The sequence below is a fragment of the Saccharibacillus endophyticus genome (assembly GCF_013185185.1).
Classification (GTDB): domain Bacteria; phylum Bacillota; class Bacilli; order Paenibacillales; family Paenibacillaceae; genus Saccharibacillus; species Saccharibacillus endophyticus.
The window spans coordinates 1-57,671 of record NZ_JAAZWE010000001.1; the positions used below are offsets into that span (position 1 = coordinate 1).

Sequence of the window (57,671 nt, forward strand, 5' to 3'; positions counted from 1 at the left end):
TGGACCGCAGGGTCCCGGGAGAGTAGGAAGCTGCCAAGCCAATGAAGAAGTCTTCTCTTAACAGGGAAGGCTTTTTTCTTGTTTCCGGAGACTCTACCTCTTTCGGCGGTTAGAGCATGTACGAAAACTCAGCGATGTGCATCTGGAGCTGTTTTTTTACCCGTTGCGGATATCGACTTAAAGCGTGTCGCTATCCACCTATACCTCCGTTACTTTCCCTCGACGTACCCCGGCATGCTTTCTGAAAAGTTACTTGCTGCGAATAAAAATCCATCCAATCTGCTTCCTTCGAATTTTACATACACGCCCTAGTACCTTGACCGTATAGCATCTGAGGTTTGAGCGCGAAACCTCGCTTTCATGAATCGTTTTGCCCGTGATCGGTGGCTAGCGGATCGCATATCCTTTAAACCGATTATTTTCGTAATCTGAAATCCGTAATGGATCGTAGGGGCGTTTAAACCGGAAAAACGGATGAAATCGGCACGAAAATCGGCCTTTTTCACCGTTAAGCGTCGCCTCGTTCCGTTAAAATTCTCAATTCCCGAATTCGTAGCGCTAAGCGTCATGTCGATCTGTTACATGTCCTCTTCTCCGGATTGCGCTCTCACACCCTCCTACTAAAAATTATGTCGAAATTGTAACTTTTCAAGGGGTTTTATAGTAGAATGGACTTTGGGTCTAAACATTGCCTCGCAGGTGGCCGATAATACATAAAGTGGGGCTTTTTCAGAAAAAATTATGAATCTTCCACGGATACTGCCCGGATAGCGATCACAGATGAAATGACACCTCGGGTCCCCCAGGATTTATTGCGCATAACATGGCCTGGAAACGAGAAAAGGTCCGGCATTCTCCGTTTATTTCTTCGTAATAGAGGCAAGACAAAAATAGCATGACGGCACAGTTTGAATTTATAGGATATAAACAGATAGTTATAAAGAATTTTCAATCAACCATTTTGGGAGGTACATCTTGAGTAAACGTAAATTTTTATCCGGTTTGGTGGTTTTATCGTTAAGTATCGGAGGAACTTTGGCAGGAGGCGTAACGTCGGAAGCTGCTGGAGTTACCAAGACGTACTCGTCTTCAGCAGCATTCAGCATGTCTCAGCAGGGAGCCGGTCAGTGGTATTACGAGAAGCTATCTGGCACCGCATATCTTGATCTGGTTTATGACAAGAAAAATAATCGCTGGGCTGCGCCTAGCGGCTACCCTTGGGTATCGGCAACGGCTCTTCATCCGGATCAGAATTTCGATGCGGTTCGTAAATGGGTTTCTCCAGGGAAGGGAACTATTTCAATCTCCGGAAGCGTGAAAAAAGGCAGCAGCGAAGGGGACGGAGTCGTTGCAACGATCAAAAAAGATAATGTGAAGCTGTGGAGCTCAAGTATTACGAATACAACAGCTGTTACTCCGAAAGGCGTTTCGGCAATTCCTGTGGAAGAAGGTACCGAAATTTCGTTTATCGTGAATAAGCTCGGAAATGCGAATCACGATCATACGATGTGGGAACCGGATATTGTTTATAGCGGTTCGGCTCCGGCAGCTTCGTCGAGTACGGGAAAGAGCACCAAAGCATCGGCAGCTGCTCAAATCAAATCATCGCCGGTTGTATCGGTTCTGGATTACGGGGCAAAAGCTAATGACAATGTAGACGATTATGCCGCTTTTGTTGCTGCGATCGATGCGGCAAAAACGTCAGGCAAGCCCGTGTATGTTCCTGCGGGAAATTATATTTTGAGTGATATTTTGACCATTGACGGCGTAAAAGTACAGGGTGCCGGCAAATTTTTGACTACGATCACTTCAACCAATCCGAAACGCGGCTCGATCGATCTCAAAGGCAACGGCGTAGAACTGAGCAATTTAAAGCATGTCTACCAGACGACCGTGCCGCGTGGGGACGGATCTAACGAAAAAAATAGCATTACTGTACGCGGAGCAAAAAACTTTAAAATTCAGGACGTTTATGTAAGCAAATCCAGTACGGCAGGTATCATGGTTACGTACGGCTCGACAAACGGAACGGTCAGTGGTAACACACTCGATTCGACAGGTGCCGACGGCATTCATATGACCGGCGGAAGCAGCCATATTACGGTTGAGAACAATATCGTGCGTAAAGCCGGCGACGATACGATTGCGGTTGTCAGCTATATCGATAGCGATGTGAACCCGGTCAATAACATTACCATTCGCAAAAACAATGTCGGTTACGGTTCAAAAGCGCGGGGAATCGCAGTCGTAGGGGGTACGGATGTGACCATCTCGAATAACTCGGTTCAAGATACGAATATGGCAGGGGTTTATGTAGCCGTCGAAGCCTCCTATAATACGCGAAACGTAGATCGGATTACCGTATCGAACAACGTCATTAACCATACGGGAATCGCACAACCCCAGAATCATCCGAACGTGTTGGTCTATGCTTCTCAAGGCGTTGTGGATAATGTCGTATTCACAGGGAATATCATTAAAAATGGTGCGCATCGCGGTATTGGCGTGTGGGGTGAAGGGAAAATCAAAAACATCACATTCAATAAAAACACATTGATTAATCGTGTAGGCGCGCCTACTACATTTACAAACGGAACGATCAAACTGAATCAAAACGTAGGATTTTAAAGGATAGATTTGTTGGGTAGATCCGAGAGGAATTTAACCTGAGAGAAGCGGATGTCGGCGAGAACCGGCATTCGCTTTTTTATTGATTTATTGAGGTTAGTGCTTAGAGAAGAACAATGCGGTTTAAATAACACTAATCCTGCTTAACCGCTTTTCACCGTTCTGAAACATAAAAGGGAACCTTTTCCGGAATAAAAACTTTGTTTGAACGGATTATTGAAAACGTTATTAGGTTTGGATGTGGAGTGAGAGTCGAAAAGCGTGAAGGAGGAAACCATGAGAAAAAAAACAAACAGGAAAATTTGGTGGGCCATTTCGATCGTCGTCGTGCTTGCGGCTGCTCTCGCGATTTGGAGAGGGGCTATTTTTATGAGAGAAGAAGCGAAGACGCCGGAAGCTGCAAACATTGGTTCTACAGTTGAGGTACCGGAGGGTGCATTGTCGATTGTCGATGAAGGGGCAACGCCGGATGATGATACGGATGATTTGGCAGCTATTCAAGCAGCGCTTGATCGAGCGGCCGCAGAACAAGTTGCCGTATACATCCCCCCGGGCAACTATCGACTGAGCGGTATTTTGGTTATCGACGGAGTAGAACTGTTGGGAGACGGAGCCGATCAAGCCATTCTGACTTCAACCAATCCTGAAAACGGTTCGATCGACGTCGAAGGAGACGGTGCAGTGCTTAGCGGCTTTGCCCATGTCTATGAAACAACGGTCGAACGCGGGAACGGAGCTAATGATAAGAATAGTATTACGCTGCGAGGTGCCACTAACTTTACGCTTCAAGGACTAAAAATCGATAAGTCGAGCACCGCAGGGATTTTTGTGGGCGATGAATCTGCGAACGGTACCATACGCGGCAATTCGCTTCAGGATACAGGAGCCGACGGGATACATATCACCAACGGAAGCAGCAATGTAACTGTAGAAGAAAATAGCGTTCGAAAGGCAGGAGACGACACGATTGCCGTAGTCAGTTACGAAGAGAACTCAAAGACAACTCAAGATATCACCATCCGAAGAAACGATGTGGGATATGGCTCGAAGGCCCGGGGCATTTCTGTTGTTGGCGGAGAAAATGTGACAATCGAGAACAATCAGATTCGGGATACGGAAATGGCTGGCATCTATATCTCGGTTGAAAAGGAATGGGATACTCGTAACGTGAAAAATATCGTGATTAACGAAAATACGATCGAGCATACGGGTACACGACTTGGATCGGAACATCCGAATATTCTGGTTTATGCCTCACAAGGGATCATCGACGAAGTGAAGTTCAACGGAAATACCATCAGCAACTCGGTACATGGCGGAATAGGCGTATGGGGAGACGGAGACATCGGCAACATCTATTTCGACGCAAATAAACTCGAAAATACGAAAGGATTGGCAACAAATTTCAAAAGCGGAACGATTCATTCTGAAGGCAATACAGGGTTTTGAATTTCGAAAAGGAGTCAGAGGTATATCCCTGGCTCCTTTTTGTTACTTTAGGTTGCTTTCTCTCTTAAAATAGGAAAATGAGTCTGCTTGCTTGCGAAAAGTGAATAGGCATAAAGAACTAAAATCGCTTCAAAGAAATTGAATTTGATTCAAGCGAAAAGGGCGGGTTTATAAACTAGCATCGCAAAAGCAAATAAAAAGATGTGAGGAGGAAGTTAAGAATTTGAAAAAGTTTTGTGAAGGCTTTGTAAACAATTTTTGAAGAAAAAGCAAAGCCAGCTAAAGGTTAAATTAGCAGCCGAGTAAATGAGCTGCCGTTAAGAGAAGCAAGAGGCGAGTGCAGGGACTACAAGGATTTGATAGCAAAAAATCCGCATAGGGACTTTTGGCATCCAAAGATGAACAACTTCTTTTCGCTACGTCGGTGCGCTATCCACGGAAGGGAGTTGATCGCGAAGCTTGAGCGGACTACATAATCGGAGTGTTCACGAGAAATTCCTGAATAGGTTGGTCTCTTGCAGCGAACCAAGAAATAGCCGGATAAACGGCAAAGGTTCGAATTTTCTATTTTTAATTTTGAAAATGTAAGTCGTTTCCACAACCTTTTCGAAATTAATCAATTTTATTTTCAATATGTAAAGATTGTTCTCATTGCGTAAAAGGGTTCACCGACTGTTAACCATCTCATTGAACACGGAGGGATCGTGCATGGAGTTAAAAGAATATTTGAGCGTCATTAAGAAAAGATGGTGGGTGCTTGCCCTGACCGTGTTGGTGTGCTTCGCTGCTGCGATTGCATTCAACTCCAGATATGAGCCCCTCTATAAAGCTTCCGTCGACTTGATCGTCAATGAACCTTCGATCAGCAGTACGGGGCAGGCGCAGGTCGACTCCAACTCGATTGAAGCCAATCTTAAACTGATCAATACGTACAAAAAGATCATTACATCCGATTCCATCACCAAACTCGTGGTAGAACGCCATCCCGAGTTGAACCTGACTTCGACGCAGATCGGCGACAAACTTATGATCGATTCGACGCAAAACACGCAAGTCATTAACGTTTCCGTGCAAGATCCTTCATACGAGAAGGCTGCAACGATCGCCAATTCGACCGGCAACGTATTCATCAGCCAAATTCCGGAGATTATGCAGGTCAACAATGTCAGCGTCTTGAACGCAGCCGACCCGAATCTTTCGGCGGCTCCGGTAAACGATCACAGACAGATGGTAATCGTTTTGAGTCTGATCGTGGGACTTATGCTGGGCTTCGGTATCCTTTTCCTGATCGAATACTTGGACGATTCCGTCAAAACGGAGTTCGACGTGGAAACCGCGCTCGGGTTGCCCGTATTGGCGAAAGTGGAACGGATCGCGAAAAGCGATTTGAAAAACCAGCAAACCAACGATTCAGGACAGCCTGAAGAAAAAGCACTTCTTCGTACTGCCAACGAGCAGCGATAAGAGAGGCGAGCCATGAAACTCATTCAACCCGAACTTCCCGTACTGATCTATCGGGATCAAATCTTGCCGCCGTCCGAGACTTTCATCAAAAGTCAGGCTGAACGTTTTGAATCTTTCCATTCTTATTTCATGGGTTCGCGTCTCGTGCCCGGACTGCAGATCGAAGCCGATAAGCAGATTATTATCAACACCGGGGGAGTATCGGGGCGAAGAAAAGAGCTTGAATTCAAGCTGATGGGGCCCGGTCGCAGATTGACGCAGCGTCTTAAAGCGATTCAGCCCAAACTCATTCATGCTCATTTCGGTCCGGAAGGCTGTCTGGCTATGCCGATTGCGGAGAAATTGAAAATTCCGTTGATCGTAACTTTCCATGGATATGACGCGACAACCAAGGACGAGTACGCCAGAAAATCTTATTATACCCATCGAAATTATCTGAAACAGCGCTCGAAACTTCAGAAAAAAGGAGATCTGTTTATTGCGGTATCGGATTTCATCCGCAGTAAATTGATCAGCCAGGGTTATCCGCCGGAAAAGATCGTTCGTCACTATATCGGGATTAACGTGGAGTCCTTTACGCCGGACCCTGCGATTCAGCGTCAGGAGACGGTTTTGTTCGTTGGACGGCTTGTTGAGGTCAAAGGTTGTGCTTATTTGATCAAAGCTATGGCTGAAGTCCAACGCAAAAATCCTGAAGCCGAGCTTGTCGTGATCGGAGACGGTCCGCTTCGCGGGGAACTGGAACGTATGGCGGCACAGCACCTGAAACGTTATCGGTTTCTTGGGACGCAGCCGCATCATGTCGTTCGCGAGTGGATGAACAAAGCAAGAGTGTTCAGCGTTCCAAGTGTCAGAGCCGAGAACGGTGCCGAAGAAGGGCTGGGCATGGTGTTCTTGGAAGCAGCTGCAATGGGGGTTCCGGTGGCAAGCTTTGCTACAGGAGGGATTCCGGAAGCTGTCGAACACGGCAAGAGCGGTTATCTCGCGCCTGAGCGGGATTCGCATAGACTGGGTGCTTACATCGAACGTCTTTTGACGGAGCGCGATCTATGGAAATCGTTCAGCGAGTATGGTCAGGCCCGAGTCAGCCGTCAGTTTGACCTGCAGGAGCAGACTCGAAAAATGGAAGACCTCTACAAGATGGTTATTTCCAAGCAATGGACCGAGGATCGGCTGCGATCGGATTCGATCATTCCTTCCGTCGGTGAAGCCCAACATGTTTTATAAAAGCAGATCTACCCTTCAGCATGAACCAATCCTATTAAAGGCAGGCGATGTAATCGATGACTAGAGCCATGAGCAGCGGAACTTACCTGGTGGCCAATAAAAACTCAACTGCGGACGCCTCCGAAGCCTATCGGACGCTGCGCACGAACATCCGCTTTTCGGCGATGGGGCGTTCCTCGAAAATTTTATTGGTCACCTCGGCAGGCAGTGATGAAGGCAAAACGACAACCGCAACGAATCTGGCCGTCTCTTATTCGCAAGAAAACAAGAAAGTGCTGCTGATTGACGGGGATTTGCGAAACCCTTCGCTCCAACGAGTCTTTCCACGTTCCAACAAGCGAGGGTTGACCGATGTGTTGAGCGGACAATGCGGCTTGGAAGCAGCGGTATCCACGACGGCCATTTCCAATTTGTCGGTGCTTACCGCAGGTACGATACCGCCTAATCCGTCCGAAATTCTCGGTTCCGATCGTATGCAAGAATTGTTGAAAGAAGTTTCCGCGTACTATGACGTTGTATTGATCGATTCGCCGGCCGCATTGGATGTGTCGGATGCGCAGATCCTCGGCACGATGTCGGACGGCGTGGTATTGGTGGCTCATCAAGGCAAGGTAACGAAGGAAGAATTGAAGAGAGTGAAGCGCGGCATGGATCACGTGAACGCTCACATTTTAGGCGTCGTATTGAACAAAGCGTAAAGACTGCAAGCTCGACATCCACAGACACCCAAGACAAATGGAGGGGAAACCATGAGTGTAGTCAGAAATGATGCCGAAGCGGCAGAGTACAATGAAGCGGCGTTCAGGGACCTAACCTGGAATCGGGGAATCGTGTTCAATACAACCAAACGGAGTATGGATCTGGTAGCTTCTCTGATTGGTCTGATTCTTTTATCGCCCGTATTTTTGGTATTGGCTATTCTGATCAAGATCGAAGATCCGAAAGGACCTGTGTTCTTCAAGCAAAAAAGATTCGGAAAGAACTCGAACATGTTCAGCATTTACAAGTTCCGTTCGATGGCGACCAATGCGGAGCAGCGATTGAAAGAAGATCCGGCCCTGTATGAAAAATACGTCGCCAACAACTATAAGCTGGAGCAAGACGAAGATCCCCGCATCACGTCCATCGGTCGTTTCCTGCGCAAGACGAGCCTCGACGAGCTGCCGCAGCTGTTAAACGTACTCAAAGGCGAAATGAGCCTGGTCGGCCCGAGACCCATCGTGGCGCAGGAATTGAAAGAGTATAAAGACCGCAAAGACGATCTGCTCTCCGTCAAACCGGGCGTAACCGGGTATTGGCAGGTTAGCGGACGCAGCGACGTCGGTTATCCCGAGCGCGTAGACCTGGAACTCCATTATGTCTATCACCGGACGATCTGGCTGGATATTCGGATTCTGTTTGCGACTGTCGTCAGCGTATTGCTCAAAAGAGGCGCTTATTGAGCTCAGGCTGACTCCTATATCAGAAGAGAAAGGATGATCCGAATGAAAGTCGCAATCATTCATGACTGGTTGACCAGCTATGCCGGATCGGAGAAGGTGCTTGAACAAATGATTCAAATCTTCCCGGAAGCCGAAATCTACAGCCTTGTGGACTTTATGCCGGAAAAGGACCGGGGGTTCCTGCAAGGAAAAAAAGTACATACCTCCTTTATTCAGAAACTGCCGCTGGCTAAAAAGCAATATCGCCAATACCTGCCGTTCATGCCGCTTGCGATCGAGCAGTTCGATCTTTCGTCGTACGATCTGATCTTGTCCAGCTCCCATGCGGTAGCAAAAGGAGTTATTACCGGACCGGATCAATTGCATATCTCTTACGTGCATTCCCCGATCCGATATGCCTGGGACATGCAGCCTCAATACCTGAAAGAGTCCGGACTTCAAAAAGGGCTCAAAGGCGCGATGGCCAAAATCATTCTCAGCCGTATCCGTTTATGGGATTATCGGACTTCGAACGGCGTCGATCATTTTGTCGCCAATTCGCAGTTTATCGCCAATCGGATCTGGAAAGTCTATCGCCGCGAGGCCTCCGTCATCTATCCTCCGGTTAATGTATCGGCGTTCACGGCGCGCGAAGACAAAGAAGACTTTTATCTGACGGCGTCGCGTATGGTTCCTTACAAAAAAATGGACATGATCGCCGCAGCTTTCGCGCAAATGCCTGACAAGAAGTTGGTCATTATCGGAGACGGACCGGATATGGAAAAGGTTCGCAAGCATGAATCGAAAAATATTCAAATCCTCGGCTATCAGCCGGATCATGTGTTGGTCGATCATATGCAGAGAGCTCAAGCGTTCGTTTTCGCCGCCGAAGAAGATTTCGGGATTACGCCGGTCGAAGCCCAAGCTTGCGGGACGCCGGTTATCGCATACGGAAAAGGCGGCGCTTTGGAGACGGTTAAAGGGCTGGATGAACTTATGCCGACCGGAGTGTTTTACGATCAACAGAATCCGAGCGCGATCATTGAAGCCGTGCAGCGCTTCGAATCGGAAAAAGCCAAAATCCTGCCGACGAATTGCCGCAAAAACGCGATGCGCTTCTCGCCGGAAATATTCCGGCAAAATTTGCAAACGCATATCCATAACAAGCAAAGCGAAGAGGGGCGTCGGTTCGGCGCGGAACGGATGATTTCACGGGTGCTTTAAGCCGATTCTCAAATCAAAGGAGACTTCATTATGAAATTGACATTCATAGGGACCGGCTATGTCGGTCTGGTATCGGGCGTTTGCTTTTCGGCAATCGGCAATCAAGTCACCTGCGTAGATAAAGACCTGGACAAAGTGGAACGTCTGAGTCAAGGTGAAGTTCCGATCTATGAGCCAGGGTTGCAAGAATTGATGGAGAAAAACACCGCACTCGGCAACTTGAAATTCACTTCCGATCTGACGAATTCGGTGAACGATGCGGATGTGGTATTCATCTGCGTAGGCACGCCGTCGCTGCCGAGCGGCGAGGCGAATCTCGAATACGTCGAACAAGTCGCGCAAGATATCGCGCTGGCAATGAACGGTTACAAGATCGTCGTGACCAAGAGTACCGTTCCGGTCGGCACTAACGATAAAATCAAAAAAATCATTAGCCAGCTCAGCCCGCATGCTTTTGACGTCGTATCCATTCCGGAGTTCCTGCGCGAAGGTTCGGCGGTGAAAGACACGCTGAATCCGGATCGCATCATCATCGGAACGGGCAGCGAACGCGCTGCGGCTACGCTGACCGAGCTGCACCGTCCGCTGACGAACGAGATCATGGTCACGGAAGTGCGCAGCGCGGAAATGATCAAGTACGCGTCGAATGCTTTCCTGGCTACCAAGATTTCGTTCATTAACGAGATTGCGAACATTTGCGAAAAAGTCGGAGCCGACGTAACGCATGTCGCTCAGGGCATGGGCTATGACAAGCGGATCGGCTCCTCGTTCCTGCAAGCCGGTATCGGATACGGCGGCTCGTGTTTCCCGAAAGACACGCATGCTTTGATCCAGATTGCAGGTAACGTGGACTACGAATTCAAACTTCTGAAATCCGTCGTCGAAGTGAACAACGATCAACGCTTCAACATCATCGCCAAGCTGAACCATTCGCTCGGCGATCTTCAAGGCAAGACCGTCGGCATCTGGGGATTGGCATTCAAGCCGAACACCGATGACGTGCGCGAAGCGCCGGCACTCGATATCATCAAGACTCTGCTGCAAGAAGGCGCGATCGTTAAAGCCTATGATCCGATTGCCACAGAAAACTTCCGCCGCTTCTTCCGCAACGAATCGGATGTGGAATGGTGCGATTCCGCCATGGATGCCGCGGCAAGCAGCGATGCGCTCTGCTTGTTGACGGATTGGTCGGAATTCAAAGAAATCGATCTGCAGCAATTGAACGGCGCGATGAAGCAGCCGGTATTGATCGACGGACGCAACGTTTACTCCAGAGAACAATTGGCGGATACGACGTTCCAATACTACTCGATCGGACGGCCTGAGCTGGAAAGCTTGTCTCCGTTCCGTAATTCTGTAGCCTCGGATTAATCCGAGGTTACCCTGATTTATCAAAACCAAGAGCGCAGCGATGACGATTTGAAAGACTTTCGGCTTTCCGTCAGGAAAACGAGGGTAGAGAAAAGCGGCATCGCCTAGCGGCTTGTTGGCAGAAAGGAGGATCGGACGATGGCAAACAACAATCAAGCAAAATCTACGCAAGTCACAACGATCGAAAACGTTCAGCGAATCTGGTGGCTGAATCCGACCGTCATTTTCGCAATCTTGATGACCGTGATCCTGATCGGCGCGTACTACATACCGGCAGACAGTTACGTTTCCTTCTACCGTGTCAACAAATTTATCGACCCGTCGAATATCATCTACTCCATTCTTCCGGTCTGCTGCTTTGTGATCGGCGGCGCTCTTGCCTTTCTGGCCGGAAGGGGAACGAAGCCGTCGCAAGCATTCAGCGAAGTGATGGAGAAAAAAGATTCCTTCATTAAAATGTGGATCGGCTTGCTGTTCGGCTTTACGATGTTCGGTTACGCGATGTGGTTCCTGGTCATGCTGCGCGGCGGCTTCAGCATCGGATTGTTCATGAGCGTGCTGAGCGGAGAACCGGGCGCGATCTACGGAATCAAAGAAAGCTTCGATAACGTAGCGGGCATCACTTCGTTTACCAACTTCAGCATTCCGTTCGTCATCCTGACCAGCTACTACCTTTTTTATAATAAGAAAAAGATGTACATATGGATGCTTGCTCTAGTGTTCGTCCTGACGATGCTGCGGGCGGTGTTTTTCCTGGAACGTCTGGCCATCATGGAGTTTATCGTTCCGGCCGCCGTCGTATTCTTCTCGATGCGGGCCAAGCTCGGACGCAAAACGCCTTTCGTCGGATTATATCCGTTCATCGGCCTGATCGCGCTCGTCGGATTCTTCGGAGTCAGCGAGTATTTCCGGTCCTGGCTTAGCTATTACGTGAACTACTATCCGTCGTTCTGGGAATTTATCGTGACCCGATTTTTCGGGTATTACGTGACTGCCATCAATACGGGAACTTTGTACTTCCAGCATCTCGGTTTCCATTGGCTGCCTTTCCCGAGTTCCACGGCAGAATTCATCTGGAAATTCCCGGGCGTGCCGGATACGGCTTACGAATCGATTTACGGTTTCGAACCGCAGTCGGTCATTAACAACACGCTGGCGACGATGGGTAACCCGGAATTCAATAACCCGTCGGGACTGCTGCAGCCTTACAGCGACTACGGCTTTAGCGGCGCGCTGATCTTCTGGGTCATCGTCGGCTTTTTCACCGGAGTTCTGTATACCCATTTCAAAAAAGGCCACACGTTCGGCATGATGATCTATCCGATCTGGCTGGTAGGCGTATTGGAGATTCCTCGCTACTTCTACTTCGGCAGCGGACGCTTCTTCCCGTGCTGGATCATCATTCTCGCCTTTACCTTCATTTTGCATTACAACCGCAAGAAACTGACAAGCTGGCGTTTGAAAGGAGTGGGAGCAGGTGACTAAGACGCGTATTTACATCAACGGACGATTCCTCAAGGCTTCCGTAACCGGTGTACAGCGTTATGCTTATGAACTGCTGCGCACCATAGACCAATTGATCGGTCGGGATGACCCGGCCGTTCGCGGTTATGAATTTATCGTTTTGGCTCCAAAAGGAGACATTCATGAGTTAGGTACCCGGCATATCGAAGTTCGTCAAACGGGGCGCTTCAGCGGGCAATTGTGGGAACAAATCTCGCTCCCGCTATTATCGAAAGACGGCTTCCTCATCAACTTATGCAATGCGGCTCCGTTGTTCAAGCGCAGGCAAGCCGTCACGCTGCATGATGCTGCCGTGTACTCGGTGCCGGATACGTATTCGTCCGCATTCAAGATGTGGTACAAGTTGATGTTTCGAACGCTGGGGCGCACGTCGCCGCTTATCCTGACTTGTTCGGAAAACTCGAAAGACGAATTGATTCGCCACTGCGGAATTCGCGAAGACAAGATCCGGGTCATCTACCACGGAAAAGAACATGTGCTTCAAAGCGGAAGTGCTCCCGATTATCCGGCGCAGCAGGGGTTGGATCGTCCTTTCGTGCTTGCCGTAAGCAGTCGCAGTCCCAACAAAAACTTTCGTTCCATCGTTCGTGCAGCCGAGCTGATCGGAGATCAAGGGTTCGACTTCGTGATCGCTGGAGGGACAAACCCGAAGATTTTCAAATCCGAAGACGCGGAGCTGGGCAATAACGTTCGGCATGTCGGGTACGTCGAAGACGAAGAATTGCGGACATTGTACGATCGGGCATCCTGCTTTGTTTTCCCTTCTTTCTACGAAGGATTCGGTTTTCCGCCGCTCGAGGCCATGGCATGCGGCTGCCCCGTTGTCGTATCGGATACCGCTTCGCTGCCGGAAGTATGCGGAGACGCCGTCTTGTACTGCGACCCGAGCAGACCCGAGGATATCGCCGGGAAGATCGCCAAGGTGATGCAAAGTCCCGAACTGCAGCATGAAATGAGACAAAAAGGACTGGCTCAAGCCGGTAAGTTCTCTTGGGAAAAATGTGCTTACGAGACGCTGGGCGAAGTGAAGCGGCATGCGATCGGACGTTATACGGAGAAAGTTGCCCGCAACGAAAATCGTAAGGCGCAAGCTTGATCCAAGAACTTAACGCGAGAAAAGGAGGAGAGTCGGTATGAATATTATGTTTGCGAGCCATACGTATATGGGAAGCCCGTTCGTGGTCGGCTCCCATCACTTATCCAGGGAAATGGAGAAGTTGGGGCACTCGGTCATTCATGTCAGCACCCCGCTAAGCCTGTTTCATCTGCTGAAGTGGAAAGATCGGGATATTCAGGCTCGCTTCCGCATTTTGCAAGGGAAGAAAGTCGATACGTCGGCAGTCGTCAACTCGGTTCCGATGTCGCTGCTGCCGTGGGAAATTGCCGGACCGATCTTCAAAAAGACGCAGAAGAACTGGATGCTGCCCGCGATCAAAAAAGTGATGCGCGAGCACGAAATGGCTTCCGTAGACTTATTGTTGATCGACCAACCGCGCTTTGTCGGACTGGAGAAGCTGGTATCGCCCAAAGTGACCATTTACCGTCCGACCGATATTTACAGCAAAATGACGGGAGACGCTTCGATCGCTACGGCCGAACGAACGTTGATGTCGGTAGTCGACGGACTCGTATCCACTTCTGGCCCGGTATTGTCGGAGCTTCAGGAATACAATCCTGCCGTACCGACATTGCTGCTGGAAAACGGTGTCGAATACGAACACTTTTCCGCTCCGGCCGAAGAACCCGAAGACTTGAAGAGTATTCCGTCGCCGCGCGCCGTTTATGTGGGAGCGCTGGACGAACGGCTCGATCTCAAAGGACTTAAGCTGTTGGCGAAAGAAAAGCCTAATGTCAGCCTCGTCATTATCGGCCCTGTAAACGAAGAGACAAAACGCGATTTCTCGGAGTTCGCCAATGTTTATTTTCTCGGAGCAAAAAAGTACGCGACCGTGCCTGCCTACCTTCAGCATTCGGACGTGGCGCTGCTCCCGCTCAGCAATCATGCCGCCAATGCGGGGCGAAGCCCGATGAAGCTGTATGAATATGCCGCCGCCGGACTGCCGGTCGTGGTAACGGAGACGCCGGAGCTGCTTAGACGTCAGGAACGCTTCCTGCACTTTTACCGCGATAGCGCGGAATTGCCGGACCAAGTCGAAGCGGCGTTATCCGCGAAGCAGGATCGGCTGGCGATCCGCGAGATGGCGCGAAGCCATGCTTGGGAATCCAAAGTGAACACGCTGTTGGATTTTATCGATAAGCTCCAGGTCAAGATCGGATAGACAATCTTAGATAGAGAATTGCAAACCTAAGGAGTGGCGATATGTCTTCATTAAAGAAGAAAGGGATCAAAGCGGCGAAGTGGTCAAGCATAGCCACGATCGTGACGATCGTGATCCAGCTGCTTCAGCTGGTCGCGCTGTCCCGGATTTTGAGTCCGATCGACTACGGTCTGATGAGCATGACGATGGTCGTCGTCGCTGCGGCGGTCAATTTGACCGATGCGGGGATCTCGAACGCCATCATTCACCGTCAGGACGTGACCAAAGACCATCTTTCCAGTCTCTACATACTCAACCTCGTTACAGGAGCTTTTATCGGCGTCATTATTTTCTTCTCGGCGCCGCTCGTGGTCTGGTTCTACCAAGAGCCCGAGCTGCTTAATCCGGTTCGCTGGATGGCGCTGCTGTGTCTGCTTCCGGCTTTCGGACAGCAGTTCGAAGTTTTGTTCCGCAAAGAGCTGAAGTTCGACAATATCGCCAAAATCCAGATCGTGTCTTACTTCGTCGGCTTCCTGCTGGCGGTCGGCGGCGCGATCGCAGGCTTCGGCGTCTACGCGCTGGTTCTGTCGAACTTGGGCAACGCCTTCGTGAAATCGTTCATGCTGTTGGTTCAAGGTTGGAAAAAATGGACCCCCCAGCTGCATTTCGCCAAAAAAGATTTGAAAGGCTATCTCAGCTTCGGCGTTTATCAAATGTCGTCCAACGTGATCCAGTCGCTGATGTCCAACATCGACTATATCCTGATCGGTCGTCTCTACAGCGCGCAGGTTCTGGGTTACTACTCGTTCGCGTTCCAGCTCTGCACCATGCCGGTACTGAAACTGACCCCGCTCATCAACACGGTCAGCCTGCCGTTGTACGCGAAGATGCAGGACAACATGGAACGTCTGCGCAGCGGCTATATCAAAACGATCAGTTTGGTCAGCTACCTGAACGCGCCGATCTATCTGGGCCTGCTGGTCACCGCTCCGGTACTCGTGCCGTTCATTTTCGGAGCCAAATGGGAACCGAGCGTCATTTTGATCCAAGTGCTGTCGCTCGCCATGCTGATGCGTTCGTTGATCGTCCCGATCCAACCGCTGCTTCAAGCCAAAGGGCGGACCGACATGTACTTCCGCTATACGCTGATGGGCATGTGCATTCAGGTTCCGGGACTTGCGGTCGGCACGTATTTCTGGGGCATCATGGGAACGTGCGTCGCTTACGTCGTCATTCAATTTTTGCTGATGATTATCCAATACCATTACGCCATGCGCCGAATGATCGGGCCTTGCTTGCGCGACTACCTGCGCAGCATGGCGCCGGGATTGTCTTACGGACTGATCATGGTCGCAGGCGTGCTATTGATCAATTATTTGTCCGTTGCCGTGTTCTCTCAAGAAGCGAACTTCGTGATCCAGGTCGCTGTCGGAGCGTTAATCTACTTTGCCGTTATTTTTCTTTTTAACAAAGAATTGTTTCAAAACATCAAGAATAGGCTTATAAGTAAAACTAAGTTAGCTAAATGACGGTGATTGCGTTAACTAAGTTCACACATTCAGAGGAGGGCATCAACGATGACTAAAGTTAAAAAAGCAATTATCCCGGCGGCCGGCCTAGGAACAAGGTTCCTGCCCGCAACGAAAGCAATGCCGAAAGAAATGCTTCCGATCGTAGATAAGCCGACCATTCAATATATTGTCGAAGAGGCCGTTTCCTCCGGCATCGAAGATATCATTATCGTAACGGGACGCAGCAAGCGGGCCATCGAAGACCACTTCGATAAAAACATCGAGCTGGAAGCGGACCTGGAAGAGAAGAACAAGGAAGAGCTGCTGAGCATCGTTCGCGAAGTGACCAACCTGGTCGAGATCCACTGCGTCCGGCAAAAAGAACCGCTCGGTCTCGGACATGCCATCTGGTGCGCACGCAAATTCATCAACAACGAGCCGTTCGCGGTACTGCTCGGCGACATGATCATCGACAGCGAAGTGCCTTGCCTGAAGCAAATGATGGACGAGCAGGCACGTACCGGCGGCAACATGATCGCGGTCGAAGCCGTGCCTTGGAAAGACGTAAGCAGCTACGGCGTCATCAAGGGCGACAAACTGACCGACAACCTGAACCTGATCACGGATCTCGTGGAAAAGCCGAAAACGGACGCGCCGTCCAACCTGGCAATGATCGGCCGTTACATCCTCGAACCGGGTATCATGGACATTTTGGAGCATCAGACAGCGGGAGTGGGCGGCGAGATTCAATTGACGGACGCGTTGAAAAAGCTGGCGGAACTGTCCAGAATGTACAGCTTCCGTTATGACGGAACGTTGTACGACGTCGGCAGCAAAATCGGTTACCTGAAAGCCAATGTCGATTTCGCGCTCAAACGCAGCGGCCTCGGCGACGAGCTTCGCGAATATCTGATCGAAAGCCTGGTCGATCCGGCCGCGGCAGCAGAAAAAAAGGATAATCTCAAAATCGTTTAACCCTAACGCGCATACCTTAAAAGAAAAGACACCGATACGAATCGACAGAATGGAGGGGCAAGCATGAAATTGGTATTACTGTCCGGAGGCTCGGGCAAGCGGCTGTGGCCGTTGTCGAACGACGCCAGATCGAAGCAGTTTTTGAAAGTGTTGGAGAACGAGCACGGCGAGATGGAGTCGATGGTCCAACGGGTTTGGGGACAAATCAAAGGTGCAGGGCTGGCCGATTCGGCGGTTATCGCGACAAGCAAAGTTCAAGTCGAAATTTTGCAGAACCAGCTTGGCGGCGTACCGATTATCGTGGAGCCGGAGCGTCGGGACACGTTCCCGGCGATCGCGCTCGCGGCATCATACCTATACTCGCAAGGCGTCGGCTTGGACGAGACGGTCTGCATCCTGCCTGTCGATCCGTACGTGGACGACCAATTCTTCGACCGGATTCGCGATTTGGAGGGAGCGCTGCACAATTCGGGGGCCAAAATGGCTTTGATGGGCGTCAACCCTACATACCCGTCTTCGAAATACGGATATATCGTGCCGGAAGCGGACGAAAACAACAGCGATTACAAGAAGGTAGGACGCTTTACCGAAAAACCGAGCGAAGATCGGGCGGAGCGTCTGATCGAGCAGGGGGCTTTATGGAACTGCGGCGTGTTCGCTTTTAAGCTGAGCTATATGATGGATCATCTGCTCCGTGCGGGAATGCCGATGCAATACGAGGATCTGCTTGCCCGTTACGCGACGCTGGAGAAGATCAGCTTCGATTACGCGGTAGTGGAAAAAGAATCGCATATCGCCGTGATTCCGTATGACGGGTATTGGAAAGATCTCGGTACCTGGAATACGCTCACCGAAAATATGGGCTTGCAGCATATCGGCAAAGGTGCGATTAGCGAAGATTCGCCCAATACGCATCTGATCAACGAATTGGATATTCCGGTTACGATTATCGGCATTCCCAACGCGATCGTCGCCGTCAGCCCGGACGGCATTCTCGTTTCGGACAAAGAAGCGAGTCCTCGCGTCAAAGACATGGTCGATGCCGGGCAACGTCCGATGTACGAAGAACGCCGCTGGGGCTGGTATCGGGTACTCGACTATTCCAAGTTCGGGGACGGAACCGAAGTGCTGACCAAACGCATCGGACTCAAAGCGGGCAACAATCTGGGATACCGCAAGCATCTCTATCGCGCCGATACGTGGACGATCATTAGCGGAAAAGGCATTTTGGTCAAAGAAGGCACCATCACGCCGGTTGAAGCAGGCGACGTGGTCACGATCGAGCCCGGAACGTACCACTGCCTCAAAGCCTTCCACGATATGGAATACATCGAGGTGCAAAAAGGCGAAGTCGTGCAGGAAGAAGATTTCGAAGAATTGTTCAGCAGTTGGAACGATATCGAACGCCACTGCGTCGTTAGCGGCGCGAAGGCGGCCGGAGCCGGCCGAAACGCGTTATGAAGCGCTGGGCGAAGATCGCGATCTCCGGCGTTGCCGTCCTGGCGATCGGTATCGGAGGTTACGCCTACTCCATTTATCGCCCCGTTGTCGATACGATGGAATCCATCTATGAACCGCTGGAATCGGACGTGGCCGCAGGGTCTGCCGATCCGGCCGCTCAGGGCGGAAGTTTGACCGCTTCGGTCGGCAATGCCGGCGCGCGGCAGGCCGCGCAGGAGCTTCCCGCCGATCTGAGCGAGACCAAGCCCTTCAACTTGCTGGTCCTCGGCGTCGACGAACGGGAGAACGACGTAGGTCGTTCCGACGCGATCATGATGCTGGCCGTCAATCCTCAGAAGCGTTCGGTCCTGATGTTCAATATTCCCCGCGATACGCGCACGGAGATTGTGGGCCGAGGCACGGTTGATAAGATCAATCACGCTTACGCCTTCGGCGGCGTGAACATGTCGGTCAATACGGTCGAGCAATTTCTGGACGTCCCGGTCGATTATTACGTGAAAGTCAACATGGAAGGCCTGGAGCGGATCATCGACATTTTGGGCGGCGTTACCGTGAACAATCCGTTCGAGTTCGATTTTGAAGGAACCGATTACAAAAAGGGCCTGATCGACATGAACGGCCACGAAGCGCTGATGTACTCCCGCATGCGTTACGACGATCCCAAAGGCGATATCGGCCGCAATGACCGTCAGCAGCTCGTGCTGTCCGCGCTGATCGAAAAAGGCAAAAACATCTCGAATTTGACCAAAGTCAATTCGCTGCTGGAAGCGGTCAAAGACAACGTCAAAACCAATCTGACCAAGGACGATATGATGGACATCGTGACCAAGTATCGGACGGAAATCGATTCGGTCGATAAAGACGAAGTGCAAGGCAGCGGCAAAAAGATCGACGGAATCTACTATTATATGGTGGACGATGCGGAGAAAACGCGTATTCGTACCGAGCTGACGAACCAGCTTCAAAACGGTAACTCTTAAGGAAACGGAGGAGCAGGCGGAAATGGCGGTTAATCTTTTTTTCATCCCGCATCAAGACGACGAAGCGCTGACATTCGGGGCAGGCATTCGCAATCATCTGAACGTCGGCGACGAATGTCACGTGATTTTGTACACGGACGGATCGTCCTCCAACGTAGTGAAGCAATTGAACGGCCAAACCAAAAGCAATATGCACCGTAAACTGTTGGACCCGCAGCGCGAAGGCTATGCCCCGCTGGATCGAACCGATCTGGTCCGTTATCGCAACGACGAATTTTTGCGTTCTTGCATGGCGTTGGGATTACCCGTAGCGAATGTTCATTTCGTGCAAGAGCTGCAGGACGGCACGACGACGGTTGAAGATTGCGAAGAATTGATTCGTGAATTTACGGACCGTTATCACGGCGCCCGAGTGAAGACGTTCACGGATTTGGGGGATAACCATCGCGATCACGCGAATATGGGTGCGGCGGCACGAAATCTGTATCGGCAGGAAAAAATCGCCGATCTGCGGCTTTACGTGGAACCTTATAACCTTCGTCAAGCCAAAAAAGCGAATCGGGGAGTTCAAGTTTTGAAAGAAAAGCCGGAAACCCATCGTGAATATGTCGTGGCTTCTTTAAGCGAGTACAAGAAATGGAATCCGGCACTTGAGCAGTTCGCCATCGGTTATCATTCGGTTCGAAAAGAGATCGATGCGGCGATCGCCAACCCGGTATCCTATTACCATAAGCCTTATTGATGCTTTGCCCGTTGGACAAAAATCGGATAAAGGAGCTGCAAACGGATGAGCAAAATTTTGATTGTAGGCGGACAGATGGAGAACAAGGGTGCACAGGCCATGACTTTCACGGTGATCAATGAAATCAAGAAGCGTTATCCCGACAAAGAAATATTGGTGAACTGCATAGACCCTGACCGGGGATACGCATTCGACATCATCAAAATCGGCAAAAAGCTCAAAATCGAAATGCTGGGCGGGGTATTCGGCACGCTGGGAAAACTGATTCCGAATGCCGAGCACGTTAACGTTACCCGCAGCGATATGGAACGAATCATGAAAGACACGGATATGATGATCGATATCAGCGGGTTTGCTTTATCCTCGCAATTCACGATCCGCCATTCCGTGAACTATCTGGTCAACATTATGCTGGCCAAGCGTTATAAAGTACCGATGGTACTGATGCCACAATCTTTCGGACCTTTTGAATACGAAAGCAAGTACAAGTCGGTTATCATGGCGCTGATTAAAAAGTACATCACGTATCCGACCTACATATATGCGCGCGAGGACGAAGGGATGCAGTTTTTAAGCCGCTTCACGACCCGCAATCTGAAACGTTCGATGGATTTGGTTCTTCAAGGTAGCAGCGCGTACGATTTGAACGTGCTGTTCAAGCCGGGCGCTTATAAGCCGAATGCGCGCGTGGACGTGCAGCCGAATTCCGTGGGGATCGTGCCTAACGTCAAAACGATGAAGTACGGCTCGCGCGAAGACCTGCTTCAAGCGTACCGCAAAATGACCGATCACCTGCTGAAATCCGGCAAAAACGTGGTTCTGCTGCGTCATTCGACGGAAGACTTGGAGATTTGCAAAGGCATCAAACAGCATTATCCGAACGATGATCGCGTCGTGCTGCTGGAAGACGAATATGACTGTATTGAAATCCATCATATTCTGGAACAGTTCGAATTCATTATCGCTTCCCGCTACCATTCCATCATTCATGCGTACAAAGACGGTATTCCGGTCTTGGCACTGGGATGGGCAACCAAATATCAGGAACTGCTCGGACGTTTCGGGCAAAAAGAGTATATGTTCGACGTCCGCGACCTTGCGCACGTAGAAAGGGAGATCGAACGCAAGATCGACCTGATGATTGCTCGCCGCGAAGAAGAATCGGAAAAGATCAAAGCGGTAACGGCAGAGATTCAGAGCCGCACGATCTTTAACGAAGTATTCGGCGAACTTCCTATGACGGAACAAGCAAAGACGGAAACATCCGCGGAGCTTGAAGACGTCGAAAACGCAACGCTGCAAATCGGTTAAGCCGAGCGGGGTAGCGCTGCGGGGCTGTGTGAAGAAACCTTTATCGAGCAGGCCGCGAGGTCTTCGGTAAAGGTTTTTTTGCGCTAGGGCGTGTCTTCAAACCTCGATGCACATTGGCAGGTTTGAAGACACGCCGTAGGCAGACATAGGCAAAGTTCCGGTTTTGTGCTACCCTTACGGAATATGCGGAGAAGACCAAGCGGAAGGGAAGAATGCACGTATGCAACAACTGTTTATCGGAGATATCTCGCTTAGCGACGGAACGATCGAATCGGTGCTCCTGCTTGAATCCGCTGCGAGAGTCGAGTTTCGGATATGGGACGGCGGCAAAGCGGTTTTTCGTTTCAAAGGCGTAATCGGCGTTCGTGATCGAAATGCAGCAGGGCAGGAAATCGAGTCGATGGAGACGGAGGAAGTACTGCCCATTCGAAGCGTTCCGAATGATTCGTTCGTAGCCGAATTGTTGGAGGAACGGCCTGAAGGTCGAGCGGAAGGCGTGACTCGTTATGCCTTTATCGGTTCGTGGACGATGCGTCCGGTCCTTGAAGTTTACGCGGAAGAAGTTGAAGCGGAACGTGCATACGCTCTTTGAAAAAGGGTTGGAAACCCATGGTTTTCACGCTTGAGATTTTGCTTCTCGGGACGGTTTAGGATGAAAAAAATGTGTTTATTTACCGCATGTGGACAAATTGCGCACTCGGCGCCGGATTGAAGCTGCTCCTGCCGCGTTCGTGCAAAAAATTCTCATTCTTTCAATCGAAGGAGCTGAAGCGTATGTCGATCGACCGTTTTATTTGGACCAAGTTAAGCCGCGTAGACAACGAAAAAACGAAAAAAAATCTGGCCAAGCTGTTGGCGATTCGGATTCGCAAAGCCGAGAAAGCCGAGCGGTCGACATCGTGACCGGAGCGTAATTGCCTGAAGACGTACAAAGGAGGTTCCTCTCGGAACCTCCTATTCGGCCTTTGTGCCGGCCGCGGCTTTTTCGCAATCTTCGTCGGAGAGGTGCAGGACTTCGTCTTCCGAATGCTGCGGTTCGTTGATCCACTCGTCCGACCAGCCTTGAATGCAGGCGATCGTCGACTGGAGAGCGTGTCCTTTTTCGGTCAATTCGTATTCGATCCGGACCGGCGTCTCGGCATACACGTGGCGTACGACGATGCCTTCTTTCTCCAAGTCTTTCAAGCGTTCCGACAACAGTCGTCCGCTGACCGGGAAAGCCGATTGAATGTTACAAAAACGCTGCGGTCCCGATAGCAAACGATAGATGATCAGACCGTTCCAGCGTTGCGACAGAATCTGCATGCCCCGTTCGAATCGAGGACAAAGCGTTGAGTTTTTCATGGGTTCACCTCCAAACTTTCCAAAGGAAAGTCACTGCCTGTAAGTTTCGTTGATCGCCTTGATTATATCACGAATTGCAGATGGAATGCGGATTTCCGTCATTATTTTCCGTCGGATCGTGAAATTAAGGAAGAACCTTTCTTTTTGCGCACTAGCTCTTTATAAAAAAAGCGATTCTGACGAAAATAAATAGGAGCAGCTACCCGGGCATGCATGCAAACTTCGCCAAGACGCACGTCGCTCAAGTTTGCGTACACGCCCTACATCAACGGCGATCCCGCCAGAGGGAAGAAGGGAACTACATGAATATTTTGGAAGCGCTCGTACTGAGTATCCCCTATTTGAAAAAAATCACGAATGAAGACTTTATGATCGGCATTACGGATAGGCAGCAGTTCCTTTATTACGCGCCGTCCTCGGATCTTGATTTCGGCCTGTCCGCCGGTTCGCCTATTCCGCCGGATGACGCCAATTTGAAAAAAGCGCTCGCCGGACAATTGTCCAGTACCCGCATTCCGGCTTCGGCTTACGGGGCTGAGCTTGAGGCAAAAGGAATCCCGGTATTCAATGAAGAAGGAAAGGTCATCGGCGCATTGGCGGTGGCTTATACGCTGAAGACCGAAGATTTCCTGCACGGATTCGGGGACCGGATGGAATCGGTCAGCCGATCGTTAACGGATTTTGTCGCTTCGATTGCGGCGCAATCGCAGCAGTTGGCTGCCGCGACGACCGAAATCCGGGAAAACTCGGGCCGGGCCGTGAGCGATGCGCGCGAGGTGAACAAGGTAACTTCGTTCATTCGCGAAATTTCCGAACAAACGAATATGTTGGGACTTAACGCCGCGATCGAGGCTGCCCGCGTCGGCGAGCTGGGTGCCGGATTCCAGGTGGTCGCGAGCGAAGTGCGCAAACTATCCGTGGATACCAAAAAAGCCACGCAGAGCATTGAGCAGGCGCTCACTAACGTACAAGAAAGCATCGTCCGGATGCAGCAGGAAATCGCGTCGATCTCCGACGCGTCCAATGAGCAGGCACATTTGCTTGGCGAATTCAGCAGTCTGACGGATCAACTCAATCATCTCAACACTGAATTTTCCGACTTTACGCGAAAGCTGTTGGACGAACGCGGTCATATGAGCTAACAAGAAACGAATTAGGATTACGTGCGGTAGAGGAGCTGCGCCGCGCGATGAGCATGCATCATATCGATCAAGCATGAAAAAAGACATTCCGCAAACCGGAATGTCTTTTTATGTACCGCCGCTAATGAGGCTTCACTCTTTAGTACAGGGACAGAGCGAGCGTGTCGCTTTCGCGGTACGAGTGCAGAATGGCTTCAGAGCCTACGATTTCAATACTAATCAGGGAACCGATACAATTTTTCAAAGCACGTTTACCGTTGCTTAACTTATTATCTAATGCGCTGGTCAGCAGTCTAAGCATTTTCTGAGCGGGTTGAGTATTCTCGGCGTCAATGTAAACGGGAACCAGTTTTTCTTGAACCGTAATCGTCGTCGTTTTCATTACAATCACCTCGTCATGTTCTTTATCCTTGTTTGTATTATAAACTCGCTTCCTTAAAAACAAATTAAAAAACGCTTAAATTTCTTCGTAAATGTTACTATTTTCTCGGTTTTTTTTAAAAACTCTCGATTCCTCCTTAATATTTAGCCTGCCGGCAGCGATCGCCGCTTGATTTTAATAGTTTTTACCCTGCCTTGCCTATTTATGAAAACCTTTTTACGAGAATAATTAAGCAATTTTCAAAAAAGAATTGAAAAAGCGGAAAATGATTGAATGCAAGAACTTTTCGGGTAATGAATACCTGGATTGGAGTAGCCGTCTAACTGCCTCCAAAAAGGTATTTACTTTCCGAAAAACGAAGGAGTGGATCGCCATGACGGCACCGCGTTTTGAAGGCAGAACCGTGATTGTGACAGGAGCTGGTTCGGGAATAGGACTGGCAGCGGCCGTGAAATTCGCGCAGGAAGGCGCGAACGTCGCCTTATTCGAGCTTGACCCGCTTCGCGCGGAATCGGCGCGCGAAGAATTGGAAAGTATCCGAGCTGGCTCGGGCTTTGTCCAAATCGTCGATGTGTCCGACCCGGACGGCATGGAAGCGGCTTACCGGAATGTGAACGAGCATTTCGGAGGGTTGGATGCCGTATTTGCGAATGCCGGAATCAACGGAGCAAAAGGTCCTATCGAGCATATGGAACTCGATGAGTTTAAAAAGACGATAGACGTGAATCTGGGCGGCATGTTTTTATCCGTGAAATACGCGATTCCTTATATGAAGCAGCGCGGCGGGGGAAGCATCGTGATTACGAGCTCCGTAAACGGCAACGGAAGGTACTCCAGCGTCGGCATGTCTCCGTACAGCACATCCAAAGCCGGACAAGTCGCTTTCGCCAAAATGGCGGCACTGGAGCTGGCTCGCTATCGGATTCGCGTCAATGCGATCTGTCCCGGTGCGATCTCGACGAATATCGACGAGACGACCGAGGAAGATGCCCGCATGGACGAGATTGCGATCCCGCTCGAATTTCCTCGCGGCGGCGATCATCCGCTCGCCGGACGTCACGGATTGCCGGAGGAGGTGGCCGACTTGGCGGTATTCCTCGCTTCTTCGGAATCGCGCCATGTGACGGGGACGTCGATCACGGTGGACGGCGGGGAGTCTTTATTGTTCTGAAGACGCTCGCCCGATTCCGCTCCTTCGCTCAGGTTGTTTCCCTTGCGGGAAGCCAAAAGTCGCTCAGGTTCGGAATCGGGCTCGCCGGGTCAGCACATGGCGGATTGAGCGAATTTCTCCCGCAGCCTACACGCTTTTCTAAACGAACAGGATTTGCGCATAGATTCAAGCCCCGCCAAAGGCTAACTGAGGCGGGGCTTTTTGTGTTGGGTAGACGTATGCTGCGCAAGCGGAAAGGAATCGGGTATAATGGAACGACAAAAGTCGATGGGATCGGGAGGAATTCGGATGGGGTGGTTATCGTGGTTGGCGGAGCAGAAGATCGACGAAGCGGCGCGTAACGGAGAATTTGACGATCTGCCGGGGAACGGGAAACCGATAGAATTAGACGATCTGTCGGGAGTGCCGGAAGAACTGAGGGTTCCTTACCGGATTTTGAAAAATGCAGGAATGCTGCCGCAGGAGATCGTGCTGCGAAAGGAATGTTTGGAGTTGGAGGATTTGCTTGCGGCTTGCCGCTCGGATGAAGAGCGCGAGGAGATTGGACGTAAATTGAATACGCAAAGGCTCAAACTTCGGATGGTTGAAGAAGAACGAGGTTGGGGCGGCGGCGCGTATTCGGAATATGCGGACAAGATCAAGGATCGGTTAGGCGGAGATTGATCCGGGAATCCAGCGTCTTGACCGAACCGAATTTGAGGCGGCACGAGTGATTTGATTTCTGTTCAAGATGAAGTTTGAAATACCTGCAGCTACCCGCTTATTTTGAAAAAGCGTCCGAATTTCGGCTTACGCTTGCTCATTTAAGTGGATAGACGCAGGTATTTCGGTGAATATGGGGCATAAAAATGTTACAAATCCGGCACGTTCACGACGACGGGTTCTCGCGGAATCAAAGACAGATCGAAAGAACCCACCAGCTCCGCGGCCGATACCGCTTCCGGACGGTCGATTAATCCGCTGACATGAGCCAGCCAGCCGACGAGCTGTTCAGGCGAAGTACCGCGTTCGCGGAAAGAAGAGATGGCGATGCCGCCGTGACGTTTGGCCAAGCGATTGCCGTCCGATCCGTTCAATAGAGGGACGTGCAGGAAATTCGGCGCTTCGAGTCCCAAAGCTTCATACAACAGGATTTGTCTCGGCGTCGAATCCAATAAGTCGTATCCTCGCAGGACATCGGTGATCTTCATGTCCGCATCGTCCATCACGACGGACAGTTGATACGAATGCAAGCCGTCGGCACGGCGAACGACGAAGTCGCCTCCGCTGCCCGGCGCGAAGGATCGGGTTCCGGCGATGCCGTCTTCAAAACGAACTTCACGACCTTCGGGCAGCGCGAAGCGGAGTGAAGGGGCTTTATGCAGCGCTTTTTCTGCGCGCTGCGCGGCGGTCAGATGTCGGCATGTTCCGGCATAGGCAGGTCCTTCGGAGGTCAATCCGTGGGGAGCGCTGGCGGCGGACAAAATGTCTGCCCGACTGCAAAAGCAGGGGTACAACGCGCCTGCCGCTTCCAATTCGAGCAAGCCTGCTTCGTATCGTTCCAAGCGCTCGCTTTGCGTATAGGGCGCATAAGGTCCGCCGACGTCAGGGCCTTCGTCCCAGTCCAGACCGAGCCAACGCAGATCAAGCAGCGCGAGTTCGGCCCATTTTTCACGGGACCGCTCGGTGTCGATATCTTCCATGCGAAGGATGAATTCGCCGTTCAACGAACGCATATGGAGCCAGGAAATCAGTGCGGTGCGGGCATTGCCCAAGTGCATTTTGCCGGATGGCGTAGGTGCGAAACGTCCGCGTCTCATTATCGTTCACTTCCTTGTCTAGGCGTGCATGCAAGCGGGTATCTTGTCTGGCTGCAAGGTTGTTTGTATGCAGGCCTTAGTATCGATTAAAACAAAAGCTTCGCATGAATTCGAATAAATCGGATCAGACCTACAGGCGAGCTTGACATGATCCATTATACGACACATTTTCTGTAGGCTGAAATTGCATATTCGAATCGGACTACGTAAAGGAAGGGGAACTGCCCAACATGAAAGAAGATCAAGGCCGAAACGCGAAAAAGGAAAGCGATCCCGGCGAAATACTCTCCGAAGCTCCTCTTTCCAAAAATAACGCAATAACGTTCCCCGTCGACTCCGCCCTGCCCGAGCTGAAACGAAGTCTTGCCGCAAACCGTCCCACGATTCTGATTGCCCAGCCGGGAGCCGGAAAAACGACTCGGGTTCCTCCGGCGCTGCTGCATGAACCTTGGCTGGAAGGGCGCAAGATTCTGATGCTGGAACCCCGGCGGCTTGCGGCGGTATCCGCAGCCGATTATATCGCGGACTCGCTCGGCGGAAAAACGGGAGAAACCGTCGGTTACCGGATTGCTTTGGATAACAAATCCGGCTCTCGAACAAAGATCGAAGTGGTGACCGAAGGCATATTAACACGGATGCTGCAAACCGATCCCTCGTTGGAAGAGGTAGGTTTGGTCATTTTCGACGAGTTCCATGAACGCAATTTGCAGGCGGACCTGGGGTTGGCGCTTGCTTTGCAGAGCCGTGCCGTACTGCGGGAAGGCCTGCGCATTCTCGTGATGTCGGCGACGATCGATCCCGAGCCTTTGTCGGACGTATTGGGCGGGGCGGATGTGATCCGCAGCGAAGGCAGAGTCTATCCGGTCGAGACGGTGCATCTCGGCGCTGCGCGGGACCTCCCGTTGGAACGCAAGGTAGCGCAGGCTGTGCGCCGGGCTTGGGAGGATACGGAGGGAGGAATCCTTGTATTCCTGCCGGGGGTGCGCGAGATTTCGCGCGCGCGGGAAGAGCTGACCCGCGGCGGGGGATTGGCGGGCGCGGAAATTTTGGCCCTGCACGGCGGGCTGGGGCGCGAGGAACAGCGCCGTGCGGTCCGATCTTCCGCGGACGGGAAGCGGAAGGTCGTGCTTTCGACCTCGCTGGCCGAGTCCAGCATCACGGTCGAGGGGGTGACGGCCGTCGTCGATAGCGGCCTGATGCGGACACAGGTGTTTTCTCCGCGCACAGGCATGTCGCGGCTGGTCACGTTGACCGAATCGCTGGAGTCGGCGGACCAAAGAAGAGGGCGCGCGGGGCGGACTGCGCCGGGCATTTGTTACCGGTTGTGGAGCCGCGAAGAAGAGTCGGGCATGCCGCCCTCGCGGATTCCCGAGATGCTGCAAAGCGACCTTGCGCCGCTCGCGCTTGAACTGGCGGCATGGGGGGCACGCGATCCGAAGGAACTGGATTGGATCGACGTGCCGCCGGAAGCCGGCTATGCGGAGGCGCAGGCGCTGCTTCGGCGGCTGCACGCATTGAACGAAGAGGGCGGCATTACGGAGGAAGGACGAGCGATGAGCGATCTTGGCGTGCATCCTCGATTGGCCCGGATGATCCGGCGTGCTGCCGATCCCGATCTTGGTGCGCACGGTCTTGCCTGCGATCTGGCGGCGCTGCTTCAGGAGCAAGCTTCTTCTTCTGCGCCTGTCGGCGGAACGGTGACGGACACCGTGTCCTTGCTGCCGCGTTTGGAGGCTCTGCTTGCCGCCTCCCGCAAAAGAAATCCAGGCATGCCGCGGACGCCGGAAGATCGGGCCGCGGAACGTGCTGCCAGGCTGCGCCGGATTGCCGGCGTGACGGAAAGTTCGGACGGCGAACCCCATCGGGCAGGGTTGCTGCTTGCTTATGCTTTCCCCGATCGGGTCGGACGTCGCAGAGGAGGCGGACGCTTCCTGCTTAGCGGCGGACGCGGCGTATGCATTCCCGAGCGGGAACTGCTGTCGCGGGAAGAATATGTGGTCGCCGCCGATATTGACGATCAGGGAAGCGAGGGACGAATATGGCTTGCGGCTCCGATCGAAGCGGACGATTTGAATCTTTTTGCGGCTGAAGAAGGGATTGAAGAAACGCGCGTCGAGTGGGATTCGGATCGAGCGGCCGTATCCGCGCTTCGGATACGACGGATCGGTGCTGTCATTTTACAGTCGGCGCAAGCTTCTTCACCCGATCCGGAAGCTGTTGGAGCCGCTTTGCTGGAAGGGATTCGGGCCGCTGACGGTCGGATTCTTCCATGGGGCAAGGAAGCACGGGAACTGCAAAACCGCATGATGTTCATGCATCTTGCAGATTCGGAATTTCCCGCAGCCGATGACGCGACGTTGTTGGCGGAGCTGGAAGAGTGGCTGCTTCCATACGCATCGGGCATTCGCAATGAAACGCAGCTCAAAAGGCTTAACCTCCCGCAACTGCTGGAGCAGCGTTTAACCTGGGAGCAGCGACGAACATTGGATGCCGAGGCGCCGACCCGCCTAAGCGTGCCCAGCGGTTCGCGTATTGCCGTTGATTACAGCGACCCTGAACGTCCTTTTATGGCGGTAAAGCTTCAGGAAATGTTCGGCCGGTCCGAGACGCCTCGCATTGGACGCGGACGCGTGCCGATCACGTTACAGTTGCTTTCCCCGGCCCGTCGTCCGGTACAAATCACGTCCGACCTGGCGAATTTTTGGAAAGAAACCTATTTCGAAGTGAAAAAGGATCTGAAGGGCCGTTACCCCAAGCATTACTGGCCGGATGACCCGAATGGAGCTGAAGCCACGAGGCATGTCCGTCCCCGTAAATAAGGCAATCTTGCAGCGCGAGAGCAGTCTGACACCTTCTTTCGCATCGACGACTCCAAGTTTCGCTTGCCCTGTACCGGGTAATAAAGAAACGAACACGAATCCCAAGTCAGTTGGGAACAACGATGAAGGAGGAGTTAACGATGACGAAAAAAATCGTAGGGGTATTCGAAAACGAACGGGAAGCTTCACTGGCGATTCAAAACCTTCAAGATCGAGGATTTACTTCAGACGAAATTTCGGTAGTGGCAAAAGACCGCAACGACTTGAGAGCGATAGATGAGGAGACGGGCACGAAAGCTCCGGAAGGCTTGGCCGCAGGCGCGGCGACAGGCGGCGTGCTCGGCGGCGTAACGGGTCTGTTGGCCGGAGTCGGAGCGCTGGCGATTCCGGGGATCGGGCCGATTCTGGCAGCCGGACCTTTGGCAGCGGCGGTTACGGGCATGGCGGTAGGAGCCGGAGCAGGCGGTTTGGTCGGCGGTCTGGTAGGACTGGGCATTCCCGAGAACGAAGCGGAAGAATATCAGGAGTATCTGAACCAAGGTAATATTTTGGTTCTGGTCGACGAAGACAACCGCAGCCGCGACGTATACACCTCGTTCCGCGATAACCGTTCGATGAACGCCAATCGCTACCATTTGACGGAAGAAGGATACGGTAACGAAATGCACACGGGCGGCACGGTGAACCCGGAAATGAACACCGAGGCCGAGCAGGTAGGGATTTCGAATCGCAACTCGGCAGACTCGATCAGCGAAGCGGAGCGCCGCCGCGCAATCGATGATCCGTCGGATACGCTGCCGCCGCGCGGGGATCGCGGAATGTAAAAAGAATAACGTGAGGATCTGCTACGGATCGGAAGCGATAAGCATCGATCCTTCAGAGAGATTCACTCGTCCAAAAGGCGCCTTCGGGCGTCTTTTTTGTTGGCGCGTTCGTTCGAATCAGAGGTCGGGTGAAGCGAGGCCTGTTTTCATCTATAATAGAGCAACAGTAAAGCATGGGAAGAAGGGAAACGAAGATGGCTTCATCGTCAGAGAAACAGCCTCGAAAACCCAATCTATCGACTCTGTTCCATGCGCCGACCGGCGGGGAAGGGTTGCGTTGGCTTGAACAAGGAGATGAACGGCAGCAGGGACTGGCAGCTTCTTTGCATCGCAGCGGCTTACTGGAGCGGCTCGCTTTTTGCCATCCTTCCATAGCAGGCACGTTTCCGATCGGGATTGATATTCCGGGTAGCGATATGGATGTATTATGCGAGGTTTATGACCATGAAGAGTTTTTGCGAATATGCACAAGCGAATATGGGCATTTGGATAGATTTGAAGCCGATCGGCGCAGCGTAGAGGGGAAGGAACGCTCGGTGGTGCGATTTTTGTGGGAGCAGATGCCGATCGAATTGTTCGGACAAGGACGACCTCCCGCTTTGCAGAACGGATGTCGACATATGATTGCAGAGCGTCGGCTGTTGGCTTTGGACGAACCTTCGGCAGCGGAGTCGATCCGTACACTCAAGCAGGAAGGATTCAAGACGGAGCCCGCGTTTGCCTTCTTTTACAACCTCCCCGGCAATCCTTATGAGGTGCTATACCGACTGGCTGAAGCCGATGAGCAGGAACTGCGTCAGATTATTTTAAAACGGCAATTATAATAAATATTTTATTACATGAAAAATTCATAATAGAAAACCTAAGCTTAGCGCTTCTTGCGAGCTTATTCATTAGTCTTCACTCTCCCTCTGAAAAAAGGAGAAAAGCGCCGCTGCGCTCTTTTTTGCTGAAAAACCGGGCCGAAAGATGTGAAAACTCGAAAATTCGTTTATAATGGAAGGGAACAAACGTTCACCCGAAAAGGAGGAGGAAAGCATGGCCTTCATGATCGCCCAACGGGCATTTATCAAACTGTACCTTATCACCATGGTCGAGCAGCAGCGCGGATACGGATATCAGATGCTCGAAGAAATGAAGGAGAACTTCAAGCCCTTCGGGTACGTGCCTCCGCAGAGCGAAATTTACCGTGCGCTGCATGAACTGGTGCACGAAGGCGTCTTTTACCGGACCAAACAGCTCAAAGGCAACGATCCCCGCGTCGATTTCCAGGAAATCGTGCTGTATCATTTCACGGAAGACGGACCCGAGAAAGCCAATTTATACAAAAAACAGGTCAAAACCGATCTGGATCGCTGTTTGGGGATGTTGAACAAAGCGGCTGAAGATAATTACGGAGTTTGATTCGTTTGAAAGATACGCGCCGAACAGGCTTGACGCGTATCTTTTTTTATCGGAGAAAGGAAGGTAATTGGCAGAATAATAAGAAAGCGTTATCATGAAGACGGATAGGTTATTTGAAGGAGGGACATATATGGTTCGAACGCTGCGATGGGGAATTATCGGAACGGCGGCGATCGCGGAAAGGGCTTTTATCCCGGCGGTGCAGGAGTCCGAGCGGGGGATTGTGCGAGCCGTAGCCAGCCGAAATGCGGACAAAGCAAGGCAGATGGCGGAGCGCACGGGCGTGGAGCGATATTACGGCAGTTACGAAGAAGTATTGGACGACCCGGAGATCGACGCCGTGTATATTCCGCTGCCGAACCATTTACATAAGGAATGGACTATCCGGGCGGCACGGGCGGGCAAGCATATTTTATGCGAAAAACCGGCGGCTTTGGATGCGGAAGAGACGATGGAGATGTTGGCGGCGTGCGAAGAGCATCATGTCGTATTTTCGGAAGCGTTCATGTATCGATACGGGGAAAAACATCGTCGTGTACGCGAAATCATCGCGTCCGGCGAGATCGGGGATATTCGCTCGATGCGAGGCGTGTTCAATTATTGTACGCCCGACGACACGGGGAATGTACGTTTTAATCGGGCGATGGGCGGAGGTTCGATTTACGATATCGGCGTGTATCCGATCTCTGCCGCGCGAATGATTATGGGAAGCGAGCCGTTATGGGCATCCGCGCATGCTTTTTTCTCGCCGGAGCATGATGGCGTGGATATGTCCGCTTCGGGTCTGCTTGCCTTTTCCGGAGGCGTGGCATTGTCGTTCGAGTGCGGGATGTGGGCGTATAATCGCTCCTACTTCGAGGTAACGGGGACAAAAGGACGCATCGAGCTTCCGCATATGTTCGGCTGGCGGGAGAATCCGCAGATTATCGTCGATACGGATCGGCATAAGCGCGAGGAGAAGCTGAGTTGCGTCAACCATTATATTTTGCAATCGAATGCGTTCGCGCGTGCCGTCTTCGGCGAAGAGCCGCTTCCGTTTCCCGCGTCGGATGCTTTGCGCGATATGCGTGCGGTGGATGCTTGTCTTCGTTCCGCGCGGGAAGGCGTGAGGGTGGAGATCGAGCAGGATTAAAAACATAAACTTAATTCCTTTTTTCGATTTCAACATGCGACCGGAATGAATTTTTCTCGGAGTCTTCCGTTTTCCCGCGCCAACGAAAATTTCGAAGGCAACCTAAAGACGGTCAACTTTGGCCGTCTTTTTCTTTTTGATTTGAAAGCGCCTCCGCCTACGCGATATAATAAACCGTGAGTGATTCCATCTTGATTTAAAGGAGACTGTATATGTCGATGAATCCAAATGCCGGAACTCCTCCGGTATATGAAGCAAAACGCGGCGACTACAATGGAGAAGAAGCCGTTTGGCTGAAATACGGAGACTATGAAGCAGCGGTACTTCCGAAAGTCGGCGGCAACCTGATCGCTTTCCGCGATACCAAGCGCGGTTTCCGTTTTCTGCGCGAGCCGGAAGACATGCAAGCTTTCGTATCCGACCCGGGCACGCACGGCATTCCGCCGCTGTTCCCTCCGAACCGCTATGACGGCGGCAAGCTGAAATGGAACGGCGAAGAGTACGTCTTCCCCGTGAACGAAGAAGCGACGGGCAACTTCCTGCACGGCTACTTGCATACGCTTCCTTGGGATGTGGAAGCTTTCGGCGCGTCGGAAGCGGAAAGCTTTGTCGTGGTGGCCCATCATGTCGGCGAAGGCCATAAAATGTACGAATATTTCCCTTATGCGTTCACGCTGCGCATTCGCTACACGCTGAGCTCGCTTGGGCTGGAACAGGACGTCACGCTCTTTAACGAATCGGGACGCAAGCTGCCGGCGCTGCTCGCTTTCCATACGGCGCTCAATGCGCCTTTCGCGGAAGAAAGCACGTCGGAAGATTGCAAAATAAAAGTCACGATCGGACAACGGCGCGAGTTGGACGGCCGGATGCTGCCCACCGGAGGCTTCCAACCGCTGGTCGAGTGGGAAGAAGAAATGCGCGAAAGCGGCGTGAATCCTTATGTCGATTCGATGGATAATCATTATACGGCGGTTCCTCAAGGCGGACGTAACCGTGCGGAAATTACCGATTCGCGCATCGGCGTCAAAGTTGTGTATGATGTAGGTACGTCTTATCGTCACTGGATGATCTGGAACAGCGGAGCCGGCGGCTCGTTCATCTGTCCGGAACCGCAGGTCAATCTGGTGAATGCGCCGAACCAATCGCTGCCTAGCGAAGATATGGGATTGTTCGCGATCGAAGCGGGCGAAGTTTGGCAGGCGACAAGCCGTATTTATGCGGTGGATTTGGCAAGCGGCGTATAAAAAGGAGGAATCGCAATGGAACTGTCAGAAGCGATCCGCACCCGGCGCAGCGTCGGGGCGGTCAAGGATGAAAGCGTGCCGCGCGAGTTGATCGAGCGTATTTTGGAAGCGGGAACGTGGGCGCCGACTCACCGCAAAACGCAGCCGTGGCGATTCTTTGTTTTGCAAGGAGAAGGCCGATCCCGTCTTGCATCCGCATTGGTCGATACGGAAGCGGCGGAGAAGGGCACAAGTCCGTCCGCGGAAGAGCGCGAGGAGCTGCTGGCTTCGGCGCAGAAAAAAGTCTCGCGCGCTCCCGTGATCATCGCGGTAGGCTGCGAGCCTGTCGACGAACCGAATATCATTCCGTTGGAGGAGACCCTTTCGGTAGCGGCGGCGATTCAAAACATGCTGCTTGAAGCTCATGCTCTGGGTCTGGGCGCAGTATGGAGAAGCGGGAGTTCATGCTATCACCCGGTGATGGCGGAGCGCTTCGGTCTCGGAGCGAACGGGCAAATGCTCGGCTTCGTGTACCTCGGTTATCCGGCACGCGAACCGGGCGAAGGCAAGCGCGAATCTTTCGAGACGAAAACGGCTTGGATTGACGGGGCAGAGGACTGATTGCTTGTTGGAACGTGTAAACGGCTTTAACTAACCTTGTCAACTCTTAATCAGGGGATTACGTTCGAATGAAAGGCACACGCTTCAGGTGCGTTTCATTCGGGCGTAACCTTACTTTTAGCGTTGACAAGGTGCCAAAGCGAATTTACACACGCGATCCTTTTCCGGAAGTTATGGGTTTGGACTTTGATCGGCTTTGCGTCTCATTGGAGACGCGAAGCCTTTTTATTAGCTTGTTAGCTTGGCAGAAACGCGCCAGGTTCAATTTTGGAGATTGCCCGATACGAAGATATAATGAAGGATGGAAGGCGAAGAACTTTTCTTTGTCCGAAAGGAGATGAAGCGCGTGCAGGACGTATGGACCGAACCTTTCGTCGCTACGGTGACGGAATCGGACTTTGCCGGACGCATTCGTCCGTCCGCGACCCTGGCGGCGATGCAAAACGCGGCCGACCGCCATCTGGAGAATGCCGGCGTTCCCGTGGCCCGCCTGCTTGAGCGCGGGTTGGCCTGGGTGCTGATGACGACTCAAGTGAAGTTGGAAAGGATGCCCCGGCTCGGAGAGACTTTGACATTGGAGACGTGGAGTAGCGGAGCGTCCGGGGTATTATGGACACGCGATTATCGACTTTTTGGGACAGACGATCTTGAAGTCATGCGGGCTTCTACAGCCTGGACGCTGGTCGATATCCATAAACGCCGCATATTGCGTCCGTCCGCGTTTCCGTTTCCATTACCGGTCAGCAGCCGCCCTTCTTTATCCGGACCGCCGGAAAAGGCATCTATGCCCGATAAAGGAATAGAGTGGTCGGAGCCTATGACCTACACGGTACCTTATAGTGCAGTAGACTGCTACGGTCATATGAATAATGCTCGTTATGCCGATCTATGCACCGATCTGATGAACCCGGAGCAATTGCGAAATTTTGATCTGGCCGCGTTTCGGATCACCTACAATCAGGAAGCTGCACTGGGAGACAACATTCAACTTCGCTGCGGGCAGCAAGGAAGCGAATGGTTTGTTTTTGGAGAAACGGAAACGGGACGCAAAAGGTTCGAGGCGGTGTGGTCGCTTAAGCCGAAGACGAAAGTTTTTAAATGAAGGAAGGGAGCACCCGATATGAAAAAAAACAAGCTTGGCCGCTCGGAGCTTCTCGTGAGCGAGATTGGTTTTGGCTGTATGTCGATAGGCACGGAGGAGAATAAGGCGATCCGTTTGCTGCATGAAGCCCTCGATCTTGGAATCAATTTGCTGGATACGGCAGACTTGTACGATGCGGGGCGCAACGAAGAATTGGTCGGAAAAGCGATCCGGAGCCGCCGGAGCGAAGTCGTCTTGGCAACCAAAGTCGGAAACCGCCGCGTGCCGGGGCAGGAAGGTTGGGCCTGGGATGCTTCGAAAGGCTATATTCTGTCTGCGGTGAAAGACAGTCTGCGTCGGTTGGGAACGGATTATATCGATCTTTACCAACTGCACGGCGGGACGCTCGACGACCCGATCGAAGAGACGATCGAAGCTTTCGAGCAGTTGAAACGCGAAGGCGTGATCCGTTATTACGGCATTTCATCGATTCGTCCGAATGTCGTCCGGGAATATGTATCGCGCTCGAATATCGCAAGCGTCATGAGCCAATACAGTATTTTGGATCGCAGGCCGGAGGAAGGGATTCTTCCGCTGCTCGAAGCAAACGGCATAGGTCTGATCGCCCGCGGCCCTGTCGCAAGCGGCATGCTGGCGGAAGAATGCGAAGGTAAACTTGCAAAAGGTTATCTGGGCTATACGGAAACGGAATTACGGGATTTTCGCAGCGGCATCAAGAAGGCGGCAGATCGCCCATTGACGGAAACCGCGCTGCGTTATCCATTGGCCAACCCGGCAGTCGCTTGCGTCCTGGCCGGTGCAAGCACGTCGGAGCAGCTCAGCGCCAATGCGGCATCAGCATCACGTTCGCCGTTGAGCAGTGCGGAGCTTGCAGATATTCGTTCGGCCGTTCCGGCTAACGTATACGCGCAGCATCGTTGAAAAACAGATCGTAAGAAGAAAAAAATTCGATTGATTAAGGACGAGGCAGGCCTGCACGGACATGCTTCCGCAGAGCCTGCTTTTTTCTTTTTGCTGCCGATTGCGCAAGTCCGGCGTTAGATCGTTCTTCATTACGGGTAAAAGGGAGGAGAAGCCGACTACAGGAGGTGCTTAAACGATGGATGCCAAACGCGACGAAAAGAAACAGCACGAACAGAATCAAGAAGACAAGAATCGTGAAGGAGCACTCGACCATCCCGAACAATACCCGACCGAAAACGAGAGCTTGTTCGATATGCACGAAGAGGAACAAAACGTCGATTCGCTGCCGATCGAGGATATTCGATTGGAGCAGCAGGAGGAGAAGGACAAGGATGCGACCAAGCAGCGTTCTTCGAGCGACGATAAATATAACAGCGGTTTTTGACGGATAGGAAAAAACCTGCCGGGGAAGCCGGAAACTTTGCTTTCTCGTTTAAGGTCATGTTTGTAAAACGGAGGCGCTGCGGAAGAAATTACAAGCATATGCTTCCGAAGTGCATTTCTTCGAAATGTTTTACAAAACGCTGTCTCACTCGGGAAACCGTAATGGAATTTTAATGGAAGTTTCCCGAGTTCAAAGGCGTTTTTCACTGAATTTCTTCCTCCGCTACTGCGCAGTTTTACGAACAGGACTCACTCGAAATAAAAGCCTTCCGGAAAACCGGAAGGCTTTTTGCGGGTTATGTGGGTAGAAGTTCGAAAAGCGGAACATCAAAAGAACAAAGATTACCGTGCCAAGACGATCAAACTTCTTCGTTCAGCGCGTTGCGCTCGAGGTTTTCGTCGGCTTCGACGGGGTGGCGGACGATTTCAAGTTTACGATAGCGACGGGGGCCGCGGCGGAGTACGGTGAATTCGAGGTTTTCGTACTGCCATTTTTGGCCGACGGTAAGATCCGGTTTTTGGCCGTATAACCAGCCGCCGATTGTATTGAGTTCTTCGTCGTCGAGGTCGGTCATCAGGATTTCGTTGATGCGGTGGATAAAGACTTTGCCGTCGACGACGAGGTCGTCATCCGATAATTGGACGAGTTCCGCTTCTTCGGCTTCGTCGAACTCGTCGCGGATGTCGCCTACGATTTCTTCCAAAATGTCTTCGATGGTGACCATGCCGGACGTGCCGCCGTATTCATCGACCAGCACGGCGAGGTGCGTGTTTTCTTTTTGCATCTTTTTGAGCAGATCTTTGACCGCCATGCTCTCGGATACGGACATAACCGGGTGTACGAGCTCTGCAACGTCCAAATCCGGGTTCTCTTCCAATGCCAGGAAATATTGCTTGGTGTTGATCATGCCGACGATATGGTCTTTGCTGGAATCGGCTACCGGGAAGCGGGTGTATTGTTCTTGCAAAATGATGCGCCGGTTTTCTTCGCGAGACTTGTCCAGATACAGGCAGGCCATATCGGTACGCGGCACCATGATTTCATTAGCCAGCATTTCGTCGAAGGCAAAGATTCGGTTAACGTAGCCCAGTTCGCTTTGATTGATTTTGCCGCCTTCGTAGCTTTCATTCAGAATCAGGCGAAGTTCTTCTTCGGAAAAGGCTTCGCCGTGTTCGCTGGCCGGTTTCATGCCGATCAGGCGACCGATTTGGTTGGCAGAGCCGTTCAGCAGCCAGATAAACGGATACATCACTTTGTAGAAGATAAGCAGCGAACCCGATACTGCCAATGTTACGGCTTCGGATTTTTGGATCGCCACCGTTTTAGGGAACAGTTCACCGACTACGACGTGCAGATAGGTGATAATCGCGAATGCCAACACATAAGACAACAGCGAGGCAACCGCTTCGGGAATCGCCGGAACGGCCTCGAACACCGGATGAAGCAACAGCTCCATAGTCGGCTCGCCGAGCGATCCGAGGCCGAGGGCCGTAATCGTGATGCCCAATTGGCAGGCGGATAACGATCCGTCGAGATTGGTAATGACCTTTTTGGCGTTAACGGCCCGTTTATTGCCTTCCATGATCAACTGGTCAATCCGGCTTCCCCGGACTCGAATGATGGCAAATTCGGTAATGACGAAATAAGCGGTTGCCGCAATCAGCAGCGCAACCAGCGTAAGATTAACGGCTATGGTAACTCCCATGTGAACGAATTTCTCCCTTCGTGTATGAAACGCTTTTCAAGCAAATAAGGAAAAGCGGTGCTCATGCACGTAATTGGAGAGAAATTTGAGCGGTCGCAGCAGCATTCTTTTCAAATGCAGCAGGACGGCCCACCCGATCAGCAGTTCTGTTGCATGCAGCGGGAAAAAGGGATTATAGGGCGGTGCAGGATCGGATTCCAGCGGAATTCCGCCTGGCGTCCACAACATCGAGGATAAGCCTGAAGGCAGCAGCCCTACTCCGGTATCCGCGCTATTGAGATTATCCAATGCTTCGTCCAGATCGATCGGGTCCGCATCTTTCAAGATGGCAGGCGATAGGCACAGAACAAGAGTCAGCAGAAAAATAAAAATAAAGCTGCCCCCGTTTGTCGCGATGCGAGAAACGTTCCGGGGCCTTCGTATTCGATTAGATATAAGGAAACGACCCCTTTCAATATGTAGGTCTTATGCGCGATTTCGGGCCGGAAATTCATATATTATGCAAATGCTGAAATATGAAAGTTCAACTACACAAATTGTATGGAGAACCGACGCACATGTCAAATGAACGTTCAAAAACGTCGTTTTGGTTTATATAATTTTGAAACTGACTTTACAAAAGCAAGCGGGAACATACGACGGGCAGCAAAACGTTCGGCGCCTGAACCTGCATAATCGGAGAGGAGCTTTCTTTATTATGGTATACGATTGCATCATTATCGGAGGAGGAATTGCCGGTACTCAAGCTGCGATTCAATTGGGACGCTACAGCGGGCATAACGTGCTGGTGATCGATTCCGGTCACGGACGCTCCTCCGTGTGCCATACCTATCATAATATTATCGGTTGGCCCGAAGGAGTGACCGGCGAACATTTGCGCAAAGTAGGCAGGGAGCAGGCGCAAGGGCTCGGCATCGAATTTTTGGAAGGAACCGTGACCGAAGCCGCGCGCGACGGCGAACGATTTGTTCTGACGACCGGCGACGGTAATCGGTTTACCGCGCATACGGTATTGATCGCGACCGGCATGCTGGACCGTTATCCCGAAATCCAAGGATTGCGCCATGCGTTGGGATATAGCATTTACATTTGTCCGGATTGCGACGGTTACGAGATCGTGGATCGGAAAACGGTATTGATCGGATCGGGCGAACACGGATCGGGCATGGCGGTGCTGCTTGCCGAACGAACGCCTCACGTCACGTATATCAATCACGAGCAGAAGCCGATCGAACAGCGCCTGATCGACCATTTGCAAAAGATCGGCGTGACTTATATCGAACAACCGGTAGCGGAAGTGCGTTCCGACGATCAGCGCGATATTCAATCGGTAGTGCTGCAAGACGGAACGGTCATCGAAGCGGAACGCGGATTTATCGCTTTCGGCGGTAACCATGTCCGGACGGAACTTGCCGAGCAGCTCGGCGTCACGTTGGAAAGCAACCGTCATATTAAAACCGATTCCCGAACCAAAATGACGGACGTCGAAGGCGTATGGGTCGCCGGGGATATCGGGCTGCATTCCGAACTCTCCACCATCGCCATGGGAGAAGGGACGCAAGCAGCTATTTGGATACACAAGAAATTGCGCAAAATTCATAAAAGCTAAAACGTTAGGGTTCATATTTGGCTGACGGGTTAATAATAGTGCAGCAGGTGCTTGTAGCTTTGAAAAAATGCCGTTAGATCCGCTTAAAGAAACCCACAACCGAGAGGAGAACTAACCATGAGCGACAACATCAAAGAACAACAGCATGCGGTAACGAAAGACGGGGAATTGCAGACGGACAAGGTCGAACAAACCATCGATCGCATCAGCGACGACAAAAAAGACAAGATCCTGCAGGATTTCGAAGAGTTCAAAAAATACCTGCATAACCGGATCAAAATCGGAGAAAGCATCGGGCTGGGCGAAGAGCAATTGGCTAAAGTGGCCGAAAAAGTAGCCGGTTATCTGGCAGCCAACGAAGAGCCGCGCAACAGCGAGGAAAAGCTGCTTCAGGAGCTTTGGAAGGTCGGCGACCAGGATCAACGCCATAAGCTGGCGCATCTGTTGGTTCGCTTGGCTCAAAATTCTTAAAATTCGAATTGCTTGATATGGGCGGGCATACGGTTCCTCGCGAAAGAGGCCGACCCGCCGATCAATCGGTTTTTACAAAAATCGGATTCTTGATCTTACACATCCTACGACGTACAACAAAGCAGCCACCGATTTTGGGAAAGCCTTCTGATCGCATAGAGGCTTTCCCTTTTAAGTTTTATGGAATTAAAAGGGCTGTGGGGTATAATGAGGAATAAATAGAGCTAGCAATACCAAACCGAAGAGCGAGGTGAACGTAGTGCCGATTATCGGGATCGATTTGGGAACGACTCACAGCTTGGCATCCTATCGGACAGAAGAGGGCAGCACGTTGATTCCGAATGCGCTCGGAAACGTGCTGACGCCTTCGGTTGTCGGGGTAGACGATAACGGTCAGATTTTAGTCGGAGAGATCGCCAACGAGCGTCTGATTACGCATCCTGAGCGAACGGCTGCGCTTTTTAAGCGATACATAGGTACAGACCGGCGTTACAAGCTGGGAGAATACGAATTTTCGCCGGAGGACCTGTCTGCGTTCGTACTTCGCTCACTGAAGCAGGATGCGGAGGCGTTCCTCGGCGAGTCCATAGAAGAAGCGGTCATCAGCGTTCCGGCTTACTTCAACGATATTCAACGCAAAGCGACCAAACGGGCGGGAGAGCTTGCCGGGCTGCGCGTGGAGCGTCTGATCAATGAACCTACGGCTGCTGCCGTGGCATACGGTCTGCATTTTGAACAGGAAGAAAGTCAATTCCTCGTCTTCGATCTTGGAGGAGGGACGTTCGACGTATCGATCCTTGATATGTTCGAAGGCATTATGGAAGTGAAGTCGGTAGCCGGGGATGCGTTTCTCGGCGGCGAAGACTTTACGGATATGCTGATCGGCCGTTTTTTGGAGCGGTTCGGCCTGGAACGGGATTCGCTCGACAATCGCACGATGGCGGCGCTGCGCAAGCAGGCCGAGCAGGGGAAGCGCATGTTGACCATGCAGCAGGATGCGAAGCTTGCCTGCACGGTTGACGGAGAGACCCATGAGTGGACCATAGACCGGGGATTGTTCGATCATATGTCCAAGCCGCTGCTTAACCGTCTGCGCAATCCGGTAGAACGGGCACTGAAGGATGCGTCGCTCAGTCCGAAAGAACTGAACGAGATCATTCTGGTCGGAGGAGCTACGCGGATGCCGCTGATTTACTCGTTTGCGGCACGATTGTTCGGTCGTCTTCCGGCAGCGCGCATCCATCCGGACGAAACGATCGCGATCGGGGCCGGAATCGTGGCTGCGATGAAAGAGCGCCGCGAGGAGCTTAAGGAAGTCGTGCTGACCGATGTCTGTCCGTATACGTTGGGCACGATGGTGACGGTGAAAAACGGGGACGGCGGCTACGATAACGGACACTTTTTCCCGATCATTGAGCGTCATACCGTCATTCCGGCCAGCCGCGTCGAACGATTCTATACCGTCAGCGATGATCAGAAGGCGATTCGCATTGAAATCTACCAAGGCGAAAACCGCCTGACGCGCAACAATATCAAATTGGGACAGTTGGAGATTCCCGTTCCTGCAAACCGTGCCGGAAACGAAGCCGTCGATCTTCGGTTCACGTACGATATCAACGGAATTCTGGAAGTGGAAGCGACGACGCTGTCCACGAACGAGACGCATCGGCTGCTGATTCGCGAAGATGTGAGCGGGATGTCGCTGGAGGAAGTCGAGAAACGGTTCCGCGAGCTGGAAGCGATTAAAATTCATCCTCGCGACAAAGCGGAAAACCGCCTGTTGTTGGCTCGGGGCGATCGGATCTATGAAGAAACGCTCGGCAGCGCGCGAACGCAAATCGCCGGAGCGCTCAGACGATTCGAGACGGCGCTCGGGCGGCAGGACGAACGGGAAATACGCAAGGAAGCAGGCATGTTAAAAGAACTGCTGGAATTGGCTGAAAAACAGCCGGAGGACTGACATGAACATTTGGGCTACGCTAGGAATTGAACCGACGTCGGAATTGAAGACGATCAAGCGGGCCTATGCTCGTCGTTTGAAGGAATGTCATCCGGAGGAAGATCCGGAAAACTTCCAACAGATCCGGAGAGCGTACGAATCGGCACTCGAAGAAGCCAAAGAGCTTGCCGAGCGGGATATCCGAGCCCGACTGAGCGCCAGCGAGCTTGAACAGTTGAGAAGCCTTGAGCCCAGTGCGGCCAGACCGGGAGACGAGTCGCCGATCACTATCTTTTTGCGTCGCTGCGAGGAGTTATATGCGGATATTTCCAGACGGATCGACCCCGATGAATGGCAGGCTTTGCTTGACGATGAGCTGTTCTGGCCAATCGAGATTCGCGAACGCATCGGAGACGAATTGTTTGGCTTTTTGCTTAAGCATTCTTTTTTGCCCAAGAAGGTGTTGAATCTGCTGGACGGGCATTTCGAGTGGACAGTGAGAGAGCGCAGGCTTTACGAAGACTATGACAAGGCGGAGACCACGCTGTTCATGGAACGCTTCTCCAGCTTCTGGGAGCTGCGCTATGACCGCTTATGGACGGATGAGCCTTACGATTACGATGCTTTTTTGCGGTTTCGCGAACAGGCGCATTATGCGCTTGTCGTGAATGATTTGGACTTGGCCGAGAAGGCGCTTAAAGGAGCGGCGCTGCTCAATAACCGGGAACCGGACTGCCTTCGTCTGATTGCTTTGTTTTATATGCGAAAAAATCAGCCGGATGCGGCGCTTCAGGTGCTGGAACAGTGGCTGAAAGACGAACCGGACGAGCCGGAAGCGCGACTGATGCGGGCCGATGCGTTGCTTCGGCGCGAGAACCCCGAGCTTGCGCTGGCAGACTATCAAGAGTTGTTGGAGCTTCTGCCCGGAAGTATTCATGCCCTGAGCGGAATAGCGGCCTGTAAAGAAGCACTGGGTCAGCCGTGGGAAGCCAAAAGGGTATACGAGGATCTCTGCGCGCGTTACCCGGAAGATCTGGATGCCCAGATCCGTCTGCTTGTTCTCAATGACAAATTGGCCAATGAACTGACTGAAGGTGAAGGCGATGCCCTGGCGGGTACAAGAACGCTGGCCGAGTTATATCTGGATACCGGACGGGAAGCCGAATGCGTGGCACTGCTTCTTGAAACGGAGCAAGGACAACCGTTAAGCGCCGAGCTGAATTTTCTGCTGGGCAAGGCGCTGGGGAAACTGGAGCGATATGCAGAGAGTGAAGAGCGGCTCGACCGTGCGGTGAGTCAGACGGAGTCCGAACCGCTGAAGCAGTCCGATGTGTTGAAACTGCGCGGCCTGATTCGAATAGCGCTGGAGCGATTCGAAGAGGCGCGCGATGATTTGAAGCGCGTGCTGCTGTTCCAGCCGTCCGACCCGGAAGCTTTATACCGCTTCGGCGAGTCGCTCCGCATGGAAGGACGTTACGAAGAAGCGCTTCAGTTGCTCAATCATGCGCTTGAGCTGTCCTCGCATTGGTACTATCATTCGGCACGCGGCGATTGCTTCTATTCCCTGCGTCGTTATCCGGAAGCGCTGCTGGATTATCTTCGCGTGATCCAATATGATCGCGGATTGACCGAAGCTTGGTTCCGCGCCGGTTACTGCTTTTTGCGAATCGGCGATTATGCGCATGCGGTGGAGTATTTCGGAGAGGCTATGGGACGCGGCTTCCCGGAGGCGATTCTGTTGCTGATGGCGGAGGCGCATTTTCGGGCAGGCGATTTCAAGTTGGCGGCGGAACTGGCAGATCGGTATAATCGCGAGCGACCGAACGACTATTACGGGCGCATCGTTGAAGGAGATTTGTATAGGGCATCCGATCAGGCGGCCGAAGCGCTGGAGCGTTACCGGAGCGCAGCTTTGTTGGCGCCGACGGAATATCTGCCGCTGCGGCTGGTTGCCGAGATGCTGCTTCGGCTCGATCGGGCAGAAGAGGCGGAAATGGAATTGGCGTTGCTTGCGGAGCGGCATCCGCATCGAGGCTGGGCGCATCTGCAGCGCATCCGCCTTCTGATCGAGGCCGGACGCTGGAAAGAGGCGGAGACGGCGATCGTGCGCTATACCGAACAGATCGATCCGAAGGAGCAAGACCCGTTGGTCTTGTTCTACGGAGGCTACATTCTATTCAGGATGGAGCAGTATGAGCAGGCTATCGAATTTTTGGAAGCGGCTTGCAAGGTGGGGCTTGAACGCGAGTCCGAGGAGTATTTGGTTCGCTGCCTGGCTGCGCTTGGCCGGTATGATCAAGCGGAAGCGCTTGCTTCTCAAGCTCTTGCCGCCGATGCTGCGCGGCCTATGTTGGTCGAGATCGGGCAAGCGCTGGAAAGGCATTCTACCCGCAAATGGAAATTGCTGCGCCGCAGCCGCGAAGCTGAACTGCCCGAAGTCGAGGCTCGCCCGGTTCTGCCCGAGCCTGAGGGAGAGCGGCTACCTGACATTCACGGATTTTAAGGAAGGAGCGGGAGCCTATGGAGACGCTGCGTATACGCGATACCGATCAACGAACCCTGCGCATATTCGCGATCGGAGCCGTGTTGTTTCGGATGAACGGACTGTTGGAGGAAACCGGCTTTGCCTGGCCGGCTTCGCGGAAAGACGATCTTCGCAAATTATTGGCGCATACATGGTCGGTAAAGGACGAAGAGTCATTGGAAAAGCATCTGAACTGGTTATGGGAAGAAGGCGGGCAAGCCTCTTATCGCAAAACCGAATCGTTTCTCGGTACGTTGTCTTTTCGCGATCGGGAGACGTATTTTGAACGTTTAAACGGCAATGCGGCTCTATTCAACCATGCTCGCCTCGTGCAGATGTACAGCGGCAAGCTTCCTCCGGCGGGAATTACGGCCTGGGATTTGGGTCAGTACGTTTTTATTTGCCGAACGGCACACTCCGCAGGATGGATGGACGCGGATCGCTCGCTTGAATTGGCGACTGCGGCTGCCCATCGTGCGCAACAACTCTATCGCGACTGGACCGAATTTGCCGTGGCCTACCTGGCTGGGCGGCAAATATGGACCAATCAACCTTCTGCGGAAGCGGCGAAACCTTATATCGATTGCGTGTCGAAGCTGCTAACCGAATCCAACAGCCTGTGGAAACGTCTGGATTGGAACATGGATTTGCTCACAGAACGTTCGATTAACCCAGCGCCAAACTCGGAATGAAAGTGTTGACTCTCTAACTGAACTGATATATAGTTTATTACGAAAAGTTATTTAAAATACTTTCGTGAATCGACGAGGAGGATTTTACCGTGGCAAAAGAATTTTTCGAGGCGCTTAAATCCAGACGTTCCATCTACGGAATCGGCAAAGATGTTTCCGTAAACGAAGCGAAAATTCAAGAAATCGTGGAAGATGCAGTAAAATACACCCCGACTTCGTTCAACTCCCAAACTTCCCGCGCGGTTGTTTTATTCGGCGAACAGCACGATAAAGTCTGGGACATTACCTTGGCTGAACTGAAAAAAGTAGCAGCATCCGAAGAAGCGTTTGCTGCAACGACCGATAAAATCAACTCGTTCAAAAGCGGTTACGGCACGATCCTGTTCTTCGAAGATCAGGATATCGTGAAGAACCTGCAAAACCAATTCGCTCTGTATGCCGACAACTTCCCGATTTGGGCCGACCAATCTTCGGGTATGCTGCAGCTGGTGGTATGGACGGCGCTTAACGACGAAGGTCTGGGTGCAACGCTGCAACACTATAACCCCCTGATCGACGCAGGCGTGCAAGAAGCTTGGAACCTGCCTTCGAGCTGGAAGCTGAGAGCGCAAATGCCTTTCGGCAGCCCGCTTGCACCTGCCGGCGAGAAAACTTTCCAACCCGTGGAAGAGCGCGTTAAGGTGTTCAAATAAAACGACTGAGGGCGCTGCGGGAGAAATTCGTTCAATCCGCTGTCTCACCCGGAAAAACCGATTAGAATTTTAGTGGAAGTTTTCCGAGTTCAAAGGCGTATTTCACTGAATTTCTCCCTCCGCTTACGTCGCTTTTTTGTGTGTAGGTAATTGAAAAGATAAGGGCAAGAAGCAGAAATTTCTGCTTCTTTTTTGTTTGCTTAAAAAGAAAAAATAAATCTTTTCTACTTTGACAAAGGGCTTTCTATATCTTAAAATAGAACATGTGTTCTTGTCTGATTGAAAGAAAGAAGAATTTTTATATAACAGCTCTTCTGCATAATGAAAATTGCGCGAAAATTGAGGGTTTAGTTATAGTCAATCTTTAAAAATCCCTTAAGTATCAACTAACCCCACCGTAACTGGAAGCGAGAAGACGAAGAGAGAAATTCAGGTCAAGACGCCTTTGAACTTGGAAAACTTCCCTATAAAATTTCAATCCAGTTTTCCAAGTGAGACAGCGAATTGTGAAGCATTTCGAAGAAATGCACTTCGGAAGCCTATGCTGGCAATTTTTCTCGCAGTCTTCTTGCTTCCCGCTCCCCTCCCAAGAATCCCCTTACAAAAAAGTCGATATTGTAAGAACTTCTTTATCTAATCGATACTCTTTTTTTAATACCAGGTCCTATAATGAAAACAAGAACGAAATTCACAAAATAAGTTTTCGCAAGCAAGCGTTCGGGTAATAAGACTTACCGACAACTTGCACATACAGGAACCTCTGAAAGGGGAGAGCAACTATGAAAAAAACAACACTCGGCATGATCGGTACAGGTATCTTGGCCTTTATGATCGGATTCGGATATTTCCCGGTTTCCAACGTGATAACTCCGGCGGCAGCTGCTCCCGTAGAACAAACAACAGGCGTAAGCGAAGAGAATTCGGCAGAACAAACATATACGGTATTCATCAATTCGGTTGAAAAAGATGCAGCAGGCGCAGTTCAAGTCGAAACGGATCGCATCGGTTGGTACACGGGAGAAGCGGCGGACAAGCTCTTCTTGCAGGACAACCCGGATGCGGCTGAAGAACTCGGCGGAGCACCGGACGGTTATTACATCGTAAACAATGACCTCACTGAAGTAAAACTGCCGGTTGCGGCAGATGCAGAAGTGCTGATGCAAATTTACGACCGCACGGGCAACTACGAAGACATGGAGATTAACTGGAACGAATTGATTAGTCTGGATAAGTTCGACGCCCAATACAATAACCCGCTCGGATTGCTTGACCTCAGTGCCTTCCCTTACCACATTACCGTTAAGGACGGCGTGATCGTCAAGATCGTGCAGCAATACATTCCGTAAGTGAAAATGACGGAAAATCAGCAACTTCGGCAGGAATTATCCCTGTCGAAGTTTTTTTGTTCACAGAATAAAACGGTTACAAATCGGGTAATAAAAAATTGAGATTTACATGCTATTCAAATTCTTATATAGTCATGCTATAAGAATTCAACTTGTCTACGACACATGAGAAATCAGAGATTGAGAGAGGTCTGAGGCTTATGTGTTCGCAATGGCTGGAGGCGGATATTTATCGTGTCATCAAAAGTCAAAATTGCAGGTTGTGCGCTACTGGTCATTCTGTTCGAAGCAGCGGGAGTGCGGTCGTTTTTGTACCCTGATTATGTTCAGGCTGCGATGTATGCAGGCGCTGGCGTTATACTGGCTTCTTCGCTCGTCCGCCGTAGAGTTTAATCAGGCAAAAGGTTCGACATGCGGAGTTTTTCTCCGCGTGTCGAATGCAATCAAACCGAAAACGTTTTTCGATCTCTGCTCGGAGATTGGAAAGCGTTTTTTGTTCGGGCATAATTTATCTTTACATGTCGAGCGGGAAAGGATAGACTGTGAGACAGACTCGAAAGAGATCCCGGCGCGCGCCGGGGCAAAGAAAAGCTTCTTTTTGCGATTATTGAGCGAAAATTCACAAACTTCTTTTATTCGGAAATTTGGAAAATCGGTTGAAGTCGCCGAAAGTCGCAGCCTTCTTTTCCCTGGCTAGTCTCGGAGTCGGTATGTTTCTGCACGAAACGATACTGCCCCGAAGGCCGCGCCCACCAAGAGGAAATGGGGAGAAGAAGAATGGAAAATGTTAAGGTACTCAGCAAGCCAAAACGAAGAAGCCTGCTCAGAAGCGTAGGCATGAGTTGGTTGTTCGATGCAATGGATGTGGCGTTGATTTCGTTCGTCGCCGCGGCTCTGGCTATCGAGTGGTCGCTCAATCCGCAGCAGTTGGGCGTTTTGACTGCGATTAACTCGGTCGGCATGGCGATAGGCGCCGCTTGCGCCGGCATTCTCGCAGACCGTTTCGGACGTAAGTCGGTCCTTCTCTGGACGCTATTGATTTTCTCGCTGGCGAGCGGACTGTCCGCCGTCGCAACCGGCTTTGTGATGCTGTGTATCCTCCGGTTTATTTCAGGATTCGGCCTTGGCGGAGAGCTTCCGGTCGCATCCACGCTCGTATCGGAATCGGTACCCGCGAATGAGCGAGGCCGAACAGTCGTCCTGCTGGAGAGCTTTTGGGCAGGAGGTTGGATCGTTGCCGCGCTGATTGCTTATTTCATCATCCCGAACTTCGAGTCCGGCTGGCGTATTGCTTTTGCATTGGGCGCATTACCTGCTTTTTACGCCCTTTATTTACGGAGAAAGATCGATGATTCGCCTCGTTTTATTTTGCAGCAGAAGAACAAGGTGAAGGCAGAGAAGATCAGTCTCAAAAAGCGATTCGCTCAGGTTTGGGCACCCGAATATCGCAAAACGTCGATCATGCTCTGGATTCTCTGGTTCACCGTCGTGTTTTCCTACTACGGCATGTTCCTGTGGCTGCCGCAGGTCATGGTCTACAAAGACTACAGTCTGACGAAAAGCTTCGAATACGTGCTGATTATGACGCTGGCGCAGCTACCGGGTTACTTCACCGCTGCCTACTTTATTGAAAAGTTCGGACGCAAGTTCGTTCTGGTCGTCTACTTGGTCCTGACTGCGGCAAGCGCGATCTGGTTCGGACTTGCCGATACGACAGCGACATTGATTGCGGCAGGCATCTGTCTCTCCTTCTTCAATCTGGGAGCTTGGGGTGGCTTGTACGCGTATACGCCTGAGCATTATCCGACCAGTATCCGAACCACGGGCGCAGGCCTTGCGGCTTCGTTCGGTCGGATCGGCGGGATTATCGCTCCGTTCCTGGTAGGCTGGCTAATCTCGCAGGGCGTGGCGATTACCGCGATTTTCGCTATGTTCTGTATCATGATCTTGATCGGGGCCGCTGCTGTCGCTTTCCTGGGTAAAGAAACCAAAGGGACGGAATTGGCAGAGTAACTCTCAAAGTCCGCTTCCGGCATAAAATACAGTTATAACGGTCCGGTCCCGATAGGGATCGGGCCTTTTTCCATTAATCGAGTATTTTTGAAAGGTACGGCCGAGAAAAGGGTAATAATTGGAAGGCGTATCCATCGAAGCGAGTAGGTTAGAGAAGCGCATAACGCGCAATTTCAGAAACGCAATGGAGGGGAAAGGATGCACAAACGTTCATGGAGAAAAGGAGTAAGCGTCATGCTTGCTTTTCTGCTGGTTGCCTTACTGGTTGCCTGCGCAGGTCCCGGCGGCTGGGCTTCCGCAAAAGAGGCACCCGGTAGCGGCAAAACGGAAAACGGGCAGCTTGCGGCTTCTAAAGCACTGGCTCCGGTACATGCGGCAAAAAAGTCGGCGTCCAGCGCTGAGAGCTTTGTCGGTAAGCACGGGCAGTTGTCGATCCAAAACGGCAAACTGACCGATGCTTCCGGGAATCCTGTGCAGTTGAAAGGGATGAGTTCCCACGGCATTCAATGGTTCGGTGATTACGTGAACAAGGATAGCATCAAGTGGCTGCGCGATGATTGGGGACTGAATGTTTTTCGCGTAGCGATGTATACGGAGTCGGACGGTTATATCTCTAATCCTTCTCTGAAAAACAAAGTGAAGGAAGCCGTTGATGCCGCGATCGAGCTGGGCGTTTATGTCATCGTCGACTGGCATATTTTATCCGACGGCGATCCGAATACGCATAAAACGCAGTCGAAAGCCTTTTTCAAAGAGATGGCTCAGACTTACGGAGATACGCCGAACATCATCTATGAGATTGCCAATGAGCCGAACGGTAACGTCAATTGGAACAATCAGATCAAGCCTTATGCGGAAGAGCTGATTGCCACGATTCGTGCCGAAGACCCGGATAATCCAATCATTGTCGGTACGGGTACATGGAGTCAGGACATTCACGATGCTGCGGCTTCTCCGCTGACCGATAAGAACGTGCTGTATGCGGTCCATTTCTACGCCGGTACGCATGGTTCATGGCTGCGTGACCGGATCGATGCCGCGATGGCGGAAGGGCTGGCCGTGTTCGTGAGTGAATGGGGAACAAGCGATGCTTCCGGCAACGGCGGCCCGTTTTTGACGGAAGCCAAGCAATGGACGGACTACATGGCAAACCGGGGCATCAGCTGGGCAAACTGGTCGCTGGCCGATAAGCAGGAAGCTTCCGCGGCGCTGGCGCCCGGAGCAAGCTTTACCGGAGGCTGGACGCAAGCGCAGCTCAGCACGTCAGGCAAATTCGTCCGCGAGCAGATGCTGGCGGGATCGGGGAGCACGGGCGGAACGAATCCGACGCCAGTCGCGCAGGTTCCTGCTCAGGTTAAAGGACTGGTCGCAACCGCAGGCAATGCCAAGGTCGCGCTCAAATGGAATGCGACAACCGGAGCCGATAGTTATATCGTGAAGCGGGCGGAAGGCGGCGGAACGTATACCCTATTGAAAAAAGGCGTAACTCAAGCTTCCTTTACCGATACGACAGCGGTAAACGGCAAGACTTATCGGTATAAAGTAGGTGCCGTCAACACGAAGGGAGCAGGTACGGATTCGGCGGAAATCGCGGCCAAGCCGATTTCGCCGGGTACGAATCCTCCCGTAACACCGCCTTCGACGGGAAGCGGAGATTTGAAGCTGTTGTATCGAATTTTGGATGATAACGCGTCGGATAACGCTTTACGTCCTGTTTTCAATATCCGTAACAGCGGTTCGAGTGCCGTGGATTTGAAAAACGTAAAAATTCGTTACTATTATACCAACGAAGGCGGAGTCAGTCAGAATTACTTCTGTGATTGGGCGCAGATCGGGGCCTCCAATGTCAAAGCCGCTTTCGGCAAGACGAGCGGAGCGCCGGCAGGAGCTACCGATTACGTAGAGCTTTCTTTTACAGCGGGAACGATTCCGGCAAACGGGGAAACCGGCGAGATTCAGTCGCGTATTCATAAGTCGGACTGGAGCAATTACGATGAAACCGACGACTATTCGCATAAAGCCGGACGAATGCAATTCGGCGAATGGAATCGCGCTGTAGTCTATGTGAACGGCGCAGTTGTCTACGGAATCGAGCCTTAACGGAGCACCATTCCAAAGCTTACCTGGGTTGGCATTTTTGCAACGATGAAGACTCCGCGTTAGAATAAAGAGGCGGGTTCGCGAAGCGGAAACGAAAGACGATAGGCGCGGGCGCATACGGTCGGGATTTTTCCGCCGTCGCCTGCGCCTTATTTCATGAAGAGGAGTGACGGCAATGAGTGAGAAAGTGTTAACGCGTGCAGAGGTGCCGGAGTCTTCGACCTGGAATCTGGAGCATCTGTTTCTGACGGAAGAAGACTGGAATAAGGAGCTTGAAGGGGTGCTGGCAAGCGCGGATGAAGTGACCCGGTTCAAGGGACGTCTGGGAGAAGGCGCAGACTTGCTGCTCGACTGCCTGAATGCTCAGGAGGCGCTGATGGAACGAGCTCGCAAAGTCGGAGCTTACGCACATTTAAAACAGACCGAAGACGGGACCAACCCGGAAAATCAAGCACGTTCGGCCAAGTCCGGCGACGCATTGACCAAGCTGGGTTCGGAATTCACGTTTATCGAGTCCGAGATTTTGGAATTGCCGGAAGGAACGATTGAAAGCTATTTGCAAAAAGAGCCGGGACTCGCGGAGTTTGCACGCAGCTTGAAACTGCTGCTTGCACAGAAACCGCACAGCCTGTCGCCGGAAACGGAAAAGGTACTGGCGTCTTTGTCCGAAGTTCATGGTGCGCCGTATCGTACATACCTGCGTGGCAAGCTGGCTGACATGACGTTTGAAAGCGTGGAGGTCGAAGGAAGCCGTTACCCGGTGTCGTTCGCTTCTTACGAGACGAATTACGAGATGAATCCGAGCACCGAACTGCGCCGCAGTTCTTTTGCTTCGTTCAGCCGAGGGCTGCACGCTTACCGAAATACCTTCGCCGAAGCTTATGCGGCTGAGGTCAAGCGTCAGGTCGTGATGTCACGCCTGCGCAATTACGACTCCGTAACCGATATGCTTCTGCGTCCGCAGCAGGTGACAGAGGAGATGTACAGCGCGATTCTTGATACGATTCAGACCGAGCTTGCCCCGCATATGCGCAAATACGCGGCTTTGAAGAAAAAAGTGCTGGGTCTCGATACGATGTATTTCTGCGATCTGAAAGCTCCGCTTGATCCGGAGTACAGTCCGTCGATCACTTATGAGGAAGCTTGTAAAACGGTGCAAGACGCACTGGGCGTATTGGGCGAAGAATACGGCGAGATCGTCGAAGCCGCCTTCACGCAGCGTTGGGTCGATCATGCAAGCAACGTCGGCAAGTCGACAGGCGCGTTCTGCTCGTCCATTTACGGCATGCACTCGTACATTCTGATGTCATGGTCGGATAATATGCGCGGCGCGTTCACGCTGGCGCATGAAGTGGGTCATGCCGGACATCTGATGCTCGGCGCCCGTTATCAACGGATGACGAATGCGCGTCCGTCGCTCTACTTTATCGAAGCGCCGTCGACGATGAACGAGCTGCTGTTGGCCGAGCATCTGCGTTCGCGTTCGGACGACAAGCGTCTGCGCCGTTGGGTTATTATGCAGCTGCTCAACACGTATTACCATAACTTCGTAACCCATTTGCTTGAAGGGGAGTTGCAGCGCCGCGTGTACGCGCGCGCCATGAACGATCAGGCGATTACGGCTAAAGCATTGAGCGATCTGAAGGGCGAGGTGCTGACTTCGTTCTGGGGCGATGCGCTGGAAATGACGGAAGACGCGAAGCTGACCTGGATGAGACAGCCGCATTATTATATGGGCTTATATCCGTACACGTACTCGGCAGGCTTGACTTTGTCTACGGCGATGATGCAAAAGATCCGCGAAGAAGGTCAACCGGCGATCGATCGTTGGCTGGAGACGCTGAAAGCCGGGGGTTCGCAAACTCCGCTGGAGCTGGCGAAAATGGCAGGGGTCGATATGTCGGATACTGCTACGATTCGCAGCGCGGTGGATTATGTAGGCTCGTTGATTGATGAATTGAGCGAACTTTTCGAAGACGAGAAAATCGGGTAAAAAGCGAAGCGAGAACAGACTTTGGTTCGAATGTTGCGCGCTTAACCAAGCGATACGGCATACAAAAAAGACCGTTACGCGGGAATGTTCCATTCCTGCGTAACGGTCTTTTCATCATGGCTTCATACGCGGTTCCAGTCGGAGCAATCAGAATTGATCGAACGTTACGAACTCGGATACCGGCTTGCGGTAACCGCGAGGGCGGCGCTTCCCCGTATCTTCTTTCCCGATCGCGATCAGCATCACCGGAGTCATATTGTCCGGCGCGCCTACCGCGTCGCGTACGGCTTGCGGATCGAAGCCGATCATCGGGCAGGTGTCCCAACCTTTGTCCTTGGCAATGAGCATGAACATCATAGCCGACAGGCTCGCATTACGAATCGCTTCTTCCTGTTGGAACCCTTCGCCGCGCAGTTCATAAAATTCGGTAACATCGCGAACCGTAGTGTCGAATTCCATCCGGTCGATAATCCCGAGCGAAAGGAAGCCTTCGTTCATTTCGGCAATATGCGTATACGCCGACTTGTCGCCGAACACGGCAATAACGGCAGAAGCCAGCTTGATCTTATATTGACCGCCGGAAGCTTGATAAATCTTTTCCTTCACATCCTCATTCATCACCGGCACATAATGCACATGCTGAAGATTAAAAGCCGAAGGGGCCAGCTTGGTCAATTCGAAAATTTCAGTCAATTCCTGACGCGAAATCGGAGTCTCCGGTACGAACTTGATCGCTGAATGACGATTTTTAAGCAGAGTAGTCAAATCTTGTGCGGTAGTCAGTTCCTGCATGATGAACACCTACGTTTCTATAGAATGGATGATCCGTAAAAGCGATTTATGGTTATTATTCTTGTTTGATTGCCTTCTAAGTTGCTTTATATCATTAGGATAATAGATAACTAAAAGTAAGTCAATGAGTTTTTAAGATTTTCTCCTCATTTTTCGCAGCCTTGTCCTCATGTTTCGAATCTCTTTTGAGCGATTGTACAAACCAAAAAGAGAGGGCACCGAGTCTGCTAAGACTCGATGCCCTCTCGTACGATCTTCTGCCTCCAAGAAAGCTGAAAGCGAAGGGAGAAATTCAGTGAAGGACGCCTTTGAACTTGGAAAATTCCATTTTTAGTTTAATCAAATTTTCCAAGTGAAACAGCGCCCTGAACGAATTTCTCCCGCAGCGCCCTTAAGCTTTCCCCTCCACCAAATTAATATGCGACAAATCCAACGAATTATTAAAAATAAACTCGATATTGTATTCTCCGCGTTTATACGTCAACTTGGTCTGCGTTGTATTCCCGTTTTTAATCGTTGTCGCAGACGTTGGCGCGTACCAGTTTTTCTTTACCATCGCCATCGTGATCCCGCCGATATTCGTCTGGCGCTCCACATTGGTACCGAAATAGCGAATTTCCTTCAGTACGCCGGAAGTCGTGTAAGACATGGCATACCCGGGATTACCCATGTTGGCCGTATAGCTATCGAAGCCGTTCACGGAAGTTCGAGCTACTTCAGGCTGGCCGAATTTATCAATGATTTCGCTCCGGGTTGTTTTCCCTATAACAAATCCGGCAGGATTGCCAGGAAATTCGCCTTTAAGAGCGGGTTTGTAAAAAGAGTTGAGTTTCTCCTGAGCCATGGCTGTATCCGAAGCCGTCGGGGCTTGGGCGGCCGAAGCGGAAGGAAGCTGAATTTGCGCAGCCGCTCCGAACGAGCCGATCGCGACTGCGCTTGCCGCCGATAAAGCCAGAAGTGTTTTGCGTACTCGAGTAATAGTGGTCATGAAAATTCCTCCTTAAAAACAACAGCTGATTTCGAAGTATGATACTCCTTACATATTACCTAATTCGGAGACATTGAAACAAGCAGCCAGCAAAAAGAAGAACCCGCGGATTTCAGGCTTCTTCTTTTAATACGCCTTTTGCCGAGCCGGAAAACAGCTTCCGGTATTGACCCGGCGTATGACCGGTTTCTTTCTTGAATTTCCGGATAAAGTTCGGCGCGTCCTGATAGCCGATCCGTCCGATGATTTCTTTGAGCGGTTCGTCCGTCGTCGTCAGCTGCACGATTGCTGCGGCCATTCGTTTATGCCAAATATATTGAACGAAGTTCGTCCCGACCTTTTCCTTGAACGAGCGGCTGAAGTACGACATGGAGATCGAATACTTGTGCGAGATCGTCTCCAGGCTCAGCGAGTGGTCGGCGTAATGCTCGTCGATATAGGCGACGATCGTATCCATCAGCGTGTGCGCTTCGCATTCTTCTTTTTGCTCGATTTGTTCGCATAGCTTGTCTACGAGCTGCAAGAAATAAGGCTCCAGCTCCTCGGGCGAAGAGAACGATTCAATCGGAGGAATGCCCCCGTGCAAATTATCGATTCCTGCCTCATTGGCCGTTTTTAAAATCGTGTTAAGAATGTCGAAGCCGATACAACGCATATAACGTGCGGAAAGCCCGGGAATCCGCAGTGTATCCAAAGCTTCGGCGACCGAACGTGCAGCCACGTCGGCGCTTCCTTGCTTGAGACTCTGAGTCAGCTTGAGCAGCACATTTTTCGGTACCCAGTACGCTTCGCCGGAGTCAGCTGTCAGATCGCTGAAGTACGCAATGCTCGCTCCGCCGCTGCGGGTGCGCGATTCGAACGCCGAGCAGGCTTCGATAAACGATTGACTGAGCCGCTGAGCTCCCGTCGAACAAGTGCCGATCCCGATTGCCGGGTTCAAGCGACCGATC

The 57,671-nt window shown here is 51.8% G+C and carries 51 protein-coding genes (1 of these 51 running past the window's edge); 43 read left to right on the forward strand and 8 right to left on the reverse strand.

The genetic code is table 11. The features are described 5' to 3' along the window. The first annotated feature begins 975 nt into the window (after positions 1-975). The 19 genes from HRQ63_RS00005 (at position 976) to HRQ63_RS26105 (ending at position 22,449) form a co-directional block, all read left to right on the forward strand. Positions 976-2,628, forward strand: coding sequence for a glycosyl hydrolase family 28-related protein (locus tag HRQ63_RS00005; protein ID WP_172237246.1), 1,653 nt, complete (start codon positions 976-978; stop codon positions 2,626-2,628). A gap of 276 nt (positions 2,629-2,904) precedes the next feature. After that, complete coding sequence (locus HRQ63_RS00010) at positions 2,905-4,077, forward strand: right-handed parallel beta-helix repeat-containing protein (RefSeq protein WP_229714020.1); 1,173 nt, start codon at positions 2,905-2,907, stop codon at positions 4,075-4,077. Between the two features lie 708 nt (positions 4,078-4,785). Further along, on the forward strand, positions 4,786-5,541 hold the full coding sequence (locus HRQ63_RS00015) for a YveK family protein (protein ID WP_172237249.1): 756 nt from the start codon (positions 4,786-4,788) through the stop codon (positions 5,539-5,541). A 12-nt stretch (positions 5,542-5,553) separates the two neighbouring features. Next, complete coding sequence (locus HRQ63_RS00020; protein WP_172237252.1) at positions 5,554-6,768, forward strand: glycosyltransferase; 1,215 nt, start codon at positions 5,554-5,556, stop codon at positions 6,766-6,768. 56 nt (positions 6,769-6,824) lie between these two features. Further along, entirely contained in the window at positions 6,825-7,466 is a 642-nt protein-coding gene (locus HRQ63_RS00025; RefSeq protein WP_172237255.1) for a CpsD/CapB family tyrosine-protein kinase, read from the forward strand. Positions 7,467-7,517: 51 nt separating this feature from the next. Continuing rightward, on the forward strand, positions 7,518-8,210 hold the full coding sequence (locus HRQ63_RS00030) for a sugar transferase (RefSeq protein ID WP_172237258.1): 693 nt from the start codon (positions 7,518-7,520) through the stop codon (positions 8,208-8,210). A 42-nt stretch (positions 8,211-8,252) separates the two neighbouring features. Then, positions 8,253-9,413 carry a glycosyltransferase family 4 protein gene (locus HRQ63_RS00035; RefSeq protein ID WP_172237261.1) on the forward strand — a complete coding sequence of 387 codons (1,161 nt, stop codon included), beginning with the start codon at positions 8,253-8,255 and terminating at the stop codon, positions 9,411-9,413. Positions 9,414-9,443: 30 nt separating this feature from the next. Then, positions 9,444-10,784 (forward strand): UDP-glucose dehydrogenase family protein, encoded by a 1,341-nt coding sequence (locus HRQ63_RS00040; RefSeq protein WP_172237264.1) that lies wholly within the window; start codon positions 9,444-9,446, stop codon positions 10,782-10,784. A 138-nt stretch (positions 10,785-10,922) separates the two neighbouring features. Then, positions 10,923-12,269: an O-antigen polymerase gene (locus tag HRQ63_RS00045; RefSeq protein ID WP_172237267.1), complete on the forward strand. Its 1,347-nt coding sequence runs from the start codon at positions 10,923-10,925 to the stop codon at positions 12,267-12,269. After that, a complete protein-coding gene (locus tag HRQ63_RS00050) occupies positions 12,262-13,404 on the forward strand; it encodes a glycosyltransferase family 4 protein (RefSeq protein WP_172237270.1) in 1,143 nt (380 codons plus the stop codon). Before HRQ63_RS00045 ends, HRQ63_RS00050 begins: the two co-directional genes overlap by 8 nt. A gap of 37 nt (positions 13,405-13,441) precedes the next feature. Next, complete coding sequence (locus HRQ63_RS00055; RefSeq protein WP_172237273.1) at positions 13,442-14,587, forward strand: glycosyltransferase; 1,146 nt, start codon at positions 13,442-13,444, stop codon at positions 14,585-14,587. A 41-nt stretch (positions 14,588-14,628) separates the two neighbouring features. Next, positions 14,629-16,095, forward strand: coding sequence for an MOP flippase family protein (locus tag HRQ63_RS00060; RefSeq protein ID WP_172237276.1), 1,467 nt, complete (start codon positions 14,629-14,631; stop codon positions 16,093-16,095). Positions 16,096-16,143: 48 nt separating this feature from the next. After that, positions 16,144-17,052 (forward strand): UTP--glucose-1-phosphate uridylyltransferase GalU, encoded by a 909-nt coding sequence (galU, locus tag HRQ63_RS00065; RefSeq protein ID WP_172237279.1) that lies wholly within the window; start codon positions 16,144-16,146, stop codon positions 17,050-17,052. A gap of 63 nt (positions 17,053-17,115) precedes the next feature. Then, positions 17,116-18,513, forward strand: coding sequence for a sugar phosphate nucleotidyltransferase (locus tag HRQ63_RS00070; RefSeq protein ID WP_172237282.1), 1,398 nt, complete (start codon positions 17,116-17,118; stop codon positions 18,511-18,513). Continuing rightward, positions 18,510-19,493: an LCP family glycopolymer transferase gene (locus tag HRQ63_RS00075; RefSeq protein WP_172237285.1), complete on the forward strand. Its 984-nt coding sequence runs from the start codon at positions 18,510-18,512 to the stop codon at positions 19,491-19,493. The genes HRQ63_RS00070 and HRQ63_RS00075 overlap by 4 nt, the downstream gene beginning before the upstream one ends. A 22-nt stretch (positions 19,494-19,515) precedes the next feature. Next, entirely contained in the window at positions 19,516-20,235 is a 720-nt protein-coding gene (locus tag HRQ63_RS00080; RefSeq protein WP_172237288.1) for a PIG-L family deacetylase, read from the forward strand. Between the two features lie 45 nt (positions 20,236-20,280). Then, positions 20,281-21,546, forward strand: coding sequence for a polysaccharide pyruvyl transferase family protein (locus tag HRQ63_RS00085; protein ID WP_172237291.1), 1,266 nt, complete (start codon positions 20,281-20,283; stop codon positions 21,544-21,546). 220 nt (positions 21,547-21,766) lie between these two features. Further along, entirely contained in the window at positions 21,767-22,138 is a 372-nt protein-coding gene (locus HRQ63_RS00090; RefSeq protein WP_172237294.1) for a hypothetical protein, read from the forward strand. A gap of 182 nt (positions 22,139-22,320) precedes the next feature. Beyond that, positions 22,321-22,449 (forward strand): hypothetical protein, encoded by a 129-nt coding sequence (locus tag HRQ63_RS26105; protein WP_268239410.1) that lies wholly within the window; start codon positions 22,321-22,323, stop codon positions 22,447-22,449. A 51-nt stretch (positions 22,450-22,500) separates the two neighbouring features. Here the strand turns inward: HRQ63_RS26105 and HRQ63_RS00095 are convergent, their stop codons facing one another. Next, positions 22,501-22,890 (reverse strand): winged helix-turn-helix transcriptional regulator, encoded by a 390-nt coding sequence (locus HRQ63_RS00095; protein ID WP_172237297.1) that lies wholly within the window; start codon positions 22,888-22,890, stop codon positions 22,501-22,503. A gap of 302 nt (positions 22,891-23,192) precedes the next feature. Between HRQ63_RS00095 and HRQ63_RS26110 the strand changes: the two genes are divergently transcribed. Continuing rightward, entirely contained in the window at positions 23,193-24,032 is an 840-nt protein-coding gene (locus HRQ63_RS26110) for a methyl-accepting chemotaxis protein (RefSeq protein ID WP_172237300.1), read from the forward strand. 139 nt (positions 24,033-24,171) lie between these two features. Here HRQ63_RS26110 and HRQ63_RS00105 read toward each other — a convergent pair whose 3' ends face one another. Next, entirely contained in the window at positions 24,172-24,414 is a 243-nt protein-coding gene (locus tag HRQ63_RS00105; protein WP_037287411.1) for a hypothetical protein, read from the reverse strand. A 373-nt stretch (positions 24,415-24,787) separates the two neighbouring features. Here HRQ63_RS00105 and HRQ63_RS00110 point away from each other — a divergent pair, with 373 nt between their 5' ends. After that, positions 24,788-25,585, forward strand: coding sequence for an SDR family oxidoreductase (locus HRQ63_RS00110; RefSeq protein WP_172237303.1), 798 nt, complete (start codon positions 24,788-24,790; stop codon positions 25,583-25,585). A 288-nt stretch (positions 25,586-25,873) separates the two neighbouring features. Next, complete coding sequence (locus HRQ63_RS00115; RefSeq protein ID WP_172237306.1) at positions 25,874-26,248, forward strand: DnaJ family domain-containing protein; 375 nt, start codon at positions 25,874-25,876, stop codon at positions 26,246-26,248. Between the two features lie 188 nt (positions 26,249-26,436). Here the strand turns inward: HRQ63_RS00115 and gluQRS are convergent, their stop codons facing one another. After that, entirely contained in the window at positions 26,437-27,384 is a 948-nt protein-coding gene (gene gluQRS, locus HRQ63_RS00120; RefSeq protein ID WP_172237309.1) for a tRNA glutamyl-Q(34) synthetase GluQRS, read from the reverse strand. A gap of 230 nt (positions 27,385-27,614) precedes the next feature. Between gluQRS and hrpB the strand changes: the two genes are divergently transcribed. From hrpB to HRQ63_RS00170, 10 genes are all read left to right on the forward strand, one after another. Then, complete coding sequence (gene hrpB / locus HRQ63_RS00125; protein ID WP_172237312.1) at positions 27,615-30,203, forward strand: ATP-dependent helicase HrpB; 2,589 nt, start codon at positions 27,615-27,617, stop codon at positions 30,201-30,203. A gap of 140 nt (positions 30,204-30,343) precedes the next feature. Beyond that, the gene (locus tag HRQ63_RS00130) at positions 30,344-31,027 is read left to right on the forward strand and encodes a general stress protein (RefSeq protein WP_172237315.1); all 684 of its coding nucleotides are present in this window, start codon (positions 30,344-30,346) and stop codon (positions 31,025-31,027) included. A 194-nt stretch (positions 31,028-31,221) separates the two neighbouring features. Further along, positions 31,222-31,851 (forward strand): DUF4269 domain-containing protein, encoded by a 630-nt coding sequence (locus HRQ63_RS00135; protein WP_172237318.1) that lies wholly within the window; start codon positions 31,222-31,224, stop codon positions 31,849-31,851. Positions 31,852-32,065: 214 nt separating this feature from the next. Continuing rightward, entirely contained in the window at positions 32,066-32,431 is a 366-nt protein-coding gene (locus tag HRQ63_RS00140; RefSeq protein ID WP_037287423.1) for a replication termination protein, read from the forward strand. Between the two features lie 130 nt (positions 32,432-32,561). After that, positions 32,562-33,563 (forward strand): Gfo/Idh/MocA family protein, encoded by a 1,002-nt coding sequence (locus HRQ63_RS00145; RefSeq protein WP_172237321.1) that lies wholly within the window; start codon positions 32,562-32,564, stop codon positions 33,561-33,563. A 212-nt stretch (positions 33,564-33,775) separates the two neighbouring features. Then, positions 33,776-34,807 (forward strand): aldose 1-epimerase, encoded by a 1,032-nt coding sequence (locus HRQ63_RS00150; RefSeq protein ID WP_172237324.1) that lies wholly within the window; start codon positions 33,776-33,778, stop codon positions 34,805-34,807. Between the two features lie 15 nt (positions 34,808-34,822). Continuing rightward, entirely contained in the window at positions 34,823-35,407 is a 585-nt protein-coding gene (locus HRQ63_RS00155; RefSeq protein ID WP_172237327.1) for a nitroreductase family protein, read from the forward strand. 346 nt (positions 35,408-35,753) lie between these two features. Further along, on the forward strand, positions 35,754-36,509 hold the full coding sequence (locus HRQ63_RS00160; protein ID WP_172237330.1) for an acyl-[acyl-carrier-protein] thioesterase: 756 nt from the start codon (positions 35,754-35,756) through the stop codon (positions 36,507-36,509). 18 nt (positions 36,510-36,527) lie between these two features. Further along, entirely contained in the window at positions 36,528-37,430 is a 903-nt protein-coding gene (locus tag HRQ63_RS00165; RefSeq protein WP_172237333.1) for an aldo/keto reductase, read from the forward strand. Positions 37,431-37,608: 178 nt separating this feature from the next. After that, on the forward strand, positions 37,609-37,857 hold the full coding sequence (locus HRQ63_RS00170) for a hypothetical protein (protein WP_172237336.1): 249 nt from the start codon (positions 37,609-37,611) through the stop codon (positions 37,855-37,857). A gap of 358 nt (positions 37,858-38,215) precedes the next feature. On the opposite strand, the gene HRQ63_RS00175 is transcribed toward HRQ63_RS00170, so the two are convergent. Beyond that, a complete protein-coding gene (locus tag HRQ63_RS00175; RefSeq protein WP_172237339.1) occupies positions 38,216-39,562 on the reverse strand; it encodes a hemolysin family protein in 1,347 nt (448 codons plus the stop codon). Positions 39,563-39,598: 36 nt separating this feature from the next. After that, the gene (locus HRQ63_RS00180) at positions 39,599-39,886 is read right to left on the reverse strand and encodes a hypothetical protein (RefSeq protein WP_172237342.1); all 288 of its coding nucleotides are present in this window, start codon (positions 39,884-39,886) and stop codon (positions 39,599-39,601) included. Positions 39,887-40,259: 373 nt separating this feature from the next. Here HRQ63_RS00180 and HRQ63_RS00185 point away from each other — a divergent pair, with 373 nt between their 5' ends. The 11 genes from HRQ63_RS00185 to pepF all read left to right on the forward strand — a co-directional run bounded on the left by HRQ63_RS00185 (position 40,260) and on the right by pepF (position 54,941). Continuing rightward, positions 40,260-41,171, forward strand: a complete 912-nt coding sequence (locus tag HRQ63_RS00185; protein WP_172237345.1) for an NAD(P)/FAD-dependent oxidoreductase — start codon at positions 40,260-40,262, stop codon at positions 41,169-41,171. A 117-nt stretch (positions 41,172-41,288) separates the two neighbouring features. Beyond that, positions 41,289-41,642, forward strand: a complete 354-nt coding sequence (locus tag HRQ63_RS00190; protein ID WP_216673811.1) for a DUF3243 domain-containing protein — start codon at positions 41,289-41,291, stop codon at positions 41,640-41,642. Between the two features lie 259 nt (positions 41,643-41,901). Then, positions 41,902-43,602: a molecular chaperone HscC gene (locus HRQ63_RS00195; protein WP_172237348.1), complete on the forward strand. Its 1,701-nt coding sequence runs from the start codon at positions 41,902-41,904 to the stop codon at positions 43,600-43,602. A gap of 1 nt (position 43,603) precedes the next feature. Next, entirely contained in the window at positions 43,604-46,084 is a 2,481-nt protein-coding gene (locus HRQ63_RS00200) for a tetratricopeptide repeat protein (protein ID WP_172237353.1), read from the forward strand. 17 nt (positions 46,085-46,101) lie between these two features. Next, on the forward strand, positions 46,102-46,797 hold the full coding sequence (locus HRQ63_RS00205; protein WP_172237356.1) for a DUF1266 domain-containing protein: 696 nt from the start codon (positions 46,102-46,104) through the stop codon (positions 46,795-46,797). A gap of 89 nt (positions 46,798-46,886) precedes the next feature. Beyond that, positions 46,887-47,489 (forward strand): nitroreductase family protein, encoded by a 603-nt coding sequence (locus tag HRQ63_RS00210; protein ID WP_172237359.1) that lies wholly within the window; start codon positions 46,887-46,889, stop codon positions 47,487-47,489. Positions 47,490-48,268: 779 nt separating this feature from the next. Further along, positions 48,269-48,835: a hypothetical protein gene (locus tag HRQ63_RS00215; RefSeq protein ID WP_172237362.1), complete on the forward strand. Its 567-nt coding sequence runs from the start codon at positions 48,269-48,271 to the stop codon at positions 48,833-48,835. 340 nt (positions 48,836-49,175) lie between these two features. Further along, positions 49,176-49,532: a hypothetical protein gene (locus HRQ63_RS00220; RefSeq protein ID WP_172237365.1), complete on the forward strand. Its 357-nt coding sequence runs from the start codon at positions 49,176-49,178 to the stop codon at positions 49,530-49,532. Between the two features lie 80 nt (positions 49,533-49,612). After that, positions 49,613-50,848: an MFS transporter gene (locus HRQ63_RS00225; protein ID WP_172237368.1), complete on the forward strand. Its 1,236-nt coding sequence runs from the start codon at positions 49,613-49,615 to the stop codon at positions 50,846-50,848. Positions 50,849-51,046: 198 nt separating this feature from the next. Further along, the gene (locus tag HRQ63_RS26115) at positions 51,047-52,948 is read left to right on the forward strand and encodes a cellulase family glycosylhydrolase (RefSeq protein ID WP_172237371.1); all 1,902 of its coding nucleotides are present in this window, start codon (positions 51,047-51,049) and stop codon (positions 52,946-52,948) included. Positions 52,949-53,123: 175 nt separating this feature from the next. Next, the gene (gene pepF / locus HRQ63_RS00235; protein ID WP_172237374.1) at positions 53,124-54,941 is read left to right on the forward strand and encodes an oligoendopeptidase F; all 1,818 of its coding nucleotides are present in this window, start codon (positions 53,124-53,126) and stop codon (positions 54,939-54,941) included. A gap of 147 nt (positions 54,942-55,088) precedes the next feature. Here the strand turns inward: pepF and HRQ63_RS00240 are convergent, their stop codons facing one another. The 3 genes from HRQ63_RS00240 to HRQ63_RS00250 form a co-directional block, all read right to left on the reverse strand. After that, the gene (locus tag HRQ63_RS00240) at positions 55,089-55,733 is read right to left on the reverse strand and encodes a nitroreductase family protein (protein ID WP_172237377.1); all 645 of its coding nucleotides are present in this window, start codon (positions 55,731-55,733) and stop codon (positions 55,089-55,091) included. A gap of 391 nt (positions 55,734-56,124) precedes the next feature. Then, on the reverse strand, positions 56,125-56,721 hold the full coding sequence (locus HRQ63_RS00245) for a YjgB family protein (protein ID WP_172237380.1): 597 nt from the start codon (positions 56,719-56,721) through the stop codon (positions 56,125-56,127). A 112-nt stretch (positions 56,722-56,833) separates the two neighbouring features. Then, positions 56,834-57,671, reverse strand: partial view of a helix-turn-helix domain-containing protein gene (locus HRQ63_RS00250; RefSeq protein ID WP_216673812.1) — the 3' end only. It continues 1,469 nt past the right edge of the window; the window shows 838 of its 2,307 coding nt (coding positions 1,470-2,307); the start codon falls outside the window, past its right edge; the stop codon is at positions 56,834-56,836.

What these genes read in the sequence shown, in the direction of transcription:
- HRQ63_RS00010 (WP_229714020.1), top strand. Translation starts at nt 2,905, where the DNA reads ATGAGAAAAAAAACAAACAGGAAAATTTGGTGGGCCATTTCGATCGTC.
- HRQ63_RS00015 (WP_172237249.1), top strand. Translation starts at nt 4,786, where the DNA reads ATGGAGTTAAAAGAATATTTGAGCGTCATTAAGAAAAGATGGTGGGTG.
- HRQ63_RS00020 (WP_172237252.1), top strand. Translation starts at nt 5,554, where the DNA reads ATGAAACTCATTCAACCCGAACTTCCCGTACTGATCTATCGGGATCAA.
- HRQ63_RS00025 (WP_172237255.1), top strand. Translation starts at nt 6,825, where the DNA reads ATGACTAGAGCCATGAGCAGCGGAACTTACCTGGTGGCCAATAAAAAC.
- HRQ63_RS00030 (WP_172237258.1), top strand. Translation starts at nt 7,518, where the DNA reads ATGAGTGTAGTCAGAAATGATGCCGAAGCGGCAGAGTACAATGAAGCG.
- HRQ63_RS00035 (WP_172237261.1), top strand. Translation starts at nt 8,253, where the DNA reads ATGAAAGTCGCAATCATTCATGACTGGTTGACCAGCTATGCCGGATCG.
- HRQ63_RS00040 (WP_172237264.1), top strand. Translation starts at nt 9,444, where the DNA reads ATGAAATTGACATTCATAGGGACCGGCTATGTCGGTCTGGTATCGGGC.
- HRQ63_RS00045 (WP_172237267.1), top strand. Translation starts at nt 10,923, where the DNA reads ATGGCAAACAACAATCAAGCAAAATCTACGCAAGTCACAACGATCGAA.
- HRQ63_RS00055 (WP_172237273.1), top strand. Translation starts at nt 13,442, where the DNA reads ATGAATATTATGTTTGCGAGCCATACGTATATGGGAAGCCCGTTCGTG.
- HRQ63_RS00060 (WP_172237276.1), top strand. Translation starts at nt 14,629, where the DNA reads ATGTCTTCATTAAAGAAGAAAGGGATCAAAGCGGCGAAGTGGTCAAGC.
- galU (WP_172237279.1), top strand. Translation starts at nt 16,144, where the DNA reads ATGACTAAAGTTAAAAAAGCAATTATCCCGGCGGCCGGCCTAGGAACA.
- HRQ63_RS00070 (WP_172237282.1), top strand. Translation starts at nt 17,116, where the DNA reads ATGAAATTGGTATTACTGTCCGGAGGCTCGGGCAAGCGGCTGTGGCCG.
- HRQ63_RS00075 (WP_172237285.1), top strand. Translation starts at nt 18,510, where the DNA reads ATGAAGCGCTGGGCGAAGATCGCGATCTCCGGCGTTGCCGTCCTGGCG.
- HRQ63_RS00080 (WP_172237288.1), top strand. Translation starts at nt 19,516, where the DNA reads ATGGCGGTTAATCTTTTTTTCATCCCGCATCAAGACGACGAAGCGCTG.
- HRQ63_RS00085 (WP_172237291.1), top strand. Translation starts at nt 20,281, where the DNA reads ATGAGCAAAATTTTGATTGTAGGCGGACAGATGGAGAACAAGGGTGCA.
- HRQ63_RS00090 (WP_172237294.1), top strand. Translation starts at nt 21,767, where the DNA reads ATGCAACAACTGTTTATCGGAGATATCTCGCTTAGCGACGGAACGATC.
- HRQ63_RS26105 (WP_268239410.1), top strand. Translation starts at nt 22,321, where the DNA reads ATGTCGATCGACCGTTTTATTTGGACCAAGTTAAGCCGCGTAGACAAC.
- HRQ63_RS00095 (WP_172237297.1), bottom strand. Translation starts at nt 22,890, where the DNA reads ATGAAAAACTCAACGCTTTGTCCTCGATTCGAACGGGGCATGCAGATT.
- HRQ63_RS26110 (WP_172237300.1), top strand. Translation starts at nt 23,193, where the DNA reads ATGAATATTTTGGAAGCGCTCGTACTGAGTATCCCCTATTTGAAAAAA.
- HRQ63_RS00105 (WP_037287411.1), bottom strand. Translation starts at nt 24,414, where the DNA reads ATGAAAACGACGACGATTACGGTTCAAGAAAAACTGGTTCCCGTTTAC.
- HRQ63_RS00110 (WP_172237303.1), top strand. Translation starts at nt 24,788, where the DNA reads ATGACGGCACCGCGTTTTGAAGGCAGAACCGTGATTGTGACAGGAGCT.
- HRQ63_RS00115 (WP_172237306.1), top strand. Translation starts at nt 25,874, where the DNA reads ATGGGGTGGTTATCGTGGTTGGCGGAGCAGAAGATCGACGAAGCGGCG.
- gluQRS (WP_172237309.1), bottom strand. Translation starts at nt 27,384, where the DNA reads ATGAGACGCGGACGTTTCGCACCTACGCCATCCGGCAAAATGCACTTG.
- hrpB (WP_172237312.1), top strand. Translation starts at nt 27,615, where the DNA reads ATGAAAGAAGATCAAGGCCGAAACGCGAAAAAGGAAAGCGATCCCGGC.
- HRQ63_RS00130 (WP_172237315.1), top strand. Translation starts at nt 30,344, where the DNA reads ATGACGAAAAAAATCGTAGGGGTATTCGAAAACGAACGGGAAGCTTCA.
- HRQ63_RS00135 (WP_172237318.1), top strand. Translation starts at nt 31,222, where the DNA reads ATGGCTTCATCGTCAGAGAAACAGCCTCGAAAACCCAATCTATCGACT.
- HRQ63_RS00140 (WP_037287423.1), top strand. Translation starts at nt 32,066, where the DNA reads ATGGCCTTCATGATCGCCCAACGGGCATTTATCAAACTGTACCTTATC.
- HRQ63_RS00145 (WP_172237321.1), top strand. Translation starts at nt 32,562, where the DNA reads ATGGTTCGAACGCTGCGATGGGGAATTATCGGAACGGCGGCGATCGCG.
- HRQ63_RS00150 (WP_172237324.1), top strand. Translation starts at nt 33,776, where the DNA reads ATGTCGATGAATCCAAATGCCGGAACTCCTCCGGTATATGAAGCAAAA.
- HRQ63_RS00155 (WP_172237327.1), top strand. Translation starts at nt 34,823, where the DNA reads ATGGAACTGTCAGAAGCGATCCGCACCCGGCGCAGCGTCGGGGCGGTC.
- HRQ63_RS00165 (WP_172237333.1), top strand. Translation starts at nt 36,528, where the DNA reads ATGAAAAAAAACAAGCTTGGCCGCTCGGAGCTTCTCGTGAGCGAGATT.
- HRQ63_RS00170 (WP_172237336.1), top strand. Translation starts at nt 37,609, where the DNA reads ATGGATGCCAAACGCGACGAAAAGAAACAGCACGAACAGAATCAAGAA.
- HRQ63_RS00175 (WP_172237339.1), bottom strand. Translation starts at nt 39,562, where the DNA reads ATGGGAGTTACCATAGCCGTTAATCTTACGCTGGTTGCGCTGCTGATT.
- HRQ63_RS00185 (WP_172237345.1), top strand. Translation starts at nt 40,260, where the DNA reads ATGGTATACGATTGCATCATTATCGGAGGAGGAATTGCCGGTACTCAA.
- HRQ63_RS00190 (WP_216673811.1), top strand. Translation starts at nt 41,289, where the DNA reads ATGAGCGACAACATCAAAGAACAACAGCATGCGGTAACGAAAGACGGG.
- HRQ63_RS00200 (WP_172237353.1), top strand. Translation starts at nt 43,604, where the DNA reads ATGAACATTTGGGCTACGCTAGGAATTGAACCGACGTCGGAATTGAAG.
- HRQ63_RS00205 (WP_172237356.1), top strand. Translation starts at nt 46,102, where the DNA reads ATGGAGACGCTGCGTATACGCGATACCGATCAACGAACCCTGCGCATA.
- HRQ63_RS00215 (WP_172237362.1), top strand. Translation starts at nt 48,269, where the DNA reads ATGAAAAAAACAACACTCGGCATGATCGGTACAGGTATCTTGGCCTTT.
- HRQ63_RS00220 (WP_172237365.1), top strand. Translation starts at nt 49,176, where the DNA reads ATGCAGGCGCTGGCGTTATACTGGCTTCTTCGCTCGTCCGCCGTAGAG.
- HRQ63_RS00225 (WP_172237368.1), top strand. Translation starts at nt 49,613, where the DNA reads ATGGAAAATGTTAAGGTACTCAGCAAGCCAAAACGAAGAAGCCTGCTC.
- HRQ63_RS26115 (WP_172237371.1), top strand. Translation starts at nt 51,047, where the DNA reads ATGCACAAACGTTCATGGAGAAAAGGAGTAAGCGTCATGCTTGCTTTT.
- pepF (WP_172237374.1), top strand. Translation starts at nt 53,124, where the DNA reads ATGAGTGAGAAAGTGTTAACGCGTGCAGAGGTGCCGGAGTCTTCGACC.
- HRQ63_RS00240 (WP_172237377.1), bottom strand. Translation starts at nt 55,733, where the DNA reads ATGCAGGAACTGACTACCGCACAAGATTTGACTACTCTGCTTAAAAAT.
- HRQ63_RS00245 (WP_172237380.1), bottom strand. Translation starts at nt 56,721, where the DNA reads ATGACCACTATTACTCGAGTACGCAAAACACTTCTGGCTTTATCGGCG.